The following is a 43,476-nucleotide window of genomic DNA, read 5'->3' on the forward strand; positions in this document are numbered from 1 at the left end:
TCCGCGAGGAGATCGCGGCGATGCAGGTGCTGGGCATCGATCCGGTGCAACGACTCGTGACGCCTCGGATGCTGGCCTCCGGCCTGGTGGCGTTCCTGCTGAACAACCTGGTGTGCATCATCGGCGTGATCGGGGGCTACGTGTTCTCCGTCTACGTCCAGGATGTGAATCCGGGCGCTTTCGCCGCGGGGATCACGCTGCTCACCGGGATCGACGAGGTGATCATCTCCTCGGTCAAGGCCCTGCTGTTCGGTCTGGTGGCCGGGCTCGTCGCCTGCTACCGGGGCTTGATCGTGACCGGCGGGGCCAAGGCCGTCGGCAACGCGGTCAACGAGACCGTGGTCTACGCCTTCATGTCCCTGTTCGTGATCAATGTCGTCGTCACGGCGATCGGCATCCAGATGACCGTGCGATGAAGGAGCGGCGCTGGTGACTCCGATCGCGCGCTACCCCAAGACCATTCGGCGCATTCGGCGGCCGTACCAGGCGCTGGGCCGGATCGGCGACCATGCCGTCTTCTACGTGAAGGCACTGGTGTACGCGCCGTTCGGGGCCTGGCACTACCGTCGTGAGACCGTCCGGCTCATCGCCGAGATCAGCATGGGCTCCGGGGCGCTGGCGGTGTTCGGCGGAACGGTCGTGATCGTCGGATTCCTCACCTTGGCCACCGGCGGCACCCTCGCCGTCCAGGGCTACAGCTCGCTGGGCAACATCGGCATCGAAGCGCTGACCGGCTTCCTGTCGGCGTTCATCAACGTGCGCATCTCGGCGCCGGTCGTCGCGGGCATCGGACTGGCGGCGACCTTCGGCGCCGGGGCCACCGCGCAGCTGGGCGCGATGCGGATCAACGAGGAGATCGACGCGCTCGAATCGCTGGCGATCGAACCCATCCCGTACCTCGTCGGCACCAGGATCGTCGCGGGCATGATCGCGATCGTCCCGCTGTACGCCCTCGCGGTTATCGCCTCCTTCATCGCGAGCAGGGTGACCACCGTCGTGCTGCTCGGTCAGTCCGCCGGGTTGTACGACCATTACTTCGGGACCTTCCTGAACCCCATCGACCTGGTGTGGTCGTTCCTGCAAGCGATCCTGATGGCGCTGACCATCCTGTTGATCCACACCTACTTCGGCTACTTCGCAGGCGGGGGACCGTCCGGTGTCGGCATCGCGGTGGGAAACGCCGTGCGGACGTCGCTGATCGGGGTCGTGTCGGTGACGCTGCTGGTGTCGCTGGCGGTCTACGGCGCCAACGGAAACTTCGATCTGTCCGGTTGAGAGGTGCCGATGTTGTCGACGATGAAGTCGTTCGCCCGGGCGACGGCGCGCCCCGCCGCCGGGTTGGCCTCGATCGCCGTGGGAATCGCGGTGATCGGCCTGAGCGTGACCATGTTCAACGGCGGATTCGCCGACACCGTGCCGGTGACCGTGCTGTCGCCGCGCGCCGGACTGGTGATGTATCCGGACGCCGACGTCAAGATGCGCGGGGTCACGGTGGGCAAGGTCGAGTCGATCGGCGAACGCGCCGACGGGCTCGCGTCGATCCGGCTGGCGATCGATGCCGGACAGCTGCACCTCATTCCCGCCGACGTGCGGGTCGACATCGCCTCCACGACGGTGTTCGGCGCGAAATTCGTGCAGCTCGTCCCGCCGGAACATCCTGCGGCGCAGGCGATGCGGGCCGGACAGGTGCTCGACGCCGAGCACGTCACGGTGGAGATCAACACCGTGTTCCAGCAGCTGACCACGGTGCTCGGGCGCATCGAGCCGGAGAAGCTCGACGAGACGCTCGGCGCGATCGCCGACGCCACCGGCGGACGCGGCGACAAGCTGGGCCTGATGCTCGGCGACCTGGAGAGCTTCCTCGCCCGGCTGGAGCCGGGACTGCCCGCGCTGCGCGCGGATCTCGCCATGGCGCCGCCGGTGTTGAACGCCTATGCCGACGCGACCGACCCGTTGCTGGAGACCGCACGCAACGCGAGTGCGATCAGCCGGACGATCGTGGACGAACAACACAATCTCGACGCCCTGCTGATCGGGCTGATCGGCTTGGCGGACACCGGGACTCCGGTGCTCGCCGACAACCACGCCGCGCTGGACAGCGCGCTGACGGCTCTGGTGCCGACCACCACGCTCACCAACGAATACCACGAGGCGCTGACCTGCGCACTCGACGGTCTCGGGTGGTTGTCGCGGTCGAAACCGGTCGACGTGCCAGGGCTCGGCCTGTCGGCGAACTTCCTGTTCGGCACCGAGCCGTACCGGTATCCGCGCAATCTGCCGAAGGTGGCCGCCACGGGCGGTCCGCAGTGTTCGGTGCTGCCGGTCCCGTACGAGGGGCGGCCGCCGTTCGTCGTCGCCGATGTCGGCGCCAACCCCTTCGAGGAGGGAAACCAGACCGTGGAGCTGAACGTCGGCAACCTGCCGCAGGCGTTGTTCGGCCCTTACGCCGGGCAACCGGGGAACGGCGGTCCGCGATGAGCCCGCGCACTTCCCCGTTGCTGAAATTCGGTGTGTTCGCGGCGGTCATGCTCGTGCTGTCCGGATTCCTGCTGCTCGTGTTCGGCCAATACCGCAGCGGATCGCGCGTGGAGTACGCCGCCGTGTTCACCGACTCGTCCGGGCTGCGTCCGGGCGACACCGTCCGGATCGCCGGCGTGGAGGTCGGCACGGTCCGGCGGGTGTCGTTGCGTGACGACCACAAGGTCAGGGTGAGTTTCGACGCGGAGCGCGGCGTCGCGCTGACGAACGGCACGGCGGTGGCCGTCCGGTATCTCAACCTCGTCGGCGACCGCTATCTGGAACTGTCCGACACCGCCGGACCGGCCGGAATCCTGGCCGCGGGCACCGAGATCCCGGTCGAGCGGACCTCGCCCGCGCTCGACCTCGACCTGCTGCTCGGCGGCCTGAAGCCGGTGATCCAGGGCTTGGACGCCCGCGAGGTGAACGCGTTGACCTGGTCGTTGCTGGAGATCTTCCAAGGCAAGGAGGGCACGCTCGACTCGCTGCTGTCGCGCACCTCGGCGTTCACCACCGCGCTCGCCGGCCACACCGAGGTGATCCAGCAGCTGATCGATCACCTCGGCACCGTCATGGCGACGCTGGCGAAAGACGGCGACCAGTTCGCGAGCACAATCGACCGGCTCGAACAGCTGGTCACGCACTTGTCCGAGGATCGCGATCCGATCGCCGCGGCGATCGACGCCCTGGACAACGGCACCGCGACCATCGCCGATCTGCTGACCGGGGCCCGGCCGCCGCTGGCGGGCACTGTCGACCAGCTCGCGCGGCTGGCTCCACTGGTCGACCAGGACAAGCGGCTGCTCGACGACGCCTTGCGGCGAGCCCCGGGGAACTTCCGCAAACTGGTGCGCACCGGCGCCTACGGCAACTTCGTCCAGTACTACATCTGCGCGGTCACGGTCCGGGTGACCGACGACTCGGGGCAGGTGGCGGTGCTGCCCTGGATCAAGCAGGAAACCGGAAGGTGCAGCGGATAGCCATGCTGGAGTACCGCGGAAGCCATCTGGCCCGGCACGGGGTGATCGGCGTCGTGCTCGCGATCTGCGTCATCGCGATCGGGCTGCAATCCCAGCGATTCATCGAGTGGGCCGACAGCGTGCGATATCAGGCGGTCTTCAGCGAGGCGGGCGGGCTCGCGGCCGGCGACGACGTCCTCGTCTCCGGCGTGCGAGTGGGCCGGGTATCGGATGTCTCGCTGCGCGGGGGCGACGCCTGGGTCACGTTCGCGATCGATGAGACGATCCGGCTCGGGGACGACAGCGCGGCGCACATCAAAACCGGTTCGCTGCTGGGCAAGCGAGTGCTGACCCTGGTGTCCGCCGGGGAACACTCCCTGCGGCCGTCCGGCGTCATCCCGCTGGAGCGGACTTCCTCGCCCTATTCGCTGACCGACGCGGTGGGCGATCTGGCCGTCAACGTCTCGGAGATCGACACCGGCGCGCTCAACCGGTCACTGGACATGCTGTCGGCGACACTGGACCGGATCGCGCCGCAGCTGGGCCCGGCGTTCGACGGACTGACCCAGCTGTCCCGGTCGATCAACAGCCGCAACGGCTCGCTGCGCGACATGCTGCACGCCACCGCCGATGTGACCGCGATTCTCGGGCAGCGCGGCGAACAGGTGAACACCCTGATCCTGAACGCGAATTCGTTGCTCGGCGTGCTGGCCGCGCGCAGGCAGGCGATCGTCGACCTGCTGGCCAACACCGCCGCGGTGGCCAGTCAACTCTCCGGCCTGGTCGCCGATAACGAAGCCGAACTCGCGCCGACCCTGGACCGGCTGAATTCGGTGGTGGCGATGCTGGAGAAGAACCGCGACAACATCGCCGCGGCGATTCCCGGCCTGGCGAAAGTCGCGCTCACCCAGGGCGAAGCCGTGTCCGGCGGGCCGTTCTACAACGCCTACGTCGCGAATCTGATCCCGGCCCAGCTCATCCAGCCCGCCATCGATCAGGCCTTCGGCATCCAGCCGCCCAGCCAGTTCCCGATTCCGACGCCGGAGCCGCCCCGATGAAGAAGAGAATCCTGGGAGCGGTGCTGGTCTTGTCGCTGATCGTCATCGGCGCTCACCTCGGATACCGGGCCGCGTTCGGCCCCAAGACGATTCGTGCGGTCTTCGCCTCCGCCACCGCCATCTATCCGGGTGACGACGTACGCGTCGCCGGTGTGGAAGTCGGGCGGATCGTCTCCATCCGACCGCGCGGCACCAGTGCCGAGATGGTGCTGGCCGTCGACCGCGACGTACCGATTCCGGCCGACGCCAAGGCGGTGATCGTCGCCCAGAGTCTCGTCGGCGCCCGCTACGTGCAGCTGACGCCCGCCTACCGCTCGCAAGGGCCGACGCTGCCCGACGGAGCGGTCATCCCCATGGAACGCACCGCCGTCCCGGTCGAATGGGACGAGGTCAAGACCCAGCTCACCCGGCTGGCCACCGAACTCGGTCCCGGACTCGACCTGGCAGGCAGTTCCACCGGCCGGTTCATCGACCGCGCGGCGGACGCGATGGCGGGCAACGGCGATAAGTTGCGGCAGACCCTGGCACAGCTGTCCGGAATCGGACGGGTACTGGCCGACGGCAGCGGCGACATCGTCGGCATCATCACCGAATTGCAGCACTTCGTGGCGGTGCTGCGCGACAGCGATGTGCAGATCGTCGAATTCCAGAACCGGCTGGCCGGCCTCTCGAGCGTGCTCGACGACAGCAGATCCGAGCTCGACGCCGCGCTGTCGGAGCTGTCGGTCGCGGTCGCGGACGTCCAGCGGTTCGTGGCCGCCAACCGCAGCGGCGCGTCCGAACAGGTTCAGCGGCTGGCGGAGGTGACCCGGAATCTGGTGGATCACCGCGGCGACGTCGAGGAACTGCTGCACATTTTCCCGACGAGCATCGCCAACTTCTACAACATCTACAACCCCGACACCGCGACCGAAGCGGGCGTATTCGTGGTGAACAACTTCTCCAGTCCGGTGCAATTCGTGTGCTCGTCCATCGCAAGTCTGGAGCAGACGACGACCGCGGAGGCGGCGCGCAAGTGCCGCGATTACCTCGGCCCGGTGATCGGGCTGCTGAACTTCAATTACCTGCCGTTCCCGGTCAATCCGCTGCACGGACCGACCGCGCGCCCGGAAAGTCTCATCTACACCGAAGATCATTTGATTCCGCAGGTGGTGGCGACCGAGAGTCCTCCGCCGCCCATGCCGAGCATCGCGGACATCCTGTTCCCCGGCGGAAGGCGTTGACGTGAGAATTCTTCCGAGACGGGGTGGCCGACTGCTGGCGGTGGGCGCCTGTTCGCTGCTGACGCTCACCGGATGCGGCTGGCACGGAGTGAACTCGCTGCCACTGCCGGGTGCGCCCGGACAGGGTCCGGGAGCGACCGTCATCCAGGTCGAGATGGCGAATGTCGGTACGCTGGTGTCGAATTCGCCGGTGCTCGTCGACGACGTGGTGGTCGGCAGTGTGAGCGGGATCCGGCTCGACGGGTGGCACGCGGTGGTCGAGGCGTCGATCCGCGCGGACGCGGTGGTGCCCGCGAACGTCGTCGCGACGATCGGGCAGACCAGCCTGCTCGGTTCCAGTCACCTCGCGCTGAACACTCCCGCGGGGGCCGAACCGTCCGGGCAGTTGGCCTCGGGAACCCGGATTCCGCTCGACAAGTCCTCGACCTATCCGTCCACCGAACAGACGTTGGCATCGCTGTCGGTGGTCGTGAACGGCGGCGGGCTCGGACAGCTCGGTGAGATCATCGGCAACCTGAACGACGCCTTCAGCGGGCATCAGGACCAGATCGGTTCGCTGCTGGTGCGCCTCGACACGATGATGGGCGTGCTCGACGGTCAACGCGACGACATCATCGCGACGATCGACGCGCTCAACCGGCTGGCAGGCCGGTTCGCCGAACAGCGCGACGTCGTCACCGAGACCCTGCGACGACTTCCGCCCGCCCTCGACGTCCTGCTGGCGCAGCGGCCGAACATCACCGCGGCGCTGGATCGGCTGCGCGCCTTCAGCGACACCGCCACGGCGGTGATCACCGATGTCCGAACCGATCTGCTGACGAACCTGCGCAACCTGGAGCCGACGCTGCGCGCGCTGGCCGACGTCGGCCCCCAGATCGACGCGGCGCTGGCGTACGCGACCGTGTTCCCTTACGGCCAGTCCGTCATCGACCGCGCGGTCCAGGGCGATTACCTGAACCTGTTCGCGACCGTCGATCTCACGGTGCCGCGGCTGAAACGGGAGATGCTGCTGGGCACGCCGTGGGGTGATCCGACCGCGGTGGTGCAGGCGGCGGTCGGGGACCCGGGTTACGCCCAGCAGACCTCCGACCCGCTCGGGACCGGCATCGTGCCGCCGCCCACCGGAGGCCGCTGATGCTGCTGTCGCGTTTCGTCCGCGCCCAATTGCTGATCTTCGCTGTCCTGTCGGTGGTCGGGCTGACCACGATGGCGACCGTCTACATGCGCTTGCCCAGCCTGGCGGGTGTCGGCACCATCAGCGTGTCCATGGAGCTGCCCACGACCGGTGGGCTCTATCGCTTCGGCAATGTCACCTATCGGGGCGTCGAAGTGGGCGAGGTGAGCTCGGTCGAGCTGACCGGCGACGGCGTGCGGGCCACGCTGAAGATCGACAGCTCCCACCACATCCCCGCCGACCTCACCGCGGAGGTGCGCAGCGTGTCCGCGGTGGGCGAGCAGTACGTCGAGCTGCGGCCCCGCACGGACTCGCCGCCCTACCTGCGTGACGGCTCCGTGATCGACCTGCGCCACACTACGGTTCCGCAGCCGGTCGGCCCGATGCTGGACGAGCTCAGCGGCCTTGTGGGCAGCATTCCGACCGACAAGCTGCACGAACTGCTCGACGAGCTCTTCCGGGGCATGCACGGGGCCCGAGACGATCTGGACTCGCTGCTGACTTCGGCGCAGACGCTGGCCGCCGAGTTGAACGGAGCAGGGGACCGGACCCGCACGCTGATCGAAGACTCCCGGCCGCTGCTGGATTCCCAGGTGCGATCCGCCGACGCCATCCGGATCTGGACGCGCAGCCTCGCCGGCGTCAGCGGTCAGCTCGTCGCCGACGACCCCCGGATCCGCGCGCTGTTGCGGTCCGGACCCGGATTCACTACGGAGGTCGCGCATTTGCTGGACTCGGTGAAGCTCACGCTGCCGATCCTGCTGTCGAACCTGACGTCCATCGGGCAACTCGGCGTGACCTATAACGCCGGGCTGGAGCAGATCCTGGTGCTGCTGCCGCCTGCGATCTCGATGATCCAGGCGGTGCAACCGAATCGCAACGCCTCCGGGCTCGGCCTCGGTGACTTCCGGCTCGGCGGCATCTCCGATCCGCCGGCCTGCACAGTCGGTTTCCTGCCGCCGTCGGCGTGGCGATCGCCGGAGGAGACCGACACCATCGACACCCCGGACGGGCTGTACTGCAAGCTGCCCCAGGATTCCGATATCGCGGTGCGCGGCGTGCGCAACATCCCATGCGCGAACAATCCCGCCAAGCGGGCGCCGACCGCGGCGCTGTGCAACAGCGACGAGGAGTTCCGGCCGCTCGCCACCGAGCAACCCCTGCTGGGCCCCTACCCGCGCGACCCGGGCTTGGAAGGGCAAGGTATTCCGCCGGATTCACGCTGGTCCCCGGGTGTGCCACCACCGGCCGCGCCCGCGTCGGCTCCCGCGAACTCCGCGGGCCCCTCGATCGGCATCGCCCGATACGACCCGCGGACCGGTAACTACCTCGGCCCGGACGGCCGTCTCTACCAGCAGAGCGACCTGGCGTCCGCGCCCGGCCGGGGCTGGACCGACATGCTGCCGCACTGACCGCCGCGGTCAAGGCGATCGGCTCCGGCACGATGAGGCCATGCGCGTGGCGACGGTGAGCGCAAATTCGACGAGTCCGGGGCGGTGGCTAATTCGCGTGACTCGTGCCGCCGAATGACACATACTCGACCCGCACGAGTCGAGATCGGGGAGGTAAGGGACTTGAAGCTGGCGGAGGCGTTGGCGTTGCGCGCGGATTCGGCGCGGCGGGTCGAGCAGTTGCGTGCTCGCGTGGTGAGCAATGCTCGATACCAGGAGGGGGAGGAGCCCGCCGAGAACGCGGCGGCTCTCCTCACCGAGGCCGAGGAGGTGCTCGGCGAGTACGAGACGCTGATCCGCCGCATCAATCGCACCAACGCCGCGGCGCGGATCGGAACCGACGGCACCTTGACCGACGCACTGGCCCGCCGGGACGCGTTGCGCCTGCGGCACTCCCTGGTCACGGCCGCCGCCGACGCGGCGGCGGGCAAGGGGCAGCCGGGGTACACGCGCCAGTTGCGGTCGGAGCTGAAGATGTTGTCCGCGTTGCCGGTGGCCGAACTGCGCGAGCACGCCGATGACCTCGCCAGGGAGCTGCGCGAACTCGACGTGCGCATCCAGCGCTCCAACTGGGAGGTCGATCTGCTGGACTGAGCGGAGGAAGTGGAGCAGGTAGTCGTCGCGGAGGCGTGCACGAACCCGGGGCCGGACGGGATATTCCGGCCACTTTCCGGCGCACGATGGGCAGTGCGAGGGGTTCGACTCCCCTTCTCACACCGCAGCCCAGCACCGCGCACAGGAGACAGTGCACAGCACACAGCACACCACCATGTGCAGATTCGTGACGACGAGGGTGGGCACGGGGCATTCCACTTCTCGTCAGTCCCAGAGTTCCCCGCACGGCAGGGGAGGCAGACCCGGGCGGACATTGTCGTCGACGGTGATCACGAATCCGGCGTGGGCGCCCAATTCGGCGACCACGTCGGCGATCTGCGCCGCGCCCGCCTGGTAATCCACCGCGAAAGCGCCCGTTTCGATGCGGATGTGCCGGACGCGCGCGATCATGTTCCGAGGGTGTGGCCCGATGCGCATCGTCCGGACAGAGCGGGCCATCACGTTGCCGATCGGGCGTTGCGTTTGCGCAGCAGTAGGGCGAACAGCAGGACCAGGACGGCGGCGAAGGCCACTCCGCCCAGCCGGGTGGCGCTGCTCGCGCCGGCGGCCTGGAGCAGGTCGATCGGCTCGGCAGGCTTGCGTGGCGCGGTCCCCGTGGCCGAGAGGGCGCTGCCGGACTCCGGAACCGCCGTGACGATGTCCGGCTTCGGGTCCGGTTGCGGCGCGGCGGAAGCGGTGATCTCGTCGGCGAGATTGCTGGCGAACTGGCCGATGAGCGTGCCCGCCACGTCGGCGAGCGCGCCGCGCCCGAATTGCGCGGGCTTGCCGGTGATCGCCAGATCGGTGTCCACGAAAACGTCCGTGCTGCCGTCGGATTCGACGAGTCGGCAGGTGATGGTGGCCTTGGCCGTTCCGTTGCCGCGGGTTTCGCGGCCGCGCCCCTCCAGCACGGCGATCCCGGCGGCCTCGTCCTGGGAGACCACTTTGATGACGCCGCTGTAGCTCAGCCCCACGGGTCCGAGCTTGACCTTGATCTTGCCGTGGAAGTCGTCGCCGTCCCGCGAGGTGATCGTGGCGCCGGGAACGCACGGGGCGATGCGCTCCAGATCCAGCAGTACCTGCCAGGCCTGCGCCGCCGGAACAGGGATGGTGAAGGTGTTGTCGAGTTTCATGGAAGTCCTTCGGTGCTCACGGGTGCCTCGCGGGTCTCGGTCGCGGCGTTCATCGAATCGGCGGCGGCGCGCACCGCGCGGACGATGCCCTGATAGCCGGTGCACCGGCAGAGGTTCCCGGAAATGGCCTCGCGGATCTCGGACTCGGAGGGATCGGGATTGTCGCGCAGGAACGCCGTGGCCGACACGATGAAGCCCGGAGTGCAGAAGCCGCACTGCAACCCGTGCTTTTCCCGGAACGCCGCCTGCACCGGGGACAGCTCGCCATCCGGTCCGGCGATGCCTTCGACGGTGGTGAGTTCGGCGCCGTCGGCTTGCACGGCGAACACCAGGCAGGCCCGTACGGCCTGCCCGTCGAGCATGACCGTGCAGGCGCCGCACACGCCGTGTTCGCACCCGAGATGGGTGCCGGTCAGGCCACACTTGTCGCGCAGATAGTCGGCCAAGGTGAGCCGGGGCGGCACGCGGTCCCGACGGAGGGCGCCGTTGATGCGCACCTCGATGTCGACGTCAGTCATTCCCGGCCTCCTCTACGGCGCGCCGCCATGCGCGCGCCACCATTGCCGCTCCGACCCTGCGCCGGTAGTCGGCGGAGCCGTGCACATCCGACGAGACCGCGTTCAGTCCCGCGGTCGCGCTGCGGCCGATCTCCGCCGGCGTCGCGTCGACGGGACGCCCGATCAGCTCGGCTTCGGTCCGCGTGGCCCGCAGCGGGGTCGGCGCCAGGCCGAACAAGCCGATCGCGCACCGCTCGACGTGGGAATCCGCGTCCAGCCGGATTGCCACGGCCGCGCCCGCCATCGCGAAATCCCCACTGCGGCGCGTGAATTCCTCGATGGCGAAGCCGCATCGGCCGTGCCACACCGGGAAGACGATCGCGGTGACCAGCTCATCGGGCGCCAGGTCGGTGGTCCACATGCCGGTGAAGAACTCGGCTGCCGGGATCGTGCGTCTCCCGCGCGGCGAGAGTGTCTCGACGCGGGCATCGAGGGTCAGTGCCACCGCGGGGTATTCGGCCGCGGCGTCGGCGTGCGCGATCGCGCCGCCGATCGTTCCCCGGTTGCGGATCTGGAAGTGCCCGATGAGTGGAGTGGCCCTGGCGAGCAGCGGCACTCCTCGGCGAACGGCCTCGGACCGGCCGACTTCGGCGTGAGTGGTCGCCGCGCCGATCCGGACGGAATCTTCCTCGGTCTCGATGCCGCGCAGCTCGTCCAAGCGGCGCAGGTCGACGAGATGCTCGAAGACGGCCAGCCGCAGTGCCAGCATCGGCACGAGACTCTGCCCGCCGGAGATGATCTTGGCCTCGTCACCGAGATCGGCCAGGAGGGCCACGGCCTCGTCCGCGGTCGCGGGTGCGTGGTATTCGAAGCTCGCGGGCTTCATTCGGGACCCTTTCCGGCGGCGCGCGCCTCGTCCAGCAGCGCCACGATCGTGGCCGGGGACAACGGCAGCTTCGAGATCTCCACCCCGAACGGCGCCAGCGCGTCGATCACGGCGTTGAGGACGGCCGGGGTGGCCCCGATGGCCCCGCCCTCGCCGACGCCTTTGAAATTGCCGGGGCCCGGGCTCGGGGTCTCGATGTGCCCCACCTCGATCGTCGGCGCTTCGGTGGCCGTCGGCAGCAGGTAGTCCAGGAAGGTGGTGGCCACCGGATTGCCGCTCTCGTCGTAGGCGAGATGCTCGTAGAGCGCGCCGCCGATGCCCTGCACGGTGCCGCCGTAGATCTGGCCTTCCACGACGTTGGGGTTGATCATCGGACCGCAGTCCTCGCTGACGATGTAGCGCAGCAGCTTCACCTGTCCGGTCTCGATATCGACCTCGCAGGTGCACACGTGGGTGGCGTTGGCCCAGATCGCCAGCTGCGGGGTCTTGTGGCGTCCGCTCGCCTCCAGCCCGGGCGGTACCCCGGGCGGCAGCGAATCGGTCTGGAAGTAGGCGATTTCGGCGATCTCGGCCAGTGACAGGCTCTTGTCGGGCGTCCCGCGGACGGTGGCCCGGCTGCGGCTGAACTCGATGTCGTCGGCGCTCGCGCCCAGCCGGTGCGCGGCGATCGCCAGGATGCGTTCCCGCAGCATCGACGCCGTGCGGGCGATCGCGCCCGCGGTCATCGAGCCCGACCGGCTGCCACCGGTACCGCCGCCGAACGGTGTGATCGCGGTGTCGCCCTGAATGGTTCGCACATCCGCCAGCTCCGCCCCGAGCGCGTCGGCGGCGAGCTGGACGACGGTGGTCTCCAAGCTGTTGCCCGCGGAGCCACCCGCGACGTAGACGTTCACCTTGCCGGTCGGCTCGATGCGGATGGTGGCGCCCTCGGTGCTCAGGAACGGGCTGCCGCCGGTGGTCGGCTCCACATAGGTGCAGGTGCCGACGCCGAGGTAGCGGCCTTCGGTGCGGGCTCGGCGTTGCAGCTCGCGGAAGCCTTCGTAATCCAGCATCCGAACCGCTTGCTCCAGCGTTTCCAGCGGTGAGATGTTGTCGAAGGTCATGCCGTTCGGGTTCGCCCACGGCAACTCGTCACGGCGCAGCATGTTCCGCCTGCGCAGCTCGACCGGGTCGATGCCGATCTGCCGGGCGGCGTGGTCGAGCAGGATCTCGCGGGCCACCGATTCGAACTGCCACGGGCCACGGTAGGCGAGGCGGCCGACGGTGTTGGAGTACCGGAATTTCGCGGTGAACGAGGCGTCCGTGATCCTGTACGGCCCGGGGAACAGGATCCCGACCACGACCCCGCCGGTGAGCGGCGACGGCGTCGGGTAGGCGCCCACGTTCTGCACGTGGTCGATGGCGGCGGCGAGGATCTTTCCTTCGCTGTCGAACGCCATCCCGACGTCGGCGTGCTCATGGCGCGACATGCCCGCGGCCATCAGGTTCTCCTGGCGGTCCTCGATCCACTTCACCGCGGTGCCGAGTTTGCGTGCCGCCAGCAGGACGCAGGCGTCCTCGCGCAACGGGACCTGCTTGAGGCCGAATCCGCCGCCGGTGTCGCGGGCGATGACGCGCACCTGGTGTTCGGCGATCCCGAGCAGCCGGGCGCAGAACCCGCGCACTTCGTGTGGTGACTGGGTGGAGCTCCAGATCGTCATCTCCGCGGTCGGCGCCGACCAGTCTGCCACGATCCCGCGCGTCTCCAGCGGGACCGGCAGGTACGCCTGCTGAAAGATCGTCTGCCGCACCACATGCGCGGCCGAATCGAACACCGGCGCCAGATCGGCGGCGGGGCGTCCGCCCAATTCGCCCGCGTTGTTCCCGGCGAACGCGGCGTGCACCAGGTTCGGCGAATCCGCCGCGGTGACGTAGTCGACCACCGGTTCCAGTGGCTCGTAGTCGATGACCACCAGTTCGGCAGCGTCCTCGGCCACATATCGGTCGACCGCGATCACCAGGGCCACCGGGTCGCCGACGAACCGCACCTCCTCCTCGGCCAGCGGCGGCCGTGGCACCGGCGGGAAACCGACGATGTCCAGCGCGTAGGAGATCTCGTGGACGCCGGAATTGAGGTCCGCGGCGGTGTAGACGGCCAGCACGCCGTCGAGTTCGAGTGCGGCGGAGACATCGATGTCGCCGATCGCGGCGCGGGGGAGCGGGCTGCGGATGAAGCACGCGTGCGCCATACCCGGCCGGGTCACGTCGTCGACGAAGGTTCCCTTGCCGGTCACCAGGCGCGCGTCCTCGACGCGCGGCACTCGCGTGCCGACGACACCGGTCGTGGTGGTGGGCTCGGTCCGGGTCATCGGTGGGCTCGCAGGTGCATCGAGCGGGATCGGCCGCGGGGCGGCTCGGGCGAAGTCATCCGGTTGGTCCTCCGTTCACCTCGGGCGCCGGGCGGCGCGCCCGCATGGCGGTCGTTGCCCCGGCGAATCCGGACATCGGGGCGGGGTCCCGAAGCCGGGGGCAAGCCTCGTGCCGGGGCGACGATCGGTTGCCGCTCGCGAATGCTGAGCACGTGTCTAGCATCGAGGTTCGCACGCTGTCAATTCCGCCTATGTCGAAAATGATTATGTAGCTAGTATTGGATGAGAATAACATTCTCATCGCTTCGGCAGGCGAAGACGCCGGACGGGGCGGCCGGAAGCGCCTCCCCGCGGGGCGACGATCGCCGAGAGGTTCACCATGCGCGAACTCGCTGCCCACCTGTTGCGCTGGCATGCCGCGAACGCCGGGTACGTGCTCGCCACCGTGGTGCGCGTGACCGGTAGCGCGCCCCGGCCGGCCGGGGCCACCATGGCGGTGGACGGATCCGGGAACGTGCGCGGCAGCCTGTCGGGCGGTTGTGTGGAGGGTGCGGTCTACGAGCTGTGCCGAGAGGTGCTCGCGTCCGGCGAACCCGTCCGCCGGACCTTCGGCTACAGCGACGCCGACGCCTTCGCGGTCGGCCTGACCTGCGGCGGAGAGCTGGAGATCTTCGTACACCGGATCACCCCGAGCGAGTATCCGGCCGTCGAGGCCGCGCTCGATCCGGACGGTCCGATGACGTTCGTGCGCGACTTGGACTCCGGTGCCGTGGGCGCGCTGGGGCCCGCGAGTGCCACCGGCGCCGACTTCGATGACGCGGTGGTGCGCCAAGCACGCGCGATGCTCGACCTCGGCGCGACCGGTGTGCGCGTCGTGGGCTGCGCGGACCGGGAGCGCACGGTGTTCGTCGAGTCCTTCGCCCCCGCACCGCGCATGCTGATCTTCGGCGCCACCGATTTCGCCACCGCGCTGTGCCGGGTCGGCCGGCTGCTCGGGTACCGCGTCACCGTGTGTGAGGCGCGTCCCGCCTTCGCCGATCACGCCCGGATGCCGGACGCCGACGAAGTGGTCCGGGATTGGCCGGACCGCTACATACGGCGCACCCGTGTCGATACGCGCACGGTGATCTGCGTCCTGACCCACGACCCAAAGTTCGACATCCCAGTGCTCACCGAAGCGCTGCGCCTGCCCGTGGCCTACGTGGGTGCGATGGGATCACGCCGGGCCGACCAGGACCGCAGGTTCCAGTTACGCGCCGCCGGTCTCACCGAACACGAACTGCGGCGGCTGCATTCGCCGATCGGCTTGGAATTGGGCGGCCGGACACCGGAGGAGACGGCCGTGGCCATCGGCGCCGAGATCGTCGCCGTCCGGCGCGGGGGCTCCGCGCGGCCGCTGTCCGCGACCGATCGGCCCATTCATGCCGGTGCCATGCGCGTCGAGACCGGTGACCCCATCGGGATCTGACGTACGCGATCGACGCCATGAGTGTCGCCGCCGCCGGTAGGAGGCGTGTCCGGTGGATCACGGCCCGTTCGACGCGTCCCGCTCACGCGCCACCTTGCTCGTCGAGCAGGACGTGCACGACTGCCGCTCGGTCGACTGGGGACACGCCACGAACCGAGCGCGGGCGTACCTGCCCGCAGGCCGGTGGACCATGGGAATGACGTATCGGCGGCCGTCCACGGCGGTGCTATTGCCGACCCGTCGCGGGCCGAGTGCTCGTTCAGTCGAGAAACAAATCCGGCGTGGGGTTTTCGCCGCCGCCGTAGCCGGACAGATCGTCGACCCCGGCGTAGAACGACAGCGCGTCCGCATCGATGAAGCAATTGCCGGTGACCTGCCCGGCCGGCCGGGTCAGGATGGCGACGGCGGCGTCGGCCATGATTCGCGGGCTGCGGGCGGCCGCGAGCTGCCGCTCGCCGTCGGCCAGGGCCGCGACCGCCGAGGTGGCGATATAGGTCTGCGGCCACAGGCAGTTGAAACCTATTCCGGCGTCGGCGAATTCGGCTGACCAGCCCTGCGAAAGCAGCGTCATGCCGTACTTGGACAGGGTGTAGGCCGGGTGGGCGCCCAGCCAGCGGGGGTTCAGGTTGATCGGGGGCGCGATGGTCAGCACGTGCGGATTGGCCGAGTCGCGCAGATGCGGCAGGCAGGCCTGGGTCAGCAGGAACATGCCGCGGATGTTGATGTCGTGCATCAGGTCGAACTTCTTGACCGGCAGCCGCTCGGTCGGTTCGGTGGCGATCGCGCTGGCGTTGTTCACGCACACATCGATGCCGCCGAACCGCCGCACCGCGGTCTCGACGACGCGCCGCACGTCCGCTTCGTCGCGCACGTCACCGACCACGGCGGCGGCGCGTCCGCCCGCGGCCTCCACCTCGGCGGCCGCCGTGTGCACGGTGCCCGGCAGGCGGGGGTGCGGTTCGGCGGTCTTCGCCAGCAGCACCACGTTCGCGCCCTCGGCGGCGGCCGCGAGGGCGATCGCCAAGCCGATGCCGCGGCTCGCGCCGGACACCACCACGGTGCGATCGGTCAGCTGTCGGTCCTGGTCCGGCATCGTTCTCCTCGGTCGTGGCGGGCGCGTCGACTCGGTGGTACCCTTCGAATGGTATTGGCATTCTCATTTTCCGCAAGTACGGTATTCAATGATGAACAACCAAGTGCAGACCTCCTCCGGGATCCCGCTGGAGCCGAGCTACGGACCGGACGCCCGGCGGGATGAGCCGCCCGCTCCGGGCGCCTACCCCTTCACCCGCGGCAATTTCGCGACCGGCTACCGGGGGCGGCTGTGGACCTTCCGGCAGTACTCCGGCTTCGGGACCGCCGAGGAGTCCAACCGCCGCTACCGGTATCTGCTGGAGCAAGGCGGCACCGGGCTGTCGGTCGCGCTCGATCTGCCCACCCAGTGCGGGTACGACTCCGACGACCCGGAGGTGAGCGAAGAAGTCGGCCGGGTCGGCGTCGCGGTGGACACCCTCGCCGATGCCGAAGTGCTCTTCGACGGCATCCCGCTGGACCGGATCAGCACCAGCTTCACCATCAACGGCACCGCCGCGATCCTGCTGGCCTTCTACGTGGCGGCCGCGGAGAAGAAGGGCGTGCCGCGCGCGAAGCTCACCGGCACGATCCAGAACGACATCCTCAAGGAGTACGCCTCGCGCGGCACCTGGATCTGGCCGCCGGAGCCGTCCTTGCGCTTGATCGCCGACACCATCGAGTTCTGCGCGGCCGAGGTGCCGCGGTTCAACGCGATCTCGGTGGCCGGCGCGCACTTTCGCGATGCGGGCGCGAACGCGGTGCAGGAGATGGCCTTCACACTGGCCGACGGCGTCACCTACTGCGACACCGTGATCGAACGCGGCCGGATGACCATCGATCAGTTCGCCCCGCAGATCTCGTTCTTCTTCTACACGCACGGCGACTTCTTCGAGGAGATCGCGAAATACCGCGCCGGACGCCGCCGGTGGGCCACCATCGTGCGCGAACGCTACGGCGCGAGCACCGACAAGGCCTCGATGTTCCGCTTCGGCTGCGTGGCCGGCGGCGCCTCGCTCTACGCGCCCCAAGCGCAGAACAACCTGGTTCGCGTCGCCTACGAGGCGCTGGCCTCGGTGCTCGGCGGCGTGCAGTCGATGTTCACCGCCGCGTGGGACGAGCCGTTCGCACTGCCCAGCGAGGAATCCGCGACACTGGCGCTGCGCACCCAGCAGCTGCTCGCCTACGAGACCGGCGTGACCAGGGTGGCCGACCCGCTCGGCGGCTCCTACTTCGTCGAGTCGCTCACCGACGCCACCGAGGCCGAGATCATCGAGATCATGCACGACCTCGAGCAGCACGGTGGCATGGTGCGCTGTATCGAGGACGGGTACCTACAGGGCCTGATCGCCGACGAGGCCTACCGGCTGCACCAGGCGGTGGAATCGGGTGAGCGCCCGGTGGTCGGGGTGAACAAGTTCGTCTCCGACGAACCCGCGCCGGACATCGGCACCTACGAACTCGACGCCGACGGGCGCGAACGGCAGTTGAAGCGGCTGGCCCGCGTGCGATCCGAGCGCGACGCCGGGACAGTCCGCGACACCCTGGCCGCTCTCTCGCGCGCCGCGGAAGGAGGCGAGAACCTCATGCACCGCCTCATCGATTGCGCGAACGCCTATTGCACGGTCGGCGAGATGACCGCCGCGCTGAAGTCGGTGTGGGGCGAATTCCAGCAGCCGGTGGTGTTCTGATGCCCGCTCGTGTGCTGGTCGCCAAACCGGGCCTGGACGGGCACGATCGTGGCGCCAAGATCGTCGCCCGTACGCTGCGCGACGCCGGATTCGAGGTCATCTACACCGGAATCCGCCGACGGGTGGAGGACATCGTCGCCATCGCGCTGCAAGAGGACGTGGCCGTCGTAGGCCTGAGCATTCTCTCCGGCGCGCACGTCGCGCTCACCACCAGGGTGGTGGACGCGTTGCGCGCCGCCGACGCGGGCGACATCGCGGTGGTGGTCGGGGGAACCATCCCGCAGGCGGACGTGCCGCGGCTACTGGAAGCCGGTGCGGCAGCGGTCTTTCCGACGAGCACTCCGCTGGAGACGCTCGTCACCGAGATCCGCGCGTTGACCGGGCACCCGGCCCCATGACCGGCCGGGTGCCGACTTCGGACAGCTTGGAGGAATCGTGCGCATCGGAGTGATGATCGGGCCGGAGAAGGGCGATTCGGGGCGCAAGCTCGAACGGATGCTGCGCGATATCGAGTGGGCGGAGTCGGCGGGTTTGGACACGGCGTGGATTCCGCAGATCCCCACCGATTTCGACGCGCTGATCACGATCGCCGCGATGGGGCTGCGCACTTCCCGGATCGAGTTGGGCACCGCGGTCGTGCCCTTGCAGACGCAACATCCGATCGCCTTGGCGCGGCAGGCGCTTTCGGCGCATGCCGCGGCCGGAGGCAGGCTGGCGCTGGGTGTGGGCCCGTCGCACCACTGGATCGTGCGGGACATGCTCGGCCTTCCCTATGACAAACCGGCCGCCTACACCCGCGACTACCTCGAGGTGCTGCACGCCGGTTTGCGCGGGCCGGGCCGGGTGGACGTGCAGAACGCGACGTTCACCGTGCACAACCCGCTCGATCTCGGGCCGGTGGCGCCCGTGCCGGTGCTCGTCGCCGCGTTGGGACCGGTGATGCTGCGCATCGCGGGCGAGCAAGCCGACGGCACCGTGCTGTGGATGGCCGACGAGCGCGCGATCGCCGATCACGTCGTCCCGAAGATCAGCAAAGCGGCGGCCGATGCGGGCCGTCCGGCTCCGCGTGTGGTCGCCGGACTCCCGGTGTGCCTGTGCGAGCCCGGCCGGGTGGACGAGGCGCGCGAGCGGGCCAACCGCATTCTGGGCGAGGCCGAGATCTCCCCCAATTATCAACGGTTGCTCGACCAAGGCGACGCCCGTGACATCGGCGACCTGTGCTTGGCCGGCGACGAAGCGCAGATCGCGGCCGGATTGCGCCGCTACGCGGAGGCGGGCGCCACGGATGTCTCGGTGCGGCTGCTGCCGATCGGCGAAACCCGGGACGAACTGGTGGCGTCCAAGCAGCGCACGCGGGAGATGATCGCCGAACTCGCCAGGGCGTCGCGGTGAGTCCTGCGGGAGCGGGGCCGCTGGCCGGGATCCGGATCCTGGAGGTGGGGACCATGCTGGCAGGCCCCTACGCCACCATGATGCTCGCCGATCTGGGCGCGGAAGTCACCAAACTGGAACCGGCGGGCGGCGACATCTCCCGTCAGGTGAGCGACAGCTACTTCGCCAGCCTGAACCGCGGAAAACGCAGTATCCGCGTGGAATTGAGCACCGAGCGGGGACAAGCGCGGCTCGGCGAACTCGTCGCCGGGTCACACGCGCTGCTGGTGAACCTCAAACCCTCGGCGATCCGGCGGCTCGGTCTGACCTACGAGGCGTTGCGCCGGTGGAACGAGGAGATCGTCTGTGTCGCGATCACCGGCTACGGCCTGTACGGCGGCGACGATCCGGCCTTCGACTACGTGATCCAGGCGGCGGCCGGGATCGCCGCCCTCACCGGTGAGCCCGCAGGGCCGCCGACGCTGCCGGGGTACTCGTCGGCGGACAACTCGACCGGTCTCACGGCGGCGCTGGGACTGCTGGCCCAGATCGTCTCCGGCCGTGGCGGCCAGGTCGACGTGTCGCTGTTCGAAGTCATGCTCTCGCAGCTGAACTACCATGCCGCCGCCTACCTGAACGACGGCAAGCGGCCGCAGCGCCGCCCGTATGGGGCGCATTCGTATTACGTTCCGGCGCAGATCTTTCCGACCGCCGACGGTTATCTCGCGTTGTTCGTCACCCACGACGGGTTCTGGAAGACCTTCGCCGCGGAGGCGGGTGTCGACGGATTCGAGGTGATGGCCGACCGGGTGACCCGTCGCGTCGAGGTGCTGGCCGCGGTGACCGCCGCGCTCGCGGCCGATACCGCGACCGGCTGGGAGCGGAGGCTGCGTCCGCTCGGTATTCCCGCCGCCGCGGTCCGTGACCTGCCGGAGGCGCTGGATGCCAGCCCGACGGCGGTGGTGACGGCGGGGGAGTTCCGGCTCGTCGGCAGCCCCATCCGGATCGCGGGCTACGAGCCGCAGTACGGGCCGCCGCCACGGCTGGGGGAACACGGGGGTTGACGCGCGGGTCGCGGATGCGTTCAGCTGACCTGAACTGTGCCGACGCGGTCGTGAAAACGCTCGAGGGTGCGGAAATCGCACTGACTGTGGGCACTTTCGTCTGTGCCGGACGTCCCGTGCGTGTGTCTGCCGGGCGTGTGGTGCGCGGGGCTGGTGAACGCGGTGTGCGCATGACTGGTGGGCGTGGCGTGCTCGGGTCTACTGGGCGGTGACGTGCGAATGACTGTCGGACGCGGCGTGCTCGCGTCTGCTGGACGTGGCGTAACGGTGTCTGCTGGATGGGACGGGTATGTCTGCCGGACGTGGCCTGCTCGAGTTGACGGAGCGCGGCGCACTGATCCCATGGGACGGCGCGCCGTAGTGTCGGTGCGGCGCTCGCGGCTGCGTGGGAGCGCCCGGTGCCTCACTCGTAGTCGACGGTGATCGTCTCGGTGTCCGGTACGGCCTGGCAGGTGAGCACATAGCCGTCTTCCAGTTCGTCATCGGTCAGCGCGTTGTTCTGGCGTAGCGTCGCGCTTCCCGAGGTCACTTTGGCGATGCAGGTGGCGCAGTTGCCCGCTTCGCAGGAGAACGGCGGCGCCAAGCCACCCCGGCGGGCGCTCTCCAGCAGGGTCTCGCCGTCCTTGCGTGGCACCGTCTTCTTCTTGCCGTTGAGGATGATCGTCACGGTGCCCGCCGCCGTGGGCGGTGCGGAAGGAGCCGTCGACGGGCGGGTCACGCTGTCGGCCGGGGCATCGTCCACGGCGTCGGGAAGGGGCGCGGGCGCACCGAACCGCTCGCTGAACACCACCCCCGGACCCGGGAGCGCCAGTTCGACCATCTCCATGAACGCCTCGGGTCCGCAGACGTAGTGATCGGCGTGGCCATCGGTCCCGACGAAGGCGCGCACCGCCGTGGCGTCGAGGAAGCCGCCCTCGGCGTCCAGGTGCCGGACCACCTCGAGCCGATCCGGGTAGCGCCGCGCCAGATCGGTCAAAATCGCCTCGAAGAGCACCGAATCGGCGTCGCGGTCCGCGCACAGCAGCCGGACCCGCCGCCGCGTGGTGGCCAACGCGCACTTGGTGAGCGACAGGATCGGCGTGATGCCGCTGCCGCCGCTGAAGCCCAGCAGCGGTAGATCGGTCTCGCGCAGGCAGAACCGCCCCGCCGCCTTGGTCATCTCCACCTCGTCGCCCTCGGAGAGATGGTCGTGCATCCAATTCGACACGGCCCCGCCCGGCACCCGCTTGACCGTCGTCATCAATTCGCCGTCGGTCTCCGGCGCGCTGGACATCGAGTACGACCGGAACAGCTCCGTCCCGTTCACGGCGATCTTGAACGTGCAGAACTGTCCGGCGCGGTAGGGGATCGGCCCGTCGTGCGGCGCGAGCACGAACGTGCGCGCGTCGGCGCTCTCCTTCACGATCCGGGTCACGGTCGCGCGCTGGAACAAAGAGGGTCTCGCCATGGACCGTGTCCTCCTGGTATGAAGATTCTATCCGAATGAGAATTATATTCTCACTCACGAGATGGGATCTCTCAAATGTTCTCGACCACCGCTTCGAGCGCGCTCGTCTTCGAGGGGCGGGCCTACCCGAGGACCGAACTCGACGATCTCGCGGCCGGTCTGGCGGCCGAACTGGCCGAGCGCGGAGTGCGCGCCGGAGACCGCGTCGCGCTCATGTCGTCGAACCGGCCGGAGTTCGTCGTCGCGGTGCTGGCCATCTGGCGGCTGGGCGCCGTGGCGGTGCTGATCAGCCCGGCGTGGAAGCACGACGAGGTCGCGCACGCGGTGGCGGTCGCCGGACCGAGCCAGGGTGTGGGCGACAACCCGGTGCTGACCGAGGTGCTGCCGATGCGGCACCTGGACGCGCCGATCGTCCCCGCCCATGCCGGCGATGCGCCGCCGGACCCCGCTTCGGACGCCGTGCTGGTGTTCAGTTCCGGCACCACCGGAATGCCCAAGGCGGTGCGGCACACCCACGCGTCGCTGGCGGTCGCGGTTCGCCAGTGGACCGAGGTTCTCGGCCTCACCGCGAGCGACCGGATCCAGATCGCCACGCCGCCCTCGCACATCCTGGGGCTGCTCAACATCGTGACCGCGCTGCGAACGGGTGCGTGGATGCGCCTGCACCGCCGCTTCGACCTGGAGACGATGCTCGGCTGCATCCAGGACGACCGGATCACCGTCGAGATGGCCGTCGCGCCCATCGCTCTCGCCCTCGCCGGGCACCCGCGGCTCGAGTCCTACGACCTCGGTTCGCTGCGCTACATCATGTGGGGCGCGACGCCGGTGACGGTCGGCGTGGCCGAGACCGTCACCCGGCGCACGGGAGTGCGCTGGTTGCCCGCCTACGGTGCGAGCGAGTTACCGGTGATCGCGTGCAACCCGCTGGACGACGCACGGCTCGACACGGTGGGCAAGGCCGCACCCGGCGTGCGCGTACGGGTGGTCGCGCTGGACACCGGAGAAGTGCTGCCGCCCGGGGAGATCGGCGAGATCCAATGCCTCGCGGAGTCGGTGATGGCCGGGTACCTGCCCGCCGAGGAGACCGCCGGTGCCTTCGACGAGGGCTGGTACCGCACCGGCGACGTCGGTTACGTCGACGACGAAGGCTGGATCCGGCTCACCGACCGGGCCAAGGAGATGATCAAGGTCCGCGGTTTCCAGGTGGCCCCCGCCGAGATCGAAGCCGTGCTGCACGATCACCCGAAGGTCACCGACTGCGCTGTGTTCGGTGAGCCCGATGCCGTGGACGGCGAGGCGATCGTCGCCGCGGTGGCCTGCGCGGAGTCGGTCACCGCCGACGAGTTGATCGCGCTGGTCGGCGAGCGCCTAGCCCGTTACAAGCGGCCGCGCCGCGTCGTGTTTGTGCCCGAGATCCCACGCCTGCCCTCGGGTAAGGCGCTGCGCCGAGTACTCGAGGAGCGCTATGGACGTTCGTCTGACGAGTGAACAGCGGCAATTGCGCGATGCCGCGGCGAAATTGGCCGACGACCTCGGCCCCGGATCGGTCGCGGGTCTCGACGACGAGCACCGCCTCGCGCGCCTGGAACGAACGGTCGCGGCCACCGGCTGGCGCGCCCTGCGCACCGACGGCGCCTCCGGGGTCGAGGTCGCGATCGTGGCCGAGGAGTTCGGCCGCGGCCTGGTCGACGTCGCCTTCCTCGGCCCGGTGCTCGCCGACGACCTGCGCAGGCGCTGCGGCGCCGACGATCGCGGCTGGACGATCGCGGTCGGTGACCGCGCCGTCGACGCGCGCGGCAGCGAAGGGGCGCTGCTCGTCGTCGGCGAGCAGGTCCTGGCCGCGCCGCTGGGCGCCACACTGCCCGGCGCGGATCTGACCCGGCGCACCGCGACGGTCGAGGACGAACGCAGGCACATCGGGGAACTCGCGGCCGAGGAGGCCACCCGATGGCACGCGCTGGCCGTCACCGCGTCCACCGCCGACCTGCTCGGTGTCGCCCGCGGCGCGCAAGATCTCGCCGTCGAGTACGCGAAGGTCCGCGAGCAGTACGGCCGCGCGATCGGGTCCTACCAAGCCGTGGCGCATCTGCTGGCCGAGAATCGCGCGCTGATCGAAGGGGCGATCAGCGTGCTGCGGCACGCGGCCTGGGCGGTCGACGAATTGGCTCCGGCGCGAGCACTACAGGCCGCGCGGATCGCCAAGGTCTACACCGCACGGGCCGCCCGCACCGTCTGCGAGACCTCGATCCAGGTGCACGGCGGCATCGGCAACACCTGGGAGTGCCTCGCCCATGTCTACCTGCGGCGCGCGCTGGTCTCGACCGAACTGTTCCCCGTCCGCCTGGAGGAGATCGACCTTGGACTTTCGTGATTCATCGCAGGAGGCCGCATTCCGCGCGCGGCTGCGCGCCTGGCTGGCCGAGACGGCCGGGAAGTTCCCGACTTCGGGCGACGACTACTGGGCGCGCCAGGGCGAATGGCATCGCGCGCTGTACGCGGCGGGATTCTTCGGGTTGTCCTGGCCGAAGGAATTCGGCGGACACGAGCTGCCACCGGTCTACGACGTGATCGTGGACGAGGAACTCGCGCTCGCAGGCGCGCCGCCGCGCCCCAGCCTCGGCTACCTCGTGCAGGGCTTGGGCCGCCACGGCGGCAAGGAACTGCAGCGACGCTTCCTGCCCGGCATGATCGACGGCACCCAGCGCTGGTGCCAGGGCTTCAGCGAGCCGGGCGCGGGCTCCGACCTCGCCGCGCTGCGCACCACCGCGACCCGCGACGGCGACCACTACGTGGTGCACGGCCACAAGATCTGGACCAGCTACTCCGACGTCGCCGACTGGTGTCTGCTGCTGGCCAGGACCGACCCGCACGCGCCACGGCACAAAGGCATCTCGGCGTTCGTGATCGCCATGGCCCAGCCCGGCGTGCAGCAGCGGCCGCTGGCCATGATCAGCGGTGTCACCAGGGAGTTCGGGCAAGTGCTCTTCGACGGTGCGACGGTGCCCGCCGATCAGATGGTCGGCGAGCCCGGTGACGGCTGGAAGCTGGCGATGACCGTCGTCGGGCACGAACGCGAGCCGTCCACCCTGGGGTACGCGGCTCGTTACGGAAAACTGGTGCGCGAGTTGGCTTCCCGGCTCGACGGTCGCGCGCCGGAGGAACTGTCCTGGGCGGCGGTGCAGACCGAGATGCTGCGCTTGCACGTGCGGCGGCGGCTGTCCGAACAGTTGGACGGCGTGGTGCACGGCCCCGACGGATCACTGGACAAACTGCTCATGACCTGGGTGGACCAGTCGGTCGGGCACGCCGCGCTCGCCGTCGGCGGTACGGACGATCCGGAACTGCTCGGCAGCTACTTCTACAGCCGCGCCCAGAGCGTCATGGGCGGCACCTCGCAGATCCAGAAGAACATCATCGCCTCGCGCATCCTCGGATTAGGAGTTTGACCATGTACGACTTGCCGGAAGAGATCCACGTCGAAGCCGACGGACCGATCCGGATCATCACGCTCAACCGGCCCGACGCGCTCAACGCCGTCAACGACGACCTGCACACCGGTCTGGCCCGGCTCTGGCCCCGCCTGTCCGACGACCGGGAGGCGCGCGTCGCGGTGCTCACCGGCGCGGGCAAGGCGTTCTCCGCGGGCGGGGACTTCGCCTATCTCGCCGAGCTGGGCAGCGATGCCGAGCTGCGCGCCAAGACGATCGCGCACGGCCGCGACATCGTGCTCGGCATGGCCCGGTGCCGGGTGCCGGTGGTGGCGGCGGTGAACGGCCCCGCGGTGGGCCTCGGCTGCAGCCTGGTCGCGCTGAGCGACATCGCCTACATCGCCGAGACCGCCTACCTGAAGGACCCGCATGTCCAGGTCGGCCTGGTCGCCGCGGACGGTGGCCCGCTGACCTGGCCGCTGCACACCAGCCTGCTGCTGGCCAAGGAGTACGCGCTCACCGGCGCGAAGATCCCCGCCCCGCGGGCTCGCGAAATGGGCTTGGTCAACCACGTGGTCGCCGATCCGCGCACCGAGGCGCTGGCCTGCGCGAAACGCATCCTGGAATTGCCACGCCAAGCGGTCGAGAGCACCAAGCGCCTGCTGAACCTGCACTTGGAACGCGCGGTGCTGGCAACCCTGGACTACGCGACCACCGCGGAGGATCTGTCCTTCCAGACCGCGGAGTTCCGGGCGGTGATCACCGCCCTCACCGCGGGACGGGAGTGACGCCGGATCGCAGGCCGCGATCGTTCTCGCCGCGTGATCGCGAAGAACATGGCCCGCAAGACATCTCGTAGCAAACCGTGCCCCCGTAAACTGTGCTTGGCCAAGTGAACATCCGCGGGGCACACTCTATGTAACGACGTCCGGCGCGGCCGGTCGAACGCGGGGGCGAGGTCCGACAGCAGATGAGGATTCGGCCGAGGCAGCAGTTGCTCGAGCTGTGGCGAGCGGTGCTCGCCTGTTCCTATCCGGACGGAACGTGGATCTGGGGCGGACGCGACGGCGCCAATTCCATCAGCGACGCCGAGCAGCTGCTCTGCCTGTTGTATCCCGCGACCGAGATCGAAGCGTTCGCGCTGGACCAACCGAACGACATGAGTCCCGACGTCAGGTCCGCGCTCGCCCCGTTCGGCGAGGAGACCCGCATCGGTGGGGTTCTGGTCGCCCTGGTGGAAGAGTACCTGCGCCGCTACACCGGACCCGATGGCGAGCCGGTCTTCGCCAGCGGCTCCTACCTGCGCTCCGGCGACGGCGGCACGCTCACCGACGCGCAATCGGCGGTGGAGGTGGTCGACTCCTACTCGATGTCGCTGAGCCTGTGCATCGCTGCGCTGCGGTTCCTGCGCGGATTCCTGCGCTTCGTCAGCGGGGAGGTCCGGCTGGAGGCCCGGCAATTGCGCGCGCGGATCCCCGCGGTGATCGAGCTGGTCAGCGCGCGGCTCACCGCCGCGATGGCGGGCCTGGTCCGCAGTTTCGTCATCCATACACCGGAGCCGAACACCGAGTTCGGGCAGTCGATCATCTACATGCTCAACCAGACCCGCACGCCGCCCGACGAGATCATCGAACGGCTGTCGGCCCAGCTGGAACGCCTACGGGTGCAGGCGGCCAACGAGGTCAGGCTCAGCCAGACCAGCGAGGTCGATATCGCCGACGACGGGCGGCTGTTCGAATGCGGCTGGAGCTGGGGCATCGTGCGCAGCGCCGAACCCATCGACCTCGTGCCGGGCCGGGTCAGCAGCGCGACCGGGCACGCCGAGCCCCGTCCGTACCTGTATTTCACCGCTGTCGCCCTCGACGGCATCATCGACCTGTCGTCGCAGCGCATCCGGGAACTCGATCTGCTGACCGACGAGCAGCGCACTCTCGCCGACGCGCTGCAACTGCGCTTCGAGCTGACCCGCAACTACTGGTCGAGGGTGGCTCGCTTCGGCAACGGCCGCTGGCCGCTGGAGGACATCCCCTGGCGCACCGCCGACGGCGAGGAATCGGAGTATTTCAGTCTCGTGGTCACCGCCATGCTGATCCAGGACCTGGTCTACCGGGAGAGCACCGAGGATCTGACCCGCACGGTGGCGGTGCTCGACCAACTGGCCCGCCGCGGACGCATCACCAGCCGGTTCACCGTGGGTGATCCCGCCGCGCCGCTGCACTATCCGGGTGTGCGACTGAACCTGGCGGGCAGCGAGGACGCCGCCGACGGTACCCAATTGGTCTGGTACGTGCCGGATTTCGCGACCATGCTGCTCAAACGCTGCCTGCAGGCCGCGCGCCTGCGCACCGACGTGGACACCCGCGACCGGCTGATGGCGCTGGCCGAGGCCGCGATGGACCATCTCGACCAGCGAGTGCTGCGGGACGGCCCGGTGATCGGCCTGTGGGACGACATCGGCCGCGTGGTCGGCGGGGCCGACGCGCGGCTGGAAGGGCCGTCCTGGTTCGTCACCGAGCGGATGATGGAGTGCCTGGTCATCGCGTACAGCACCTTCGAGCAACCCCCGCTGGCCCCCCAGGCGATGGTCGCCCGCGCGGTGGACCTGCTCAGCGAGGCCGAGCATCTGCTCAATCAAGAGGAACTGGAGGTCGAGGGCCAGGACTTCTCGCCGAAACAGGCCGCGATCAACCGGATCCGGCAATCGCTCGACCGAGCCCGCCGGGTGCTGCGCGAGCGTCCCGGGACCGCGTACAGCCTCGCCACCCAGGCGTTGGTCCAGCTCGACGAACTGGCGTACGCCCGCCGGGACGCGACGCGGTAGGGGCAGGCATGCTGGTGTTCTCCACCTCCGACAAGGGCGGCACCGGACGCTCGGTGACCAGTTGCAACATCGCCTACCGGCTGTGTCTTTCCGGCCTCGACGTCGCCTACGCCGACTTCGACCTCGGCTCGCCCACCGCCGGTGCGCTGTTCGAGATCGGTGCGGCCGAACGCGGTGTGCCGCGCGGCGGCGTGCATTCCTACCTGCTCGGCGAGAGCGGAACCGTGGCCCGCGTCGACGTGGGCGCTGCGACCGATCGGCCGGACCTGCGCCGGATCGGTCCCAACTCCGGCCGGTTGGTGCTGCTGCCCGGCGACGAGGGCGGGGCCGAATTCCTCACCGGTGACGACGCCGTGGTGGAGCGCTGCGCGGAACTGCTGGTGGCGCTGGATCAGGAGTTCCGCGTGGTGATCGTGGATCTCAGCGCGGGCCGGTCGGCCGCCCTGCAGATCGCTCTACAGGCCACCGCGTTGCCGCAACTGCGCAGACGCACCGCCCGCTGGTTGATCTTCCACCGCTGGACTCGCCAGCACATCGTGGCCGCCGCCGGTCTGGTGTACGGCCCGCACGGTCTGCTGAAGGCGGGCGCCGAATGCGGCCACGACCCGGAGGAGTTGCTCGGCTGCGTGCGTTACGTGCGCACCGCCGTGCCCGACGCCAACTGGGACGGGGTGGCCCAGCGCCCGGCGCAGGCGGCGTGGCTGCAAGAGCAGGACACCGCGTTGCGGCGGCTGGCCACCGCCAAGCGGCTCGGCGCGACCGCGAAGCTCGGCGACACCCCGATGGAACCGGTGTTGCAGCGGCGCGAACAGCTCATCCTGGACGCCGACGTGAACGCCCAGATCGCCAACGCCGAGACCGCGCTGGCCTATGCCGAACTGGCTCGCCGACTGGTCGACATCGCCACCTGGGAGAGGCTGTAGATGCGGGATACACAGGGCTACAGCGAGGCGACCGAGCAGCCTCGGATCACTTCGGTTCCGTTGTCGCACTTGTCTATCGAGGTCGGGCACTTCTACCTCAACGAGATCACCTCCGATATCGAGCGGGTCACCGCGGAGTTCCGCCGCATCGTGCCCTTGGTGTCGGCCTTCATCGAGTCGGCCAAGGTGCAGTTCGGCCCGAACGCCCGCGTGAGCACCTGCTATCTGATCGACGACTACTTCCATCCCGACACCGATCCCTCCGCCATCCTCACCAAACTGCTGGACGCCGCGGAGGAATCCGGGCTGGTCATCGACTACCTGGCGCGCGAGTCCGGCTGCTGGCGGGCCTCCAAGTTCGTCGAGGGTGTGGCGTTCGGTGAGCCGATTCCCGTGGCGGAGATGGTGGCCGCGCGCATCGTCGCCGAGCCCGCGCCGCCGAGTACCGGCCGCAGGCCGCCGACCGCGGAATCGGGCTGGCTGTGCAATGGGCGCCGGTCCTCGGAGGACGAACACAATCAAGCCATGCGCAGGCGTACCTATCGGCCACCGGAGGAGTTCGGCCGCCGGGAGCATTCGATCTTCCTCGACGTGGAGTTGTGGAGCAGGCACGTCGTCGACGGGGTGACGGTCACTCGTTGGTCGTGCCCGTTCCTGGCCGCCGTCTGGCATCTGCTGCGGCTCGGCATGCTGCGCTATCACGGTGCCGCCGTGATGGATCCGCAACCGTGGCGCCGCGAGGATCTCGCGCCACGGCGCTGGTCCGACCTGCCGCCGGTGGTGCAGCTCAATCCGTCCGCCGCGCCGTTCGCCGCCTACAAGACGCTGTCGATGCTGCCCAAGCGGTACATCGGCATCGAGCACGCCGTGCGACTGGTGCTCGACCACCTCGACCTCGACGACGACGTGGTCGAGCAGACCATCACCCGCGGCGCGGGGGAGGTGCCGCCGGTGCCGGTGCCGCGCAAGGTCAGCGATCGGCTCTCCCACCTGCTGCTCGACGGGGCTTGACATGGCCGCGACCACGCCTCTGGTCGTCCTCGGTGAAGTGCGCACCTGCCTGCTGCCGTCGTCGACCGCGCTGACCGGCGCGGAGGCCTGCGATCTGCTGGCGCTCATGCCGGGCTGCACGGTGCGCTGGCGGGAGCGTCCGGGCACGCTGGCGGTCTCGCCGACCACCGCGGTGGGCGTCGACTGTGATCTGGCCTTGGGCGAGCAGACCGCGCACATCGTCGGAACCGTGGCAACCAGCGCGGTCCTGTCCGGCGGACGCGTGCTGCAATCCACCGCCTGCACCCGGGTGGTGCGCGCGGCAGGCCGGCGCAGACAGACCTGGTCGCACTACCTCAGTCAGAAGGGGATGACCGAGGTCATCAGCCGCATCCCCGAAAGAGCCACCGCCGGTGCAGCTCTGGCCGAGGGGTTCCTCACCGGCCGAGCCGACGTCGACACACTGGATCTGGCCTCGATCAGCGAACGCCTGCTGACGCGCCTGCGCGCCGACCCCAGGCTGGACCAGACGCCGCCGGTGCGGGCGGGAACCACCCGGCTGCGCTGGACGGCGCGGATCGGGGGCAGCGCGGGCCCCGCCGCCGCCCTGCACCTGGACGACGCCACCCTCCGCACCGTCCGGTTGATCGTGCGCGACGAGGCGGACTTGGATGCTGCGCAACGGTTCTGTGAGGATCTGGCCGCGCACGACTGGCTGCTGACCGTCGTCACCGCCGCGCTGGCGGAGGCCCAGCGCTTCCCCTCGCACAGCCGGGAACGCACCGACATCCTGGCGCCGGTGCTCGAGGATCTCGCCGGGCTGTGGATGCCGGGAGCCCACACCCCGGCGTCGATGCGCGCGTTGTGGCGCGAGCTACAGGTCGATCCCGGATTGTCCCGTCAGTGGAACGCGCTCGTCGCCCAGCTACAGAACCGGATCGCCGTCGCGACACTGAACGCATTGCGGCACAAGGAACTCGACACCGAATGGTAGCGACCGCTCCGGCTACATCCGGAACCACTTGCGCACCAGCAGCGCGAAGAACACCGACATCGATACCGTGCCCGCCCACGCTTCGACGGCGAACAGCGGCCGGGCGGCCGGGCGCAGATTCTCCGTGTCACCGGGGCCGAGTGGATTGATGAATCCGGTCACGCACGTGTAGATGGTGGCAGCCGGTGAGGAATCGCCGCTCAGCAGCAGAGCGGCGACGGTGAACAGCACCAGCTGCACGGCCACCCAGCCGAGCAGCCAGAACGGCCGGTAACCGTAGCCGCACAGGACGTAGGACAGTTGCCCCGGCCAGCGCCGCGGGCCCCGCGGCAACGCCAGGGTGCGGGCCCGAGCCAGCCGCAGACCGCAGCGGTCCTGCGCCTCGTCGTCCTCGTTCATCCGGTACAGCGCGGCCCCTCTCCGGTAGGCCAGCGCCGCATGAGCGGGCAATCCGGCCGCCGAGAGTTGTGCGCCCAGCCGTTCGTACTCCTCGGCCAGCATGGTGTTCTGCCGGCTGCTCAGCCGCAACGGACCACGGAATTCGACCTCGGCGGCCAGCAGCGCCGCCGGGATCGCGCTCGGCACCCGCCAGTCGGCCTCGTCGGGCGCCGGTTGCCGCGCGGCCGCGTACAGATGCCGGAAGACCAGCGAGTCGGAATGCCGCCGCGCACTGGGCGGGTCGTAGTCGGCGAGGATCGCCTCGGCATGCGCGGTGAACCGCTCCAGCTCGGCCTGCTCGGGGCGGTCACCCCGATCGATCTCGGCGGTGTATTCGTCCGCGCGCCTTGTGATCCGGGTCGAGACGGATGCGACGAAGGGCGAAATCTCCCCCATGTCACGAGTCTAGCGTGCGGCCCTTCAGCCGGTACTCGAAAACGTCTCGCGGCTCGCCCGGCCCGAAGTACCGGTCGTCGTGCTCGACGAATTCGAATCCGGCGCGCTTGAACAGGTTGCCGGCCAGCCGGTTGTCCGGCCGCACGGTCAGATACACCACCTCGGCGCCGATCTTGCGGCAGGTCTGCAAGGTGCGGGTCAGCAGGGCGTGGCCATACCCTTCGCCCTGGTACCTCTTGGCCACCGCGAACGTGAACAGCAATGCCCGGCCGGACTTCTCCAGCGTCAGCGCATAACCGATCACCGCGCCCTCCACCTCGGCGACCAGCCATTCGGATCCGTGCAGGTCGAACAGCTGGCGCAGCATCAGGTACAGGTACGGCTCGGCGAACACCTCGGCCTCGATGGCCGCGATGTCCTCGATATCGGCGAAGCAGGCCTGCCGGTATTCCGGCCGAGGCGCTTTGGCGATGTTCATCCGCTCCCTACTGCCAGGGCATAGGCCGTCGATTCCAGCTTAGAACACCCATTGGCAGCGAATCCGCCACGTAAGTGGGTTCATAGTGCGTCAGGTTACCTCAACGGACTCGCTGGATGGTTGCTGATGGCTGGGGGCAGGGGGTGGCGTGGGGAGTTCGGCAGGAGAGGGTGAGGCTCACCGGTCAAGGCGGCGAGTGCCTCGATCACATCCAGTAGCCCGGCCTTGGTGTAGGTCAGCGTGGTCGGTCCCATGGAGCGTCCATCCTCATGGCCGGCGTATGCCCGTGCGACGGCGATGCCGAACTGCCGTTCGACGAACGTCACCGTCGTGTGCCGTATCCAATGGGGGCTGATCCCGAGTGCGGCTGCCCAAGGGAGGAGGTGTCTGGCTCGCCTGAACAGGTAGTCCAGGCGTCGCCGTCCCACTGGCCTTCCGTCGTGGTAACGAAGGACTTGCTCGGTCGTTTCCGGTCCGCCCCGGGCTTCGATGTGCTCGAGACTCTTTGCATCAGAGTGGGGGAAATCGGCTGCCATCGCACCGTGCCACCCTTCTCGCGGAGTCGCACGAGGCAGCCGGCCACATTGAGGTCTTCGATGGCGAGGCGGACGAGGCCGCCACGGCGACAAGCCGTTTCGATGAGAAAGCGCAGTATCAGTGCGTCGAGCGGTCGATCGTTTCCAGTCTCCGAAGCAACGCGCCCGAGATCATGTATCTGCTCGAGCGACAGCGCGTGCCGCGAACTGGACACGTGGCGCGGTTTGGATACTCTCGCCGCCGGGTTTTCCAGCGGGTGGATCAACCTGTCGAGTTCGGCACGGCGATACAAGCGCCGGATCGCTGAAACCATGGTTGCCGCGGCACCACGCCCGCCACGAGAGTTCGACCGTTTCCTCGCCGCGGCGTGCACCTGGTGCTCGCTGACCAGCTGCTGGATCTCGGTGTAGTTCGGTTCGGTGATCAGGCGGTCACCCCACAACCGGTCGAGCACTTTCCCTTACGGACCGTAGTTGTTCAAGGATGCAGTGCCGTGGTGATGTCCTCGTGAGTCATGCGAGCTGCCACAGGCTGGGCTCGTAGAGCGAGAGGGCGGCTGCGAGGACCGAGGTCGGGTAGATCACGAGCTGTCGTTTGCTCAGCGACGCCACGAGGAGAACTCGATCGCCGCTGTGGAGGCTCCATCCGTTCCGGATGCCGGCAGGTAGATGTAAGTATCCGCTGGGAGTGATCCTCGAGGTCCCCTCATCGGCACGGCTGACCACTGCTGCTTGCTCACCGACAGACAAGCTCAGGATGCGGCCAGGTCGCCAGTCGAGTCTTCTGATCGCTGACCTGTCGCTGAGCCGGCCTCGCTGATCGAGTGTCGCAATCGCAAAGTGTGCTGGGCCGATAGGCGTGTCGAATGTGGCTGCGGGGAAGGCGAAGTGGATCCCGGCGAAGTGGTTGGCGGGGGCTCGTGTGCCGTAGATGTTGTCGAAGCCGACCACGGCCTCGTCGCGAAGCGGCGCAGTCGCAGGGGCTTCGACCGCGAGCGGTTCGTGCTGGGTGGCGCGAGCGCGTGTATGCATCAGAGTCACCTGTCTTCCGTGACCCGTCTGCTGATTCTCCCGCTATTGATTGAAGCGCACCTGCGTCTTCTGCGCCAGTATCGTGGTCAAGCGGGTGCGGATGTCGTATCGGGTGAGCTGGTCCGGCTGAGCGCGGCGGGCTCCGGCGCTGGGGCTCGGAAGCCTGGACTGGTCGGCGGTTCCGCTAATGCAGCGGTGCGGGTGCCGGGAGGTTGGCTCGGACCAGTTGTTCGGACCGTGGTGAGCGACCACAGAAGCGTTGCTACACGGTTTCTTTCGCTGCATTTCCCATGGTCAGTGAGCGCATCACCGGTTCGCCCCGATTGGTCTGTAGCGAGGCCTTGCGCAGGTTGCGGCCGCCGATCTGCTGCATCGCCCAGCCGTCCAGCATCGCGTCGAACACTGCCTTCTCCTCGTTGAGGAAGGAGACACCTGAGGCGAGGTACAGAGACGAATCGCCATACGGCACACCCCTGCGCAACCACCCGTCATCAGACGAACTATTCGGTCATTGGATGGGCGACGCTAGCTGAAGGGGGCACGCACCAGCACCACATCCGCAAGACTCGACAGGACGACACGCCCATTGCGCCGCCCTGGTGGCCAAAGTGTCTGCATCAGACGCAATTCCGCCGGGAAGCGGAGTGCGCCCACGGCACCGACATGATCCTCGATGGCGAGATCGTCGCCCCCGACCTGGCCACCGGCGCGCCGTCGTTTCCCCGGTTGCAGCAGCGCATGCACCTGACGCGGCCCGCCCGGTACCTGGTCGAGGCGTGTCCCCGCCCCCGCGGGCAGCCTCAGCTGGTCACCGGTGAGCGCCGAGCATGTCCGCTGGACCCGCGCGATGCCCCGTCCGGAGGAGGATGTCTGGTCATTTTTCGCTCAGGGTCGGTGCTCGTCCCACCACCAGGCGATGGTCGCCGCTGGGGGTAGCTCGGTCCGGGGATCGCTGGGCTGGTCGGTGATCACTGGGTGGTAGGGCAGGTTGTAGCGGGTGGCCGCGGCGGCGGCGAAGTTCATGTTTCCGGCCACGATCAGGTCGATTCCCTCGAGGTAGGTGCGGCAGTCGTGGTTGGCGTCGCGCAGTAGTTGCGCCCGTAGCTGCAGATAGCGAGTCATGATGCGGTCGCGGTAGGCGATCCCGGAGTCGATGACCTGCGCGACCGACCAGTCGGGGTACTCGTTCCGGAGGGCTGTGAATAGGTTGTAGTCCTTGCCTTCTCGATCGAGTTCCCTCAGGTAGGAGTAGCGGTCGTTGTCCAGCGCGGCGGTCATCATCGCTGTGTCGACGGCTGCCCGGAACCGGGGATGCGACAGTTGTTTTTCGTCGAGTTCGATACCCTGCACCGCGTCCAGATAGGCCGGCGCGGCGTAACATCCGCTGATGCCCATTCGTAACGCCAGGTAGTCGTTGAGCGTCAGGGCCGTGCCGCGTTCGCGCAGGGCTACCTCCCAGCCCAGTGCCGACACCCATTGGCTTTGTCCGGCGAGGAAACGCTCCCATTGCACCGGTGTCATGCATCGGCGCAGCCTCTTGAACACGTCGGCCAGCGCTGCCTCCAACGCGTCGGTGGTGGCAGGCCAGGAGTTCGGTGAGCGCACGATCCGTTCCCAGCGGCCGATCGCGAGCATCGCCTCGCAGGTACGCGTCAGCGCGGCCAAGCGGTCCTGCGCCACCCACGCCCACGCGTTGTAGTTCGCCAGCAGCTGCGCCAGCTCGCCGGTCGCACATGGGTAGCAATAACTGAGAAGTCCCGCGCCGACCTGGGAGACCATCACGTGGATCATGTCGTCGCCCTGTCCGAGGTCGAAACTCCGCACCCACCGCAGCGTCTGTTGCTGTATCGAAGTGGCATCGGGATGGATGTCCGGCTGCAACGGGAGATAGAAAGTCAAAAGCCGCTCGATGACCTCATGGTCGGGTGGGGTGGCGGTCGGTGATGGCAACGGTGCGGCTCCTCGGTTGGTGAGCGATCACAGGTCCCGGTCGGTGACCTGACTGATGAGGTGGTTCAGCAGAACAGCACCGCTGGGATGGAACCCGGCCGTCTCGAGCGTGGTGCGCGCCTGGCGGCAGCGGTCGCTGATCATCTGTTCCACGGTGGCCCGGGCGCCGGTGCTGGTGATGACGTCACGAACTCGCGCTGCGCCTTCTTCGTCGAGGCCGGGGTTGCCGACCAGGGCGGCCAGTATCGCCGCTTGGGCGGGTTCGGCTCGCTGACGGGCGATGGCCAGCAGCACGGTGTGCTTGGCGTCCCGCAGGTCATCGAGATTGGGTTTCCCGGTCACGGCAGGGTCGCCGAACACAGCGAGGATGTCGTCGCGCAGCTGGAATGCCTCGCCGAGCGGTACCGCGTACTCGGTGCAGGCGGCAAGCAGGGCGCTGTTCGCGCCGGCGAGCACCGCGCCGATCTGCAGCGGGCGCTCGATGGTGTACTTCGCGGTCTTGTAGCGGCCGATCGCCAGCGCGGTCTCCACATCGGCCGCCGGGTCGCCCGCGGTGAGCAGGTCGAGGTACTGACCACTGAGGGTCTCGATGCGCATCGCATCCAACAGCCGCCACACCATCGCTGCGGGGGCTGACGGCAGATCGGCGGTGGCCACCAAGTCATAGGACCAGCCCAGCGCCAAGTCTCCCAGCAGTATCGCGGCGTTGACACCCAACCGGTCACGGCTGCGATGACCTGGGTTGTCGGCGGCGATACGCCGGTGCGCGCTCGGCTTGCCGCGGCGCGTCGCGCTGTCATCCATCACGTCGTCATGGATGAGCGCGAAAGCATGAAACAGCTCCAGCGAAGCCGCGACGCGCGCTATGGCGACCGGCGCACCGCGAGCACCGCCGACTTGCCATCCGCAGTAACACAACAGCGGCCGCAGTCGTTTACCTCCAGCCAGGAACTCTTGCAGCCACCCGACGAACAACGGCAGCTGCGGCGTACTCGCACACCCGAGCTTCTCAGCCAGAAACCGTGACAGCACCCTGTCCACTGCGCCGGTAACGGCGGCGGGATCCAGCTGCGGCTCGGGATGTGTGGTTCGAATGGTCCATGCGACCGGCGGTGACACCATCTGCTCCCCCTGCCCGAATACCCGGCACGGTCAATCATGACACCGCGCAAGCTATCGCACCCCTGAATGACAATCCTTGTGCTTCAACCCTTGGACACCGAAGCACCGTAGATCTCGGAGAAATGCGCCGAGATCTTCTCGGTCGTCAACCCCTTCGCGGTCAGCGACAACACGATCTCATCGACCCCTGACAGCCGCCGCTGACGTTTCCTGACGATCTTCGGTTCGAACGTCGAGCTGGTGTCACGCGGCACGTCGATCTCGACGGGACCGATCTCGGTGACCACCGTCTTCGAGCGAGTCCCGTTGCGAGAGTTCGGTGTTCCGCGCCCGACTGGGTCGTGTTTCTCGTAGCCGACATGCTCGGTCATCTCCGCTTCCAACGCGGTCTCGAGCACGGTCTTGGTCAGCTGATTGAGCAGCCCACCCGGGCCGACCAGGTCGATGCCCTGTTCCTTGGCCTGTTTCAGCAGCTGCTCGGCCAGCTTCTTGGTATCCGCCGTGTCCTTCTTCGCCACGGCGTCGAGTGTCTCCGACACTGATCGATCCTTCCCGCCGAACCGTCAGGTTCGGCCAGTCAGACCAAGGTCAAATCCGCCGTTGTTCCGACAGTCCCGTCTCGGGCGCAATGCGCTCAGTCAGCTGAGGTGCATCGGTCGGGGTGTGCCGACTACGCCGTGTGGGCGTCGCCAGTTCACTACCGCGATGGAGCCCAGCTCACCGAGTCCGCGGGAGCTGGAGATCAGCGCTTTCCCCGTGACGGATCGGTAGCAGTCGAAGAAGCGTGCAGCGTTGGCTGTCGGCAGCGAATCTCGATCGCGTATGTCTCCTGTTCAGCATGTGCACTTGCGTGGGCCGGTATCAGGTGGGTTGTCTCGCGAGTAACCGGCGGAACGGGACATATTCGGGATCAGCCGGGTGGTGGTCCACAGTTACCTGTGTGACGCGGCGGCCGCGGTGTGATCGGCTCATCGGGCGGTTCGGGCGCGGACGAAGGGGAATTGCGTTGGGGTCTTGTTGCCGGGCCGGTGGGCTTCGATGACGTCGAGATGTTTGGTGAGGCCGGACAGGCTGGTGATCCGGGCTTGGCTGGAAGGGGTACCGACGAGCAGGATTTCGATTCGGCAGTCGCTGATGGTGTTGGTCGGTGCGGAGCGGTCGAGAGTGACCACGATGGTGGTGATCGGTTGCAGGCCTCGTGGGGGATGGTCATCTGTGATGTCGGAAGGTTGATAGCTGAAGGTGAGAATTTCCGGGCCGGAGCATTCACCGATGAAGTTCCAACCGCGGGCACGTAGCACGATGTCCAGCCCGCCGAAGACGCGAATATCCGCTTCGGCCAGCGGCTGCCCACAAGTGGTGCCCAAAGCCTGCAGGACGCTGGCAGGCGGGTAGCGGCGATGCCAGATCTCCGACTGCATGCCGGTGATCGGGGGAGCTGCCCGTGGTGTCGCACGGTGGCGGTTTGCGTGCGCTGTGGCCATGGCCAGTGATGTTCGCAGCTCGGTTGCCGATCGTTGTGCTGACACGCGCAACCGGTGTTGTACGGGTCCCGCTGTTGTGGTGGCCAGCACTGTCGGTTCCTCATCCAGGTGCATATGGTGGTTTGCCGAACTGGACGCTTGTGAGATTGAGAGTGGTCCGACTGTGGGTGAATCGGTGAACGCCCGTCGCGCTCGGCGGGGTGAGGATCGAGAGCTTTCTGGCTCGCCATTGGGACGTCTCGCCGCGGTGGTCAGGGCACCGCGGTCGGCGGGGACCGTTCATTTCGCGAGTAATCACCCGTATGGGGAGCTGTATCGTGCCCGCTGAGATCATCCCGCGCCACGCCACGCCGAATTCGTTGGCGGTAGCTGAGTTCGTTTGCGGGCTCGGCGCGGCATAATCCATCGACACGTTCTGGGAGAAAAACCGACCGACGGACGGTTACCCAGCGCTGCTGCTGCGGTTTACCGGCAGTTGATACACGTTTCGACGACCGATAGGCCGAACAGCTTTGGCTGATCGAGGCCTGGGCTGGCGGATCCACCGAATGATGACTCGAACCGCGCCGATCAATGATGCGGAGAGGAGTGATTTTGGGTTTCACCGGAGTCGACAGCGAGGATGCTGTCGCCGAGGCTGTCGTGAGTGTGCTCGAACGCGAGAATGCGCGTGATTTCACGCTATGGCCGAAACTCGCCGAGTCCGGCTTACTCTCGGTAGTGCTGCCGAAACGCTGCGGGAGGGATACGGGCCTGCTAAAGGTGGCGGCCATACTCACCGAACTCGCCACCGACGCTGTACAAGCGCCGACGTTGACCACCCTCGGTTTCGGAGTGCTACCTCTGACAGAGGCCGCTCCGAGAAGTTTGACGCGGAGAATTTTCCCTGCTGTAGCGCGGGGCGCGATACTCACCGCCGCGCTCAAGGAGCCCGGTGCACCGTTCGGGGCGACCCCGAAGACAGTGGCGGTTCTCGAGGGTGGGTCGGTGCGGGTCACCGGTCACAAGGTGTGTGTCCCGTATGCAGAGTCCGCACGCTGGATTCTGGTGCCGACGGATTGCGGTGTGGCCGTGGTGGAGTCCTGCGCGGCTGGTGTCAGGTGCGTCCGAAGTCCCGGTGTGAGTGGTGCACCGGAGTATTCGGTGTATCTCGAGCGGGCCGAGATTCCAGCAGAACAGTTGTTGATCGACGGCGCTGGGCCACTACAGCGGCTGGCGGTGGCGACAATCGGGTCCGTCGCCGACGGGCTGCTCAAAGGACTGCTGAGGATGCTCACCGAACACATCCGTATTCATCGTCAGTTCGGGCTGGCGCCCGCCGAGGTCCACGCGGCGAGACGAGAGTTCGAAGAGGTCCAGGACGTGTCGCGGCTGTTGCAGGCAGCATCGCGGTCGGCGAATCGGTTGCTGTCGCAGCCCGTCGACCACCCCGACTACGAGGAACGGGCTCGCGACGAGCTCGCCACGCTCGCTCACTGGATTAATGCGCAACTGCCCGCGGCGATGAACAAATGTCGTCGCTTGCAGGGCGGCCCGATTACTGCGGAGCCGTTCCGCCGCTATTACACACAAGCCGAGGATCTCGTGCGCTGGCTCGGCGACGACTCGTTCCCGATGCGCTCTGCGCTGGAGAAGGTCCACAACTCCCGGCCCTGAACCAGCCGCAACTGCGGCAGGCCGGAGACTTTATGGCCGGGCGTATCGGTCGCGGGAAGGCGGATCTGATGACCGACACCGAGCGGGCGTGGCCGGCGCGCCGTCGCTACCTCGCGGTAGAAACGGCGGGCCTGTCGCCTGTGCGGACCCAACGACAGCTCATCGACAGGATCCGGTGGCGCACTCGGGTCGGTCGCCGAGGCGCGATCTGCCACCGCAGTACACCACTTGGTCGGTGATGTGCACGCTTTTCCGGCGCCGACGGATCAGGGCGATATTTCGGACAGTCCCCACGCGCCGAGCGGGTCGCGGGAGTACCAGTGGCCGGTCCATTCCCGGCCGGACTCCAGGGCTGCGTAGAACTCCGCGTCGTCGGGCAGTTCGGGGGCGTGAGCGTGCACTATTCCGGGCTGGGCACGGTAGAAGCGGCGGGCGCGTTCCACTGAGCGGGCGGCGTATTCGGCGCGGTAGGCACGCTGGGTGATCAACCAATCCTCGCTCGTGCGCGTGCCCGGGCTGCCGCCGTAGTCGAGGGGGTAGTGCATCTGGTACTCCAGCCGCGCCCATTGTTCGCCTGCGCGCTCGTGCAGCCACGCGATCCATGGGGGCAGTTCTGGTTGCGCGGCAAGTGCTCGGGCGGCGAATCCGTCTCCCGCGGTCGGGTTGTCCGGATCGCGTCGCACCGCAAAGGCGGCGGAGTCGATGCGGTTGCGTTCCAGCTCCTTCCGATGCCTACCTGCCATAGCAGGCAACTATAGATCTTGATTCGGGTGTGTCGGTGCCGCTTCCCTCAGACTGTCGGCCACCGAGAACGGACGAAACGGCACGGTCGCGGTAACGGTGACGACTGCGGGGCGGGACCCAGTAACCCGTTGTCGTTCTTCTTTGTCGCGGCACCGTTCACATCGAGTTTGTCCCCGGTCTCCGGTGTGACGGCGGGCGTGAACACAGTCACCATCCATCACCGGGCCGGGCTGTCCAGGTAGGTGAACGCGTCCGGTCCCGGCGACCCCGTCCCCGCTGGTGGTGACGATGCAATCGACCGCGCTCGCGGTTCCCGGCGCGGTGACCGCGGCCAGCGACGCGTCGGAGATGACCGAGAACGGTGCGGTGAAACCATCGAAGTTCCGACCGAGTGGTGAAGCCGGTGCCGGAGATGGTCACCGCGGTGCCGCCGGAGGCCGGACTCGACGCCGAGGACAGAGCCCCGATTCACCGCAGCCGAGCGGGTAGCTCTGCTGGCCCCTCTGCCGGTCGGCGTGCTGCGCGTCCGCTCCGCCGGGGTGCGGGCCGCCGTCGAAAACGCGGCTGCTGCCACCTCTGACGCACCGTCTCGCGGTCACCATGCGTCGGCCATCCAAAACGGACTAAAACAGATCGAAGATGCGTTGCCCAGCAACTGGTCCTGGGGCGTTAATGGAAACAGCGGGCCGCCAATCGAGTCGTGCACCAATCCGGTGCAGAGCAACCAGCACCACCACGGCAACAGGAGGCTGTGCCATGCCTACCATCACATCCATTACGCCCACGTCCGGACCAACGACGGGCGGTACCAGCGTCACCATCACCGGCACCGGGTTCACAGGTCCCACGACCGTACGATTCGGCAGCACGGCAACAACTTTCACCATGAACTCCCCGACCCAGATCACGGCCATCGCGCCCGCCGGGTCGGCCGGTACGGTACAGGTCACCGTCACCACCGCGGCCGGAACCAGCAACGGGGTCTCCTATACCTATCTCCCTGTTCCTTCCCTGAGCAGCATCAGCCCCAGCCAAGGGTCCACCTCCGGCGGGACGACGGTCACGCTCACCGGGTCCGGCTTGACCGGAGTCACCGCGGTCAATTTCGGAAGCACGCCGGCCACGTCGTTCACGGTCAACTCCAACACCCAGATCACCGCGGTATCTCCTGCCGGGAGCGGCATCGTATCCGTCACCGTCACCGGGCCGGGTGGCACCAGCAACCCGGTCACCTTCGTCTATGTCATAGTCCCGACCATTACGTCGATCTCCCCGACAGCGGGTCCCACCTCGGGCGGGAACAGTGTCACGATCACCGGCACGAACTTCACCGGTCCCCTGACCGTGCGGTTCGGCTCCACCGCAACCCTTTTCACGGTCAACTCGCCGACCCAGATCACGGCCACCGCCCCCGCCGGGTCGCCCGGCACGGTGCAGGTCACCGTCACCGGCTCCGGTGGAACCAGCAACGGCGTCTCCTACACCTATGCCGGAGTTCCCACCCTCACCTCGATCAACCCGAGTTCGGGGCCCACCACCGGCGGCACAACCGTCGTGCTCACCGGCACGGGCCTGGCCACTACCAGCGCGGTCACTTTCGGTGGTACACCGGCGACCTCGTTCACGGTCAACTCCAACACGCAAGTCACGGCGGTCGCTCCCGCGGGTACAGGGACGGTACAGGTCACAGTCACCACCGCCGGTGGCACCAGCAATGGGCTCCCCTATACCTACGTCGCCGCGCCCACTCTGAGCTCGGTGGTGCCGAGCTCCGGACCAGCGGCAGGTGGGACGACGGTCGTCCTGACCGGAACGAATCTGACCGGTGCTACAGCCGTCACCTTCGGTGCGACACCGGCGACCTCGTTCACGGTCAACTCGTCGACCCAGATCACCGCCGTCGCGCCCGCCGGAACAGGAACGGTGCAAGTCACTGTCACCACCGCAGGCGGAACCAGCAACGGGGTGTCCTACACCTACATCCCTGTTCCGACTCTGACCACGGTGGTTCCTGGTTCGGGACCAGTGACGGGTGGAACGACGGTCGTTCTCACCGGAACAGGATTCACCGGAGCCACCTCGGTGAGTTTTGGTGCGACACCGGCGGTCTCGTTCACCGTCAACTCGAACACTCAGATCACTGCTGTCGCTCCGGCCGGAACAGGGACAGTCCAAGTCACTGTCACCACTCCAGGTGGAACCAGTAACGGGGTGTCCTACACCTACGTCGCGGTTCCGACTCTGTCCTCGGTGGTGCCCAGTGCGGGTCCGGTCACCGGTGGAACGACAGTCGTTCTGACCGGAACGAATCTGACCGGTGCTACAGCGGTGAGTTTCGGTGCGACACCGGCGGTCTCGTTCACCGTCAACTCGAACACTCAGATCACCGCCGTCGCGCCCGCCGGAACAGGGACAGTCCAAGTCACTGTCACCACTCCAGGTGGAACCAGTAACGGGGTGTCCTACACCTACGTCGCGGTTCCGACTCTGTCCTCGGTGGTGCCGAGCGCGGGTCCGGTCGCTGGTGGAACA

Annotated in this window: 42 protein-coding genes and 2 pseudogenes (1 of these 44 only partly in view); 25 read left to right on the forward strand and 19 right to left on the reverse strand. The window is 68.1% G+C overall.

The features are described from left to right. From ABZ420_RS26435 to ABZ420_RS26475, 9 genes are all read left to right on the forward strand, one after another. Positions 1 to 416 carry the 3' portion of an ABC transporter permease gene (locus ABZ420_RS26435; protein ID WP_227955026.1) on the forward strand. It extends 325 nt beyond the left edge of the window, so only the last 416 of its 741 coding nucleotides appear in the window; its start codon lies off the left edge, out of view; the stop codon is at positions 414 to 416. A gap of 13 nt (positions 417 to 429) precedes the next feature. Then, positions 430 to 1,275: an ABC transporter permease gene (locus ABZ420_RS26440; RefSeq protein ID WP_357127898.1), complete on the forward strand. Its 846-nt coding sequence runs from the start codon at positions 430 to 432 to the stop codon at positions 1,273 to 1,275. A gap of 21 nt (positions 1,276 to 1,296) precedes the next feature. Beyond that, the gene (locus ABZ420_RS26445) at positions 1,297 to 2,478 is read left to right on the forward strand and encodes an MCE family protein (protein WP_357127902.1); all 1,182 of its coding nucleotides are present in this window, start codon (positions 1,297 to 1,299) and stop codon (positions 2,476 to 2,478) included. Beyond that, positions 2,475 to 3,497 carry an MCE family protein gene (locus ABZ420_RS26450; RefSeq protein WP_357127905.1) on the forward strand — a complete coding sequence of 341 codons (1,023 nt, stop codon included), beginning with the start codon at positions 2,475 to 2,477 and terminating at the stop codon, positions 3,495 to 3,497. Before ABZ420_RS26445 ends, ABZ420_RS26450 begins: the two co-directional genes overlap by 4 nt. Positions 3,498 to 3,499: 2 nt before the next feature. After that, a complete protein-coding gene (locus ABZ420_RS26455) occupies positions 3,500 to 4,534 on the forward strand; it encodes an MCE family protein (protein ID WP_357127908.1) in 1,035 nt (344 codons plus the stop codon). Beyond that, positions 4,531 to 5,757 (forward strand): MCE family protein, encoded by a 1,227-nt coding sequence (locus tag ABZ420_RS26460; RefSeq protein WP_357127911.1) that lies wholly within the window; start codon positions 4,531 to 4,533, stop codon positions 5,755 to 5,757. Before ABZ420_RS26455 ends, ABZ420_RS26460 begins: the two co-directional genes overlap by 4 nt. A gap of 1 nt (position 5,758) precedes the next feature. Continuing rightward, the gene (locus tag ABZ420_RS26465; RefSeq protein WP_357127913.1) at positions 5,759 to 6,892 is read left to right on the forward strand and encodes an MCE family protein; all 1,134 of its coding nucleotides are present in this window, start codon (positions 5,759 to 5,761) and stop codon (positions 6,890 to 6,892) included. Next, the gene (locus ABZ420_RS26470; RefSeq protein ID WP_357127916.1) at positions 6,892 to 8,343 is read left to right on the forward strand and encodes an MlaD family protein; all 1,452 of its coding nucleotides are present in this window, start codon (positions 6,892 to 6,894) and stop codon (positions 8,341 to 8,343) included. Before ABZ420_RS26465 ends, ABZ420_RS26470 begins: the two co-directional genes overlap by 1 nt. Positions 8,344 to 8,505: 162 nt before the next feature. Beyond that, positions 8,506 to 8,976: a DIP1984 family protein gene (locus tag ABZ420_RS26475; RefSeq protein WP_357127919.1), complete on the forward strand. Its 471-nt coding sequence runs from the start codon at positions 8,506 to 8,508 to the stop codon at positions 8,974 to 8,976. Positions 8,977 to 9,201: 225 nt separating this feature from the next. Here the strand turns inward: ABZ420_RS26475 and ABZ420_RS26480 are convergent, their stop codons facing one another. Genes ABZ420_RS26480 through ABZ420_RS26500 form a run of 5 tightly spaced genes read right to left on the reverse strand, consistent with a single transcriptional unit; the run spans position 9,202 to position 13,840 of the window. Further along, positions 9,202 to 9,387 (reverse strand): hypothetical protein, encoded by a 186-nt coding sequence (locus tag ABZ420_RS26480; RefSeq protein ID WP_357127922.1) that lies wholly within the window; start codon positions 9,385 to 9,387, stop codon positions 9,202 to 9,204. A 47-nt stretch (positions 9,388 to 9,434) separates the two neighbouring features. Further along, on the reverse strand, positions 9,435 to 10,109 hold the full coding sequence (locus ABZ420_RS26485) for an SRPBCC family protein (protein ID WP_357127925.1): 675 nt from the start codon (positions 10,107 to 10,109) through the stop codon (positions 9,435 to 9,437). Continuing rightward, positions 10,106 to 10,627: a (2Fe-2S)-binding protein gene (locus ABZ420_RS26490; RefSeq protein WP_357127928.1), complete on the reverse strand. Its 522-nt coding sequence runs from the start codon at positions 10,625 to 10,627 to the stop codon at positions 10,106 to 10,108. Before ABZ420_RS26490 ends, ABZ420_RS26485 begins: the two co-directional genes overlap by 4 nt. Next, complete coding sequence (locus tag ABZ420_RS26495) at positions 10,620 to 11,492, reverse strand: xanthine dehydrogenase family protein subunit M (protein ID WP_357127931.1); 873 nt, start codon at positions 11,490 to 11,492, stop codon at positions 10,620 to 10,622. Before ABZ420_RS26495 ends, ABZ420_RS26490 begins: the two co-directional genes overlap by 8 nt. Further along, complete coding sequence (locus ABZ420_RS26500) at positions 11,489 to 13,840, reverse strand: xanthine dehydrogenase family protein molybdopterin-binding subunit (protein WP_357127934.1); 2,352 nt, start codon at positions 13,838 to 13,840, stop codon at positions 11,489 to 11,491. The genes ABZ420_RS26495 and ABZ420_RS26500 overlap by 4 nt, the downstream gene beginning before the upstream one ends. Before the next feature lie 379 nt (positions 13,841 to 14,219). On the opposite strand from ABZ420_RS26500, the gene ABZ420_RS26505 reads away from it, so the two are divergent. Further along, a complete protein-coding gene (locus ABZ420_RS26505; protein WP_357127937.1) occupies positions 14,220 to 15,308 on the forward strand; it encodes an XdhC family protein in 1,089 nt (362 codons plus the stop codon). Between the two features lie 259 nt (positions 15,309 to 15,567). On the opposite strand, the gene ABZ420_RS26510 is transcribed toward ABZ420_RS26505, so the two are convergent. Then, positions 15,568 to 16,401, reverse strand: a complete 834-nt coding sequence (locus ABZ420_RS26510) for an SDR family oxidoreductase (RefSeq protein ID WP_357127940.1) — start codon at positions 16,399 to 16,401, stop codon at positions 15,568 to 15,570. A 91-nt stretch (positions 16,402 to 16,492) separates the two neighbouring features. On the opposite strand from ABZ420_RS26510, the gene ABZ420_RS26515 reads away from it, so the two are divergent. From ABZ420_RS26515 to ABZ420_RS26530, 4 genes are read left to right on the forward strand one after another with little or no spacing between them, the layout of a single operon-like run. After that, on the forward strand, positions 16,493 to 18,070 hold the full coding sequence (locus ABZ420_RS26515; RefSeq protein WP_357128022.1) for a methylmalonyl-CoA mutase family protein: 1,578 nt from the start codon (positions 16,493 to 16,495) through the stop codon (positions 18,068 to 18,070). Beyond that, positions 18,070 to 18,468 (forward strand): cobalamin B12-binding domain-containing protein, encoded by a 399-nt coding sequence (locus tag ABZ420_RS26520; RefSeq protein WP_357127944.1) that lies wholly within the window; start codon positions 18,070 to 18,072, stop codon positions 18,466 to 18,468. The genes ABZ420_RS26515 and ABZ420_RS26520 overlap by 1 nt, the downstream gene beginning before the upstream one ends. A 37-nt stretch (positions 18,469 to 18,505) precedes the next feature. Then, on the forward strand, positions 18,506 to 19,462 hold the full coding sequence (locus ABZ420_RS26525) for an LLM class F420-dependent oxidoreductase (RefSeq protein ID WP_357127947.1): 957 nt from the start codon (positions 18,506 to 18,508) through the stop codon (positions 19,460 to 19,462). Then, positions 19,459 to 20,505, forward strand: coding sequence for a CoA transferase (locus ABZ420_RS26530; protein WP_357127950.1), 1,047 nt, complete (start codon positions 19,459 to 19,461; stop codon positions 20,503 to 20,505). Before ABZ420_RS26525 ends, ABZ420_RS26530 begins: the two co-directional genes overlap by 4 nt. A 403-nt stretch (positions 20,506 to 20,908) precedes the next feature. Here the strand turns inward: ABZ420_RS26530 and ABZ420_RS26535 are convergent, their stop codons facing one another. Then, entirely contained in the window at positions 20,909 to 21,952 is a 1,044-nt protein-coding gene (locus tag ABZ420_RS26535; RefSeq protein ID WP_357127953.1) for a ferredoxin--NADP reductase, read from the reverse strand. A gap of 75 nt (positions 21,953 to 22,027) precedes the next feature. Here ABZ420_RS26535 and ABZ420_RS26540 point away from each other — a divergent pair, with 75 nt between their 5' ends. The 8 genes from ABZ420_RS26540 to ABZ420_RS26575 all read left to right on the forward strand — a co-directional run bounded on the left by ABZ420_RS26540 (position 22,028) and on the right by ABZ420_RS26575 (position 31,108). Continuing rightward, on the forward strand, positions 22,028 to 23,440 hold the full coding sequence (locus ABZ420_RS26540; RefSeq protein WP_357127956.1) for an AMP-binding protein: 1,413 nt from the start codon (positions 22,028 to 22,030) through the stop codon (positions 23,438 to 23,440). Then, the gene (locus ABZ420_RS26545) at positions 23,418 to 24,323 is read left to right on the forward strand and encodes an acyl-CoA dehydrogenase family protein (protein ID WP_357127959.1); all 906 of its coding nucleotides are present in this window, start codon (positions 23,418 to 23,420) and stop codon (positions 24,321 to 24,323) included. The genes ABZ420_RS26540 and ABZ420_RS26545 overlap by 23 nt, the downstream gene beginning before the upstream one ends. Beyond that, complete coding sequence (locus ABZ420_RS26550; RefSeq protein WP_357127962.1) at positions 24,310 to 25,398, forward strand: acyl-CoA dehydrogenase family protein; 1,089 nt, start codon at positions 24,310 to 24,312, stop codon at positions 25,396 to 25,398. Before ABZ420_RS26545 ends, ABZ420_RS26550 begins: the two co-directional genes overlap by 14 nt. A gap of 2 nt (positions 25,399 to 25,400) precedes the next feature. After that, positions 25,401 to 26,168, forward strand: a complete 768-nt coding sequence (locus ABZ420_RS26555) for an enoyl-CoA hydratase/isomerase family protein (protein WP_357127965.1) — start codon at positions 25,401 to 25,403, stop codon at positions 26,166 to 26,168. Positions 26,169 to 26,350: 182 nt separating this feature from the next. Further along, positions 26,351 to 28,201: an SCO2524 family protein gene (locus tag ABZ420_RS26560; protein ID WP_357127968.1), complete on the forward strand. Its 1,851-nt coding sequence runs from the start codon at positions 26,351 to 26,353 to the stop codon at positions 28,199 to 28,201. Positions 28,202 to 28,209: 8 nt separating this feature from the next. Further along, positions 28,210 to 29,124: an SCO2523 family variant P-loop protein gene (locus ABZ420_RS26565; protein WP_357127971.1), complete on the forward strand. Its 915-nt coding sequence runs from the start codon at positions 28,210 to 28,212 to the stop codon at positions 29,122 to 29,124. Further along, a complete protein-coding gene (locus ABZ420_RS26570) occupies positions 29,125 to 30,135 on the forward strand; it encodes an SCO2522 family protein (protein WP_357127974.1) in 1,011 nt (336 codons plus the stop codon). It begins immediately after the preceding gene. 1 nt (position 30,136) lies between these two features. Then, complete coding sequence (locus ABZ420_RS26575) at positions 30,137 to 31,108, forward strand: SCO2521 family protein (protein WP_357127977.1); 972 nt, start codon at positions 30,137 to 30,139, stop codon at positions 31,106 to 31,108. A gap of 12 nt (positions 31,109 to 31,120) precedes the next feature. Here ABZ420_RS26575 and ABZ420_RS26580 read toward each other — a convergent pair whose 3' ends face one another. The 5 genes from ABZ420_RS26580 to ABZ420_RS26600 form a co-directional block, all read right to left on the reverse strand. Next, positions 31,121 to 31,942: a hypothetical protein gene (locus ABZ420_RS26580; RefSeq protein ID WP_357127980.1), complete on the reverse strand. Its 822-nt coding sequence runs from the start codon at positions 31,940 to 31,942 to the stop codon at positions 31,121 to 31,123. Between the two features lies 1 nt (position 31,943). Then, positions 31,944 to 32,420, reverse strand: a complete 477-nt coding sequence (locus tag ABZ420_RS26585) for a GNAT family N-acetyltransferase (protein WP_357127983.1) — start codon at positions 32,418 to 32,420, stop codon at positions 31,944 to 31,946. Positions 32,421 to 32,742: 322 nt separating this feature from the next. After that, positions 32,743 to 33,411 (reverse strand): hypothetical protein, encoded by a 669-nt coding sequence (locus ABZ420_RS26590; RefSeq protein WP_357127986.1) that lies wholly within the window; start codon positions 33,409 to 33,411, stop codon positions 32,743 to 32,745. 58 nt (positions 33,412 to 33,469) lie between these two features. Then, the gene (locus ABZ420_RS26595; RefSeq protein WP_357127989.1) at positions 33,470 to 33,997 is read right to left on the reverse strand and encodes a hypothetical protein; all 528 of its coding nucleotides are present in this window, start codon (positions 33,995 to 33,997) and stop codon (positions 33,470 to 33,472) included. 253 nt (positions 33,998 to 34,250) lie between these two features. Next, complete coding sequence (locus tag ABZ420_RS26600; RefSeq protein WP_357127991.1) at positions 34,251 to 34,391, reverse strand: hypothetical protein; 141 nt, start codon at positions 34,389 to 34,391, stop codon at positions 34,251 to 34,253. A 260-nt stretch (positions 34,392 to 34,651) separates the two neighbouring features. Here ABZ420_RS26600 and ABZ420_RS26605 point away from each other — a divergent pair. After that, a pseudogene (locus ABZ420_RS26605) lies at positions 34,652 to 34,744 on the forward strand (ATP-dependent DNA ligase); the annotation flags it as partial. Between the two features lie 129 nt (positions 34,745 to 34,873). Here the strand turns inward: ABZ420_RS26605 and ABZ420_RS26610 are convergent. The 4 genes and pseudogenes from ABZ420_RS26610 to ABZ420_RS26625 all read right to left on the reverse strand — a co-directional run bounded on the left by ABZ420_RS26610 (position 34,874) and on the right by ABZ420_RS26625 (position 38,481). Beyond that, positions 34,874 to 35,938, reverse strand: a complete 1,065-nt coding sequence (locus ABZ420_RS26610) for a terpene synthase family protein (protein WP_357127993.1) — start codon at positions 35,936 to 35,938, stop codon at positions 34,874 to 34,876. A 27-nt stretch (positions 35,939 to 35,965) separates the two neighbouring features. Further along, positions 35,966 to 37,060, reverse strand: coding sequence for a polyprenyl synthetase family protein (locus ABZ420_RS26615; protein ID WP_357127996.1), 1,095 nt, complete (start codon positions 37,058 to 37,060; stop codon positions 35,966 to 35,968). A gap of 89 nt (positions 37,061 to 37,149) precedes the next feature. Further along, positions 37,150 to 37,599, reverse strand: a pseudogene (locus ABZ420_RS26620) (transposase); the annotation flags it as partial. Positions 37,600 to 38,028: 429 nt separating this feature from the next. Further along, the gene (locus tag ABZ420_RS26625; protein WP_357127999.1) at positions 38,029 to 38,481 is read right to left on the reverse strand and encodes a hypothetical protein; all 453 of its coding nucleotides are present in this window, start codon (positions 38,479 to 38,481) and stop codon (positions 38,029 to 38,031) included. Positions 38,482 to 39,138: 657 nt separating this feature from the next. Here ABZ420_RS26625 and ABZ420_RS26630 point away from each other — a divergent pair. Then, complete coding sequence (locus tag ABZ420_RS26630; RefSeq protein WP_357128002.1) at positions 39,139 to 40,200, forward strand: acyl-CoA dehydrogenase; 1,062 nt, start codon at positions 39,139 to 39,141, stop codon at positions 40,198 to 40,200. Positions 40,201 to 40,466: 266 nt separating this feature from the next. Here ABZ420_RS26630 and ABZ420_RS26635 read toward each other — a convergent pair whose 3' ends face one another. The 3 genes from ABZ420_RS26635 to ABZ420_RS26645 form a co-directional block, all read right to left on the reverse strand. Beyond that, a complete protein-coding gene (locus ABZ420_RS26635) occupies positions 40,467 to 40,943 on the reverse strand; it encodes a hypothetical protein (protein ID WP_357128005.1) in 477 nt (158 codons plus the stop codon). 208 nt (positions 40,944 to 41,151) lie between these two features. Beyond that, on the reverse strand, positions 41,152 to 41,412 hold the full coding sequence (locus ABZ420_RS26640; protein ID WP_357128025.1) for an IPT/TIG domain-containing protein: 261 nt from the start codon (positions 41,410 to 41,412) through the stop codon (positions 41,152 to 41,154). A gap of 155 nt (positions 41,413 to 41,567) precedes the next feature. Then, positions 41,568 to 41,858, reverse strand: coding sequence for a hypothetical protein (locus ABZ420_RS26645; RefSeq protein ID WP_357128031.1), 291 nt, complete (start codon positions 41,856 to 41,858; stop codon positions 41,568 to 41,570). Here ABZ420_RS26645 and ABZ420_RS26650 point away from each other — a divergent pair. Then, the coding region (locus ABZ420_RS26650) for an IPT/TIG domain-containing protein (RefSeq protein ID WP_357128028.1) at positions 41,764 to 43,476 on the forward strand (1,713 nt) is incomplete at its 3' end. The genes ABZ420_RS26645 and ABZ420_RS26650 overlap by 95 nt on opposite strands.

Origin of the sequence: Nocardia sp. NPDC005745, from assembly GCF_040630775.1 — a bacterium.
Lineage (GTDB): Bacteria > Actinomycetota > Actinomycetes > Mycobacteriales > Mycobacteriaceae > Nocardia.

Excerpts from the sequence above, each read along its gene's own strand:
- ABZ420_RS26445 (WP_357127902.1), top strand. The coding sequence starts at position 1,297 with ATGAAGTCGTTCGCCCGGGCGACGGCGCGCCCCGCCGCCGGGTTGGCC.
- ABZ420_RS26450 (WP_357127905.1), top strand. The coding sequence starts at position 2,475 with ATGAGCCCGCGCACTTCCCCGTTGCTGAAATTCGGTGTGTTCGCGGCG.
- ABZ420_RS26455 (WP_357127908.1), top strand. The coding sequence starts at position 3,500 with ATGCTGGAGTACCGCGGAAGCCATCTGGCCCGGCACGGGGTGATCGGC.
- ABZ420_RS26460 (WP_357127911.1), top strand. The coding sequence starts at position 4,531 with ATGAAGAAGAGAATCCTGGGAGCGGTGCTGGTCTTGTCGCTGATCGTC.
- ABZ420_RS26470 (WP_357127916.1), top strand. The coding sequence starts at position 6,892 with ATGCTGCTGTCGCGTTTCGTCCGCGCCCAATTGCTGATCTTCGCTGTC.
- ABZ420_RS26480 (WP_357127922.1), bottom strand. The coding sequence starts at position 9,387 with ATGATCGCGCGCGTCCGGCACATCCGCATCGAAACGGGCGCTTTCGCG.
- ABZ420_RS26485 (WP_357127925.1), bottom strand. The coding sequence starts at position 10,109 with ATGAAACTCGACAACACCTTCACCATCCCTGTTCCGGCGGCGCAGGCC.
- ABZ420_RS26490 (WP_357127928.1), bottom strand. The coding sequence starts at position 10,627 with ATGACTGACGTCGACATCGAGGTGCGCATCAACGGCGCCCTCCGTCGG.
- ABZ420_RS26495 (WP_357127931.1), bottom strand. The coding sequence starts at position 11,492 with ATGAAGCCCGCGAGCTTCGAATACCACGCACCCGCGACCGCGGACGAG.
- ABZ420_RS26500 (WP_357127934.1), bottom strand. The coding sequence starts at position 13,840 with ATGACCCGGACCGAGCCCACCACCACGACCGGTGTCGTCGGCACGCGA.
- ABZ420_RS26505 (WP_357127937.1), top strand. The coding sequence starts at position 14,220 with ATGCGCGAACTCGCTGCCCACCTGTTGCGCTGGCATGCCGCGAACGCC.
- ABZ420_RS26510 (WP_357127940.1), bottom strand. The coding sequence starts at position 16,401 with ATGCCGGACCAGGACCGACAGCTGACCGATCGCACCGTGGTGGTGTCC.
- ABZ420_RS26515 (WP_357128022.1), top strand. The coding sequence starts at position 16,493 with ATGAACAACCAAGTGCAGACCTCCTCCGGGATCCCGCTGGAGCCGAGC.
- ABZ420_RS26520 (WP_357127944.1), top strand. The coding sequence starts at position 18,070 with ATGCCCGCTCGTGTGCTGGTCGCCAAACCGGGCCTGGACGGGCACGAT.
- ABZ420_RS26535 (WP_357127953.1), bottom strand. The coding sequence starts at position 21,952 with ATGGCGAGACCCTCTTTGTTCCAGCGCGCGACCGTGACCCGGATCGTG.
- ABZ420_RS26540 (WP_357127956.1), top strand. The coding sequence starts at position 22,028 with ATGTTCTCGACCACCGCTTCGAGCGCGCTCGTCTTCGAGGGGCGGGCC.
- ABZ420_RS26545 (WP_357127959.1), top strand. The coding sequence starts at position 23,418 with ATGGACGTTCGTCTGACGAGTGAACAGCGGCAATTGCGCGATGCCGCG.
- ABZ420_RS26555 (WP_357127965.1), top strand. The coding sequence starts at position 25,401 with ATGTACGACTTGCCGGAAGAGATCCACGTCGAAGCCGACGGACCGATC.
- ABZ420_RS26560 (WP_357127968.1), top strand. The coding sequence starts at position 26,351 with ATGAGGATTCGGCCGAGGCAGCAGTTGCTCGAGCTGTGGCGAGCGGTG.
- ABZ420_RS26565 (WP_357127971.1), top strand. The coding sequence starts at position 28,210 with ATGCTGGTGTTCTCCACCTCCGACAAGGGCGGCACCGGACGCTCGGTG.
- ABZ420_RS26570 (WP_357127974.1), top strand. The coding sequence starts at position 29,125 with ATGCGGGATACACAGGGCTACAGCGAGGCGACCGAGCAGCCTCGGATC.
- ABZ420_RS26575 (WP_357127977.1), top strand. The coding sequence starts at position 30,137 with ATGGCCGCGACCACGCCTCTGGTCGTCCTCGGTGAAGTGCGCACCTGC.
- ABZ420_RS26580 (WP_357127980.1), bottom strand. The coding sequence starts at position 31,942 with ATGGGGGAGATTTCGCCCTTCGTCGCATCCGTCTCGACCCGGATCACA.
- ABZ420_RS26585 (WP_357127983.1), bottom strand. The coding sequence starts at position 32,420 with ATGAACATCGCCAAAGCGCCTCGGCCGGAATACCGGCAGGCCTGCTTC.
- ABZ420_RS26615 (WP_357127996.1), bottom strand. The coding sequence starts at position 37,060 with ATGGTGTCACCGCCGGTCGCATGGACCATTCGAACCACACATCCCGAG.
- ABZ420_RS26625 (WP_357127999.1), bottom strand. The coding sequence starts at position 38,481 with ATGCAGTCGGAGATCTGGCATCGCCGCTACCCGCCTGCCAGCGTCCTG.
- ABZ420_RS26635 (WP_357128005.1), bottom strand. The coding sequence starts at position 40,943 with ATGGCAGGTAGGCATCGGAAGGAGCTGGAACGCAACCGCATCGACTCC.
- ABZ420_RS26645 (WP_357128031.1), bottom strand. The coding sequence starts at position 41,858 with ATGGCCGTGATCTGGGTCGGGGAGTTCATGGTGAAAGTTGTTGCCGTG.